The sequence below is a fragment of the Pseudomonas sp. 9.3L genome, from assembly GCF_058536285.1.
This window is the reverse complement of sequence record NZ_JBZUBK010000001.1, coordinates 2662501-2720171: the sequence shown is the minus strand read 5'-3', so window position 1 is coordinate 2720171 and position 57671 is coordinate 2662501. Positions and strand designations below refer to the sequence as shown.

The 57671-nt window shown below is 59.7% G+C and carries 40 protein-coding genes (2 of these 40 only partly in view); 18 read left to right on the top strand and 22 right to left on the bottom strand.

Features of this window, described 5'->3' with window-relative positions; translation table 11 throughout:
* Both AC4LE2_RS12425 and AC4LE2_RS12420 read left to right on the top strand, forming a co-directional pair.
* A protein-coding gene (locus AC4LE2_RS12425) for an efflux RND transporter permease subunit (RefSeq protein ID WP_491826052.1) crosses the window boundary here: on the top strand, positions 1-3040 show its 3' portion. It extends 68 nt beyond the left edge of the window; the window shows 3040 of its 3108 coding nt (coding positions 69-3108); its start codon lies off the left edge, out of view; its stop codon occupies positions 3038-3040.
* Positions 3037-4503 (top strand): efflux transporter outer membrane subunit, encoded by a 1467-nt coding sequence (locus AC4LE2_RS12420; protein WP_491826051.1) that lies wholly within the window; start codon positions 3037-3039, stop codon positions 4501-4503. The genes AC4LE2_RS12425 and AC4LE2_RS12420 overlap by 4 nt, the downstream gene beginning before the upstream one ends.
* Before the next feature lie 93 nt (positions 4504-4596).
* On the opposite strand, the gene AC4LE2_RS12415 is transcribed toward AC4LE2_RS12420, so the two are convergent.
* Positions 4597-4908: a hypothetical protein gene (locus AC4LE2_RS12415; RefSeq protein ID WP_491826050.1), complete on the bottom strand. Its 312-nt coding sequence runs from the start codon at positions 4906-4908 to the stop codon at positions 4597-4599.
* 352 nt (positions 4909-5260) lie between these two features.
* On the opposite strand from AC4LE2_RS12415, the gene AC4LE2_RS12410 reads away from it, so the two are divergent.
* Positions 5261-5680: a YsnF/AvaK domain-containing protein gene (locus AC4LE2_RS12410; RefSeq protein WP_491826049.1), complete on the top strand. Its 420-nt coding sequence runs from the start codon at positions 5261-5263 to the stop codon at positions 5678-5680.
* A 49-nt stretch (positions 5681-5729) separates the two neighbouring features.
* Positions 5730-6683, top strand: a complete 954-nt coding sequence (locus AC4LE2_RS12405; protein ID WP_491826048.1) for a YsnF/AvaK domain-containing protein — start codon at positions 5730-5732, stop codon at positions 6681-6683.
* A 108-nt stretch (positions 6684-6791) separates the two neighbouring features.
* Here AC4LE2_RS12405 and AC4LE2_RS12400 read toward each other — a convergent pair whose 3' ends face one another.
* The 3 genes from AC4LE2_RS12400 to AC4LE2_RS12390 all read right to left on the bottom strand — a co-directional run bounded on the left by AC4LE2_RS12400 (position 6792) and on the right by AC4LE2_RS12390 (position 9458).
* Positions 6792-7943 (bottom strand): acyl-CoA dehydrogenase family protein, encoded by a 1152-nt coding sequence (locus AC4LE2_RS12400; protein ID WP_491826047.1) that lies wholly within the window; start codon positions 7941-7943, stop codon positions 6792-6794.
* Between the two features lie 54 nt (positions 7944-7997).
* Positions 7998-9077, bottom strand: coding sequence for an enoyl-CoA hydratase/isomerase family protein (locus AC4LE2_RS12395; protein WP_491826046.1), 1080 nt, complete (start codon positions 9075-9077; stop codon positions 7998-8000).
* Between the two features lie 213 nt (positions 9078-9290).
* Entirely contained in the window at positions 9291-9458 is a 168-nt protein-coding gene (locus AC4LE2_RS12390; protein ID WP_491826045.1) for a hypothetical protein, read from the bottom strand.
* A gap of 289 nt (positions 9459-9747) precedes the next feature.
* Between AC4LE2_RS12390 and AC4LE2_RS12385 the strand changes: the two genes are divergently transcribed.
* Genes AC4LE2_RS12385 through glgB form a run of 3 tightly spaced genes read left to right on the top strand, consistent with a single transcriptional unit; the run spans position 9748 to position 17280 of the window.
* Positions 9748-11685, top strand: a complete 1938-nt coding sequence (locus AC4LE2_RS12385; protein WP_491828124.1) for an alpha-1,4-glucan--maltose-1-phosphate maltosyltransferase — start codon at positions 9748-9750, stop codon at positions 11683-11685.
* A 13-nt stretch (positions 11686-11698) separates the two neighbouring features.
* Positions 11699-15019 carry a maltose alpha-D-glucosyltransferase gene (gene treS, locus AC4LE2_RS12380; RefSeq protein WP_491826044.1) on the top strand — a complete coding sequence of 1107 codons (3321 nt, stop codon included), beginning with the start codon at positions 11699-11701 and terminating at the stop codon, positions 15017-15019.
* Positions 15016-17280, top strand: a complete 2265-nt coding sequence (glgB, locus tag AC4LE2_RS12375) for a 1,4-alpha-glucan branching protein GlgB (RefSeq protein WP_491826043.1) — start codon at positions 15016-15018, stop codon at positions 17278-17280. The genes treS and glgB overlap by 4 nt, the downstream gene beginning before the upstream one ends.
* A 61-nt stretch (positions 17281-17341) precedes the next feature.
* Here the strand turns inward: glgB and AC4LE2_RS12370 are convergent, their stop codons facing one another.
* The 7 genes from AC4LE2_RS12370 to glgA all read right to left on the bottom strand — a co-directional run bounded on the left by AC4LE2_RS12370 (position 17342) and on the right by glgA (position 29373).
* Positions 17342-18070: an endonuclease/exonuclease/phosphatase family protein gene (locus tag AC4LE2_RS12370; protein ID WP_491828123.1), complete on the bottom strand. Its 729-nt coding sequence runs from the start codon at positions 18068-18070 to the stop codon at positions 17342-17344.
* Positions 18071-18414: 344 nt separating this feature from the next.
* Positions 18415-20616, bottom strand: coding sequence for a glycogen debranching protein GlgX (glgX, locus tag AC4LE2_RS12365; RefSeq protein ID WP_491826042.1), 2202 nt, complete (start codon positions 20614-20616; stop codon positions 18415-18417).
* Positions 20617-20761: 145 nt separating this feature from the next.
* Positions 20762-21106, bottom strand: coding sequence for a DUF2934 domain-containing protein (locus AC4LE2_RS12360; protein ID WP_491826041.1), 345 nt, complete (start codon positions 21104-21106; stop codon positions 20762-20764).
* 14 nt (positions 21107-21120) lie between these two features.
* Positions 21121-23907, bottom strand: coding sequence for a malto-oligosyltrehalose synthase (locus AC4LE2_RS12355; protein ID WP_491826040.1), 2787 nt, complete (start codon positions 23905-23907; stop codon positions 21121-21123).
* Positions 23904-25994 (bottom strand): 4-alpha-glucanotransferase, encoded by a 2091-nt coding sequence (gene malQ / locus AC4LE2_RS12350; protein ID WP_491826039.1) that lies wholly within the window; start codon positions 25992-25994, stop codon positions 23904-23906. The genes AC4LE2_RS12355 and malQ overlap by 4 nt, the downstream gene beginning before the upstream one ends.
* Positions 25991-27793 carry a malto-oligosyltrehalose trehalohydrolase gene (gene treZ, locus AC4LE2_RS12345; protein WP_491826038.1) on the bottom strand — a complete coding sequence of 601 codons (1803 nt, stop codon included), beginning with the start codon at positions 27791-27793 and terminating at the stop codon, positions 25991-25993. The genes malQ and treZ overlap by 4 nt, the downstream gene beginning before the upstream one ends.
* 8 nt (positions 27794-27801) lie before the next feature.
* Complete coding sequence (gene glgA, locus AC4LE2_RS12340) at positions 27802-29373, bottom strand: glycogen synthase GlgA (RefSeq protein ID WP_491826037.1); 1572 nt, start codon at positions 29371-29373, stop codon at positions 27802-27804.
* Between the two features lie 344 nt (positions 29374-29717).
* On the opposite strand from glgA, the gene AC4LE2_RS12335 reads away from it, so the two are divergent.
* Positions 29718-34502, top strand: coding sequence for a dermonecrotic toxin domain-containing protein (locus AC4LE2_RS12335; protein ID WP_491826036.1), 4785 nt, complete (start codon positions 29718-29720; stop codon positions 34500-34502).
* Between the two features lie 85 nt (positions 34503-34587).
* Positions 34588-39132, top strand: a complete 4545-nt coding sequence (locus tag AC4LE2_RS12330; protein WP_491826035.1) for a dermonecrotic toxin domain-containing protein — start codon at positions 34588-34590, stop codon at positions 39130-39132.
* A gap of 45 nt (positions 39133-39177) precedes the next feature.
* On the opposite strand, the gene AC4LE2_RS12325 is transcribed toward AC4LE2_RS12330, so the two are convergent.
* The gene (locus AC4LE2_RS12325; protein WP_491826034.1) at positions 39178-39360 is read right to left on the bottom strand and encodes a DUF6026 family protein; all 183 of its coding nucleotides are present in this window, start codon (positions 39358-39360) and stop codon (positions 39178-39180) included.
* A 317-nt stretch (positions 39361-39677) separates the two neighbouring features.
* On the opposite strand from AC4LE2_RS12325, the gene gnd reads away from it, so the two are divergent.
* The 5 genes from gnd (at position 39678) to nudC (ending at position 44812) form a co-directional block, all read left to right on the top strand.
* Positions 39678-40655 (top strand): phosphogluconate dehydrogenase (NAD(+)-dependent, decarboxylating), encoded by a 978-nt coding sequence (gene gnd, locus AC4LE2_RS12320; protein WP_491826033.1) that lies wholly within the window; start codon positions 39678-39680, stop codon positions 40653-40655.
* A gap of 100 nt (positions 40656-40755) precedes the next feature.
* Entirely contained in the window at positions 40756-42264 is a 1509-nt protein-coding gene (gene zwf / locus AC4LE2_RS12315; protein ID WP_491826032.1) for a glucose-6-phosphate dehydrogenase, read from the top strand.
* On the top strand, positions 42261-43100 hold the full coding sequence (locus tag AC4LE2_RS12310) for an HAD family hydrolase (protein WP_491826031.1): 840 nt from the start codon (positions 42261-42263) through the stop codon (positions 43098-43100). The genes zwf and AC4LE2_RS12310 overlap by 4 nt, the downstream gene beginning before the upstream one ends.
* A 37-nt stretch (positions 43101-43137) precedes the next feature.
* Complete coding sequence (locus AC4LE2_RS12305; RefSeq protein ID WP_491826030.1) at positions 43138-43950, top strand: crotonase/enoyl-CoA hydratase family protein; 813 nt, start codon at positions 43138-43140, stop codon at positions 43948-43950.
* A 28-nt stretch (positions 43951-43978) separates the two neighbouring features.
* On the top strand, positions 43979-44812 hold the full coding sequence (nudC, locus tag AC4LE2_RS12300; RefSeq protein ID WP_491826029.1) for an NAD(+) diphosphatase: 834 nt from the start codon (positions 43979-43981) through the stop codon (positions 44810-44812).
* Here the strand turns inward: nudC and AC4LE2_RS12295 are convergent.
* The 7 genes from AC4LE2_RS12295 to efeU all read right to left on the bottom strand — a co-directional run bounded on the left by AC4LE2_RS12295 (position 44780) and on the right by efeU (position 51820).
* The gene (locus AC4LE2_RS12295) at positions 44780-45559 is read right to left on the bottom strand and encodes a TSUP family transporter (RefSeq protein ID WP_491826028.1); all 780 of its coding nucleotides are present in this window, start codon (positions 45557-45559) and stop codon (positions 44780-44782) included. The genes nudC and AC4LE2_RS12295 overlap by 33 nt on opposite strands.
* A gap of 92 nt (positions 45560-45651) precedes the next feature.
* On the bottom strand, positions 45652-46416 hold the full coding sequence (locus AC4LE2_RS12290; RefSeq protein ID WP_491826027.1) for an SDR family oxidoreductase: 765 nt from the start codon (positions 46414-46416) through the stop codon (positions 45652-45654).
* A 12-nt stretch (positions 46417-46428) separates the two neighbouring features.
* On the bottom strand, positions 46429-47496 hold the full coding sequence (locus tag AC4LE2_RS12285) for a phosphotransferase family protein (RefSeq protein WP_491826026.1): 1068 nt from the start codon (positions 47494-47496) through the stop codon (positions 46429-46431).
* Between the two features lie 120 nt (positions 47497-47616).
* Entirely contained in the window at positions 47617-48441 is an 825-nt protein-coding gene (gene efeO, locus AC4LE2_RS12280) for an iron uptake system protein EfeO (RefSeq protein WP_491826025.1), read from the bottom strand.
* A gap of 28 nt (positions 48442-48469) precedes the next feature.
* Positions 48470-49759, bottom strand: a complete 1290-nt coding sequence (gene efeB, locus AC4LE2_RS12275) for an iron uptake transporter deferrochelatase/peroxidase subunit (RefSeq protein ID WP_491826024.1) — start codon at positions 49757-49759, stop codon at positions 48470-48472.
* Positions 49760-49770: 11 nt separating this feature from the next.
* Positions 49771-50967: an iron uptake system protein EfeO gene (gene efeO / locus AC4LE2_RS12270; protein WP_491826023.1), complete on the bottom strand. Its 1197-nt coding sequence runs from the start codon at positions 50965-50967 to the stop codon at positions 49771-49773.
* Between the two features lie 10 nt (positions 50968-50977).
* Positions 50978-51820 carry an iron uptake transporter permease EfeU gene (gene efeU, locus AC4LE2_RS12265; RefSeq protein ID WP_491826022.1) on the bottom strand — a complete coding sequence of 281 codons (843 nt, stop codon included), beginning with the start codon at positions 51818-51820 and terminating at the stop codon, positions 50978-50980.
* 253 nt (positions 51821-52073) lie between these two features.
* Between efeU and AC4LE2_RS12260 the strand changes: the two genes are divergently transcribed.
* On the top strand, positions 52074-52478 hold the full coding sequence (locus AC4LE2_RS12260) for a TraR/DksA family transcriptional regulator (RefSeq protein ID WP_491826021.1): 405 nt from the start codon (positions 52074-52076) through the stop codon (positions 52476-52478).
* 80 nt (positions 52479-52558) lie between these two features.
* On the opposite strand, the gene AC4LE2_RS12255 is transcribed toward AC4LE2_RS12260, so the two are convergent.
* A complete protein-coding gene (locus AC4LE2_RS12255; RefSeq protein ID WP_491826020.1) occupies positions 52559-52810 on the bottom strand; it encodes a DUF2789 family protein in 252 nt (83 codons plus the stop codon).
* Between the two features lie 296 nt (positions 52811-53106).
* On the opposite strand from AC4LE2_RS12255, the gene AC4LE2_RS12250 reads away from it, so the two are divergent.
* A complete protein-coding gene (locus tag AC4LE2_RS12250; RefSeq protein WP_491828122.1) occupies positions 53107-53577 on the top strand; it encodes a hypothetical protein in 471 nt (156 codons plus the stop codon).
* Positions 53578-53643: 66 nt separating this feature from the next.
* Complete coding sequence (locus AC4LE2_RS12245; protein WP_491826019.1) at positions 53644-54651, top strand: ABC transporter substrate-binding protein; 1008 nt, start codon at positions 53644-53646, stop codon at positions 54649-54651.
* Positions 54652-54704: 53 nt separating this feature from the next.
* Here the strand turns inward: AC4LE2_RS12245 and AC4LE2_RS12240 are convergent, their stop codons facing one another.
* Complete coding sequence (locus tag AC4LE2_RS12240; protein WP_491826018.1) at positions 54705-55082, bottom strand: termination factor Rho; 378 nt, start codon at positions 55080-55082, stop codon at positions 54705-54707.
* A 172-nt stretch (positions 55083-55254) separates the two neighbouring features.
* Between AC4LE2_RS12240 and AC4LE2_RS12235 the strand changes: the two genes are divergently transcribed.
* Positions 55255-57063 carry an aminopeptidase P family protein gene (locus AC4LE2_RS12235; protein ID WP_491826017.1) on the top strand — a complete coding sequence of 603 codons (1809 nt, stop codon included), beginning with the start codon at positions 55255-55257 and terminating at the stop codon, positions 57061-57063.
* Between the two features lie 25 nt (positions 57064-57088).
* On the opposite strand, the gene rhtA is transcribed toward AC4LE2_RS12235, so the two are convergent.
* On the bottom strand, positions 57089-57671 hold the 3' portion of the coding sequence (gene rhtA, locus AC4LE2_RS12230) for a threonine/homoserine exporter RhtA (protein WP_491826016.1). Its footprint extends 302 nt past the window's final position; the window shows 583 of its 885 coding nt (coding positions 303-885); its start codon lies off the right edge, out of view; the stop codon is at positions 57089-57091.

Here is a 57671-nt window from a genome sequence, read left to right as displayed (position 1 = left end):
GTTGGGCGGCGTGAGCTTTAGCCAGCTAGCGGTCGCACCCCTGCCGCAAATGGACTTCCCGGTGATCGTGGTCAGCGCCAACCTGGCCGGCGCCAGCCCGGACGTGATGGCGTCGTCAGTGGCCACGCCGCTGGAGCGCGCCTTTGGAGCAATCTCCGGGGTGACCAGCATGAACAGCCGCTCCAGCCAAGGGTCGACGCGGGTGATCTTGCAATTCGAGCAGGGGCGCGACATCAACGGCGCGGCGCGGGACGTGCAAGCGGCCATCAACGCCTCGCGCAACCTGTTGCCCAGCGGCATGAAGAACATGCCCACCTACCGCAAAATCAACCCTTCCCAGGCACCGATCATGGTGCTGGCGCTCACCTCGCCCTCGTTGAGCAAAGGCCGCCTCTACGATTTGGCCTCCACTATCCTCTCGCCCACCCTGGCCCAGGTAAGCGGCGTGGGCGAGGTGCAGATCGGTGGCAGCTCGCTGCCGGCGGTGCGCATCGAGCTGGAGCCGGCCCGCCTGAACCAGTACGGCGTGGCGTTGGACGACGTGCGTTCGGCCATCGACAGCGCCAACGTACGCCAGCCCAAAGGCTTCGTGGAAGATGTTGGGCGCGCCTGGCAGGTACAGGCCAATGACCAGCTGGAAAAAGCCAGTGACTACCGGCCGCTGGTCATCCGCCAGCAGGACGGGGCGATCTTGCGCCTGGGGGACGTGGCACGGGTGAGCGACGGCGTGGAAGACCGCTACAACAGCGGCTTCTACAACCGCCAGGATGCGGTGTTACTGGTTATCAACCGCCAGTCAGGGGCTAACATTCTCGAAACGGTGCAGGCGATCAAATCGCACCTGCCTGCCTTGAAGTCCTTGTTGCCTGCCACCGTCGCGCTGGACGTGGCCATGGACCGCACCTCGGTGATCAAAGCCACCCTGCACGAGGCTGAGCGGACCTTGCTCATCGCCGTGGTACTGGTGGTGCTGGTGGTGTTCCTGTTCCTGTCCAACGGCCGGGCTGCGTTGATACCTACGCTGGCTGTGCCGGTGTCGCTGATCGGCACCTTCGCGGTGATGTACCTCTACGGGTTCTCCCTCAATAACCTGTCACTGATGGCATTGATTCTGGCGACCGGGCTGGTGGTAGACGATGCCATCGTGGTGCTGGAGAACATTTCCAGGCACATCGACGACGGAGTGGCGCCGCTACGTGCGGCGTACCAAGGCGCACGGGAGGTCGGGTTCACCCTGCTGGCGATGAATACCTCGCTGGTGGCGGTGTTCCTGTCGATCCTGTTCATGGGCGGCATCGTCGAAAACCTGTTCCGTGAGTTTTCCATTACCTTGGCCGCCGCCGTGATTGTGTCGCTGGTGGTGTCCCTCACCCTTACGCCCATGTTGTGCGCCCGCTGGCTCAAACCCAGGGTGCCGGGCCATGAGAACCGCCTGGAGCGCTGGAGCAATGCCGCCAACCAGCGCTTGATGGCCGGGTATGACCGCACCCTGGGGTGGGTGTTGCGTCACCCCGTACTCACTTTGCTGTCGCTGTTGGCAACCATCGTGTTGAACGTGGCGCTGTACGTGGTGGTGCCCAAAACCTTTATGCCTCAGCAGGATACCGGTCAGCTGATGGGGTTTATCCGGGGCGATGACGGCCTGTCGTTCACCGTGATGCAGCCCAAGATGCACCAGTACCGCGATGCGATTCTGGCAGACCCTGCAGTATCGAGCGTGGCGGCTACCCTGGGCGGCAACAACGGCACCAATAACGCGACCATTCTGGTGCGGCTCAAACCCTTGGCCGAGCGTGGCGTGTCGGCCCAGCAAGTGATCGAGCGCTTGCGCCATAACGTGCCAAAAATACCCGGCGGGCGGCTGATCCTGTTCGCTGACCAAGACCTGCAGTTTGGCGGTGCCCGGGATAACAGCAGCTCCCAGTACCAGTACATCGTGCAGAGCGGAGACCTGGCGCAACTGCGCACCTGGTTCCCCAAGGTAGTGACGCTGTTCCGGTCGTTGCCCGAACTCACCGCCATCGACGCCCGCGACGGCGCCGGCACGGCTCAGGTGACGCTGGTGGTGGACCGGGACCAGGCCAAGCGCCTGGGCGTGGACATGAGCACGGTCATGACGGTGCTGAACAACGCCTATAGCCAGCGGCAGATTTCCACGATCTACGACACCTTGAACCAATACCAGGTGGTTATGGAGATCGACCACCGTTACGCCCAGGACCCGATCACCCTGGATCAGGTGCAGGTCATCACCAACACCGGAAAACGGGTGCCCTTGGCGTCCATTGCCCGCTACGACAATAGCCTGGCCGATGACAGTGTCAGCCACGAGGGGCAGTTTGCCTCCGAGTCGATTTCGTTCGACCTGGCGCCGGGCGTGGCACTGGACAAGGGCACTGCAGCCATCGAGCGCGGGTTGGCGAGCCTGGGCGTGCCCGATGAAGTGATCGTCAAGGCAGGGGGCAACGCTAACGCGTTCATGGATTCGCAGAAAAGCCAGCCATGGATGATCCTTGGCGCGCTGATGGCGGTGTACTTGATCCTCGGGATTCTCTACGAAAGCTACATTCACCCGTTGACCATCCTGTCTACCTTGCCCTCCGCTGGCGTGGGCGCGCTTTTGACCATTTACCTGACCGGTGGCGAGTTCAGCCTGATTTCCTTGCTTGGGCTGTTTCTGCTGATCGGGGTGGTGAAAAAGAACGCCATCCTGATGATCGACCTGGCCTTGCAACTGGAGCGCGAGGAGGGCCTGGCGCCGCTCGAATCTATCCGCCGTGCCTGCCTGTTGCGCCTGCGGCCGATCCTCATGACTACCCTGGCGGCAGTGCTGGGCGCCGTGCCCTTGTTGATGGGCAGTGGCGACGGCGCCGAGATGCGTCGCCCCCTGGGGGTGGCGATCATTGGCGGCCTGCTGCTGAGCCAAGTGCTCACCCTCTACACCACCCCCGTGGTTTATCTTGCCCTTGACCGGTTGCGTCACCGCTATAGCCGATGGCGCGGCCGACGTACCGATGCTGCCTTGGAAGCCCCGCTATGACCGCTGTGCCTTCGTTTGCCCTCAGGGCTGCTGTACCGCGCTGGCTGGCCCTGGCCTGTTGTGCCAGCTGGCTGGCCGGCTGTGCCGTGGGCCCTGATTATCAGCGCCCAGAAGTCGCCACGCCGGCGCAGTTCAAGCAAGCCGAAGGCTGGCGCCAGGCGGCCCCTGCTGACGAGTTGGCACGCGGCGCCTGGTGGGCGCTGTACCGCGACCCTCAGCTGAACGGCCTGGTAGAAGCCCTCAATAGCCGCAACCAGACCGTCGCTCAGTACGAGGCCCAATACCGCCAGGCCCAGGCTCTGGTGCGCAGCGCGCGGGCCGCGTTTTATCCCACCCTTGGCCTGAATGTGGGTAAAACCCGCGCGGCACAAGGGCAGGGTAGCAGCGGTTCAAGCCTGAGCAATGCCACCAGTGGGATTCGTGACACCTACAACGCGCAACTGGGCGTGAGCTGGGAAGCGGACCTGTGGGGTAAGTTGCGACGCGGGCTGGAGGCGGACACGGCCAGTGCCGGGGCAAGCTTTGCGCAGCTGGCGGCCATGCGGCTTAGCCTGCAATCGCAGCTGGTGCAGAACTACCTGCAGATACGGGTAATCGACGAGCAGAAGCGCCTGCTGCAATCCACCGTAGAGGCGTACCAGCGTTCCTTGCAGCTCACCGAAAACCAATACAAGGCTGGGGTGGCAGGCAGCGATGCTACCGCCCAAGCCCGCACCCAGCTTAAAAGTACTCAGGCGGACCTGGTCGACCTGCAGTGGCAGCGCGCTCAGCTGGAAAATGCCATCGCCGTGCTGATGGGGCAGCCCCCGGCAACCTTCAGCCTGGCGGAGCGCAGCGATGTCCCTATGCTGCCGCAGATCCCCGTGAGTGTGCCCTCGCAGTGGCTGGAGCGCCGCCCTGACATCGCCTCGGCCGAGCGCTCGGTGATCGCTGCTAATGCTCAGATCGGTGTAGCCACCGCCGCCTATTACCCCGATTTCACCTTGAGCCTGAGCGGCGGTTACAGCTCCAGCACCTCCTCACACTGGATCAGCTTGCCTAACCGGTATTGGTCGGTCGGGCCTGAGCTGGCGCTGACGCTGTTTGATGGCGGGGCGCGTTCGGCTGAGGTACAGCGCAGCCAGGCCGCGTATGACCAGACTGTGGCCCAGTACCGGCAAACGGTGCTGGATGGGATGCGGGAAGTGGAAGATTACCTGAGCCAACTGAAGGTCTATGAAGACGAAGCGGCGTTGCGTGACGAGGCCCTGGTGGCTGCGCGCGACTCCTTGCGTCTGACCACTAATCAGTACAAAGCCGGCTTGATTGGCTACCTGGACGTGGTCACCGTTCAAGCCACGGCGCTTAGTAATGAGCGTAGCGTCCTGAACGTCTTGCAAAGCCGGTTGGTGGCCAGTGTAAACCTGATCGTCGCCTTGGGAGGAGGGTGGGGTGGGGACGCTCGACCGCTGGCCCCTCGATAAGCGAGGCTCCCTAAGGCATAAAGAGACTCCCTAAGGCATAAAAAAGCCGGCCATTGCGCAAGGCAAGTGGCCGGCCTGAGGCGTAGCAGGGGGTTATTTGCCCGAGCCACCGCCACTGCCACCTGAGCCGCCGCCACCGCCAGCCCCGCCACCGCCGTCACCCGAGCCGCCACCGTCAGCGCCACCGCCGCCAGTGCCATTGCTCATGCCGCCCGTGCCGGTGCCAGGCGTACTTTGACCCATACCTGCCGCGTCACTGCCGTTACCGCCGCCGGTAGGGGCCGGGTTGGTGGAGTTACCGCTAGAGGGTGCGGTGGTGTTCGTGGAGTTTGCCGCCAGGCTGGTCAGCGAGGTGGCGCCAAGCAAGCCGGCCAGTACCAGGCCGGTGAGGATTTTTGTGTTCATGGGTAATGCTCCGCAAGGTGGGGATTACCTTAACTTGGGCAGAGCGCTGCGCTTAAGGTGCCCTGTAAGTGACGAGCGGTCATCTTTGAAAAGGGATTTACAATCTGCCTGCTTGAAGCCCGGCCAGTGACAAACTGCCTTGAAGTTTCAGATTTTTGGTTAAGCATCTGATTAGCCCGGAGCTAAGAACAGCAGCTAATGCTGCTTGATACTGGTTGAGGTGTGAAATTTTCATTCAAGAATTAACCGTTCGTCCGCCATTGCCGTTCGGTTGGCATTAAGTTGAACTCAGGCCGCTTTCGCTTACTCCAGTAGATAGCAGCAGAGGAATGCACTTCTCAAAGGCGTAGTGATGGATACCCCTGATTCAAAGCAAGCTCACGATTCAATACCTGTGATAGAAGAGCAGTTGAGCGTCAGTAAACGCACGGTACGCACAGGTATCGTTAAGATTGAAAAGGCAGTCGAGGTTCACGATTACATCGTTACTGAAAGTCTTCGTTCGGAAAGTGCTTTAGTAGAGCGGGTAGCGATAGGCAAAGAGGTCGATGCCGCTCAGCCGCCTCAGGTGCGTATTGAAAACGGCGTTACAATCATTCCGGTTTTGGAAGAAGTGCTGGTCGTAGAAAAGCGGCTGATCCTCAAGGAAGAGTTGCATATTCGCCAGGTGGTAAGCGAGGAACTATTTAGCCAGCCCGTAAGCCTCAAGAAAGAGCGGCTGGTGGTTAACAGAACTGATCTCAAAAATATCCCGGAAGGGCAGGGTCGATAATTTAGCCTGCCTTTTTACAACCTCTCCCAGCTTGATTTATGAGGTACATATGAACCATACACTAGTTGCCGCTTTTGACTCGATGACCGAAGCGCAAAGTGCGAAAGACGCTTTGATAGGCCTCAACATCGATCAGAGCGCTATCAAAATGTCCTCGCAGGACGCCGCAGTGACCGGCCACACCACCACCGTTGGTGCGACCTCCGACCACAGCACTGACCACCATGGCGTCACCCACCACGGGGAGTCGCTTGGCGAGAAAGTCAGCCATTTCTTTAGCTCTCTGTTTGGCGGGGATGATAAAGACGAGCTACACCAATACGCCTCGGCTTACCCAGAAGCCTATAACCGTGGTGCCACTCTGCTCACCGTGACCGTTGCCACCGATGAAGAATTGGACCGCGTTCAGGATGTACTGGAAAGCAGCAATGCCATCGATATCGATGAGCGCTCTACTACCTGGGCTGATGGCAATGGCGCAGCCTCCGGTGTTACCCATTTGGCAGGCGATCACGTAGGGGGTGGTGCTCACCCCTCGGCGACTGCTCCATTAACTTCCGGTGATAACGCACTTGCTTCTGGTACTACCGCCATTCCGGTGATCGAGGAAGAGCTGAAAGTTGGTAAGCGCCAATTCAACACAGGCAAAGTGCGGGTTGTCACCCACGTAACCGAACGACCTGTGCAGGAGTCCGTTAAACTGCATGAAGAGCATGCCAAGATCGAACGCACCGCGGTAAACCGTGAAGCCACCGCAGCAGACTTGGCTGCCTTTAAAGACGGCAGCATCGAGATTACCGAGACTGCGGAAGAAGCCGTAGTTGCCAAGAACGCGCGAGTTGTTGAGGAAGTACGCGTGGGTACCGAAGCGAGTGATCGTACCGAGACCATCCATGACACCGTGCGCCGTACAGATGTGGACGTAGCAACCGAGCACGCCGAACGTGCTACCACCGCCACTACCGCCCCGTTAAATGCACCCGTGACTGATCGCAAGATCTAACACGCACAGCTGAAACGCCGCAGAGCCGAAGGGTGCAGCGGCGTTTTTGCATCTGGAGCCCACGAACCTGGGGTTGGTCAAACAGGGTTCCGGGGTTTTTGATCGCGCCTATAGACCATTCCTGACCATCTCTCGGGCGATGAGCATGCGTTGTATCTCGCTGGAACCCTCATAGATCTGAGTGATTCGCGCATCGCGGTAATACTTCTCTACCGGGTAATCCTCAAGGTAGCCATAGCCCCCATGGATTTGAATCGCCTTGGAGCACACCCATTCGGCCATTTCCGAGGCGAATAGCTTTGCTTGTGAAGCCTCCGACAGGCAGGGCAGGCCGGCACTGCGCAAGCGCGCTGCGTGTAGCACCAGCAGGCGCGCTGCATTGACCTTGGTGTGCATGTCGGCCAGCAGATTGGCCACGCTTTGGTGCTCGACAATGGAGTGACCGAACTGCACCCGGTCAATGCCGTAGCGCAACGCGGCTTCCAGCGCAGCGCGCGCGGTGCCTACTGCTTGTGCACCGATGCCGATGCGGCCACCTTCAAGGTTCGACAACGCGATGCTCAAGCCTTTGCCTTGCTCACCGAGCAGGTTACCGGCAGGCACACGGCAGCCGCTGAGGGTAATCGCGCAGGTGTCCGAGGCCCGGATGCCCAGCTTGTGCTCACTGCGGTCGACGATGAAGCCAGGGGTGCTGGTGGGCACTAAAAAGGCCGACAGCCCTTTTTTACCCAGCTCAGGGTCGGTCACGGCAAACACAATGGCCAGTTCGGCCCGGCGCCCGTTGGTGACAAACTGCTTAGCGCCATTGATAACCCACTCATCCCCCTGGCGCTCGGCGCGGGTGCGCAAGTTGTGGGCTTCAGAGCCGGCTTGAGGCTCGGTGAGGCAGAAGCAGCCGATGGCTTGGCCGCTGGCCAGGCGCGGTAGCCAGGCATCTTGCTGAGCAGGCGTGCCGAATTTGAGTACTGGCCCACACCCTACAGAGTTATGCACGCTCATCAAGGCGCCGACAGCCGCATCGGCGGCGGAGATTTCCTCGACAGCCAAGGCATAGGCCACGTAATCCAGGTAGCTGCCGCCCCACTGGTCAGGCACGACCATGCCCAATAGCCCCAGCTCACCCATCTGTGCAACAACCTGGTCATCGATCCAGCCGGCCTTTTCCCACGTCTGGGCGTGGGGCGCTATCTGCGCTTGGGCAAATTGGCGGGCCATGTCGCGGAACATGACCTGCTCTTCGCTCAGTTCAAGGTCTTGCATCTGTCACTCCCTGGCTGGCCTGACACCCGGAGCGCCCGCACGGGCAGCCCTGGGTTACAGGCCTTCGAATAGTTCTTGTAATTGTCGTGGGCCTGGTGCTGGCTTCCAGCACGGCCGCTTGTCCTTTTCAATCAGTAATGCGCGTACACCCTCGACCAGGTCGCCCCGGTCGAACCACTGGTTGGCCAAGTGCAATTCCATGTGGAAACAGCCGTCCAGGTTCATCTGCCGCCCGAACAGCAGCATCTCGCGCGTAACTGCCATCGCCAAGGGAGAGCGCTGGGCCATGTCATCGGCCGTACGCACCGCCCATTCTCGGCTGTCAGCCACGTTTACCTGACGTAGCTGGTCGATGATGCTGGGTACTTCAGGCTGGTTGAAAAAATGATCGATGGCCGGGCGTAGGCGGTCCAGCGGGGGGTTGGGCAACACCTGCACGCCGAGCCTTGCCAATAGGTTCTGAACGTCCTTGAGTGGCATGGCAGACCACTGCACCCGGTCCAGGCGCTCTTCGAACTGTGCCAGCCGCTCGTGCTCCACGAACCAGTCCGCCAGGCCGCAGTACAAGGCATCGGCAGCCTGGATGCGAGCGCCCGTGATACCCAGGTACAGGCCAATGGCCCCTGGTAGCCGGGAGAGAAAATAACTGGCGCCTACATCGGGGAAAAACCCGATTGCGGTCTCGGGCATACCCAGCCAACTGCGCTCGGTGACCACACGCAGCTCGGCGCCTTGCGCCAGGCCCAGGCCGCCGCCCAAGGTAAACCCATCCATCAGCGCAACCACGGGTTTGCGGAACTGGTGCAGGGCGAGGTCGAGGTCGTACTCTTCAGCGAAGAAGGTTTTATGCAGGGTGTCGTTACGCTGGTAGCTCTCGCACAAGGCACGGACATCGCCCCCGGCACAGAACCCCTTACTGCCTTCGCCACGCAATACGACCACCAGCACCTCGTCATCCAGCGCCCAGGCGGCCAGCCGTGCACGCAATTCGCGGACCATGGTCAAGGTCAAGGCATTGATGCCCGAAGGCCGATTGAGCGTGAGGTAACCCACATGATTGCGTACCTCGCTGAGCACGAGGTCGGTGTGAAACGCGGCGTCCTGGCCGTGGGCAGACATAGCCTGTGCAGACATTTAGCGAAGTCCCTGCTTATTGTTAAGGCGGGCCTGCCGCGCACGCAGTTGTTGCTGGGATGGCGTGATCGTGACAGGCGAACGTGCATGCTACAACGGGCATCGCTGCAGCGTAGGCCTGCGTTTTTGCTTAACCGCAGGCCGTAAACGTGAGACAGGATCCAAACCGCTTGGTTCGTGATGGGTACAACTATACACAAGGCGTATAACGCGTTACGCCTGCACCGGGGGGCTCTGGGCTGGCGGGTCGCCTACGGTAGGGTCGCCACCCGGCGGCAGCGGGCTGTTGTCCGGGTCCTGTTCGGGCACCGGTGGTGACAGTGGCGGTTCGTCGATATTGGGGTCAGGAATGTCCAGCGGCTCAGGCAATGGCAATGACATATCAGTGCTCCATGTGAGAAGAGAGGCCAGCAGACCGCGTATTGAGGCGTAACGCAACATTTGTTGCGCAATGACGCGACGGGCGCACGCCGCTTGAACTTTCATTTTCTCTCAGCCTCCGAATTCAAAGGTCGAGGCCGGTCGGCTTCGGCAGTCATAACTCACTGCACAGCGCCTAAGGGGCGTACGGGAGCAACGGTCAATGACGGTGGAACAAACCTTTGAAACAGGGCCCGGCGCAGCTCAAGGCCAACGCCTCGGGCACCGCGTGAGCATCGCGGACGCGCTCATGTTGCCGCGCATCGCTATCGAAGACGTGTCACCGGTACTGGACGGCGGCGCTTGGCCTATCAAGTCGCTGCCTGGCCGCGTAATTACCGTGGACGCCAAGGTGTTCACCGACGGTCATGACAAGCTTGCCGTGATGCTGCGCTGGCACAAGCTGGGCAGCGATGCCTGGCAAGAGACGCCTATGGTTGAACTGGGCAATGACAGTTGGCAGGCGCAGGTGGCGTTCGACGAGGTAGCGCGTCACAGCTTTATGATCGAAGCCTGGCGCGATGATTTCGCCAGCTACTGCTACGAGCTGGGCAAAAAATACGGCGCGGGTGTGAACATCGAGCTGGAACTTGAAGAAGGGCGTTTGCACCTGGCCCATGCTGTCGAGCGCAGCGAAGGCGATCTGCGCCACCGTTTGCAGCAGTTGCATGATCGGCTCGGCGACCTGGAGAGCGAGCAAAAGGTAGGCCTGCTGCTTGAAGCCAATACCGCCCAGGCCATGCATGAGGCAGATAACCGGCCGTTCCTGAGCCGCAGCCCTGAATACCCGGTAGAGGTCGAGCGTACCCTGGCTGAATTCGCCAGTTGGTACGAGCTGTTCCCACGCTCTATCACGGATGACCCTAACCGGCACGGCACCTTCAATGACGTGCATACCCGGTTGCCAATGATCCGCGACATGGGCTTTGACGTGCTGTATTTCACGCCCATCCACCCCATCGGCCGGGCACACCGCAAAGGCCGTAACAACACGCTGGATGCGGGCCCCGATGACGTGGGCAGCCCCTATGCCATCGGCAGCCCTGAGGGCGGTCACGAGGCCATTCACCCCCAGTTGGGCACCCGAGAAGACTTCCGCCACCTGGTGAAGGCTGCAGCGGACCACGGGCTTGAAATCGCTTTGGATTTCGCGATTCAGTGCTCGCAGGACCACCCGTGGTTGCAGCAGCACCCCGGTTGGTTCTCGTGGCGCCCGGACGGCACCATTCGCTATGCCGAAAACCCGCCAAAGAAATACCAGGACATCGTCAACGTCGATTTTTATGCCGCTGACGCCGTGCCCGCACTCTGGACCGAGCTGTGTGAAGTGGTCTGGGGTTGGGTGCAGGAAGGTGTGAAGATTTTCCGTGTGGACAACCCACACACCAAGCCGTTGCCGTTCTGGCAATGGATGATCGAAGAGATTCGCAGCCGCGACCCTGACGTGATGTTCCTGGCCGAAGCCTTTACCAAGCCTGCGATGATGGCGCGCTTGGGCAAAGTCGGGTACAGCCAGAGTTACACCTACTTCACTTGGCGCAACTCCAAGGCTGAGCTTGAGCAGTATTTCACTGAGCTGAATCAGCCGCCGTGGTCGTTGTGCTACCGGCCGAACTTCTTCGTCAATACCCCAGACATCAACCCGTTCTTCCTGCACGACAGCGGCCGGCCGGGCTTTTTGATTCGAGCGGCACTGGCCACCATGGGGTCGGGGCTCTGGGGCATGTACTCAGGCTTTGAGTTGTGCGAGTCGGCGCCCATACCGGGCAAAGAGGAATACCTGGATTCGGAGAAGTACGAAATCCGCGTGAGGGACTTTACCCAGCCTGGAAACATCATTGCCGAAATTGCACAACTTAACCGGATTCGTCGGCAGAACCCTGCGTTGCACACCCACCTGGGCACCGCGTTCTACAACGCCTACAACGACAACATTCTGTATTTCGGCAAGCGTACCCCGGACAAGAAAAACTTTATCTTGATCGCGATCAACCTGGACCCTAATAACGTACAGGAAGCGCAGTTCGAGCTGCCGCTATGGGAGTTGGGCCTGGATGACAATGCTTCGGTCAACGGCGAGGACTTAATGACTGGCCACCGTTGGACGTGGCATGGCAAGACTCAACGGACTCGCCTCGAGCCTCACATGCCGTTCGGTATCTGGCGCTTGGAGAAGCCTTCACTTTAACGGAAGCCCTTACATGGCCAAGCACCCCCGCGAAGCGTTTTTGAATGACCCGCTCTGGTACAAGGATGCGGTAATTTACCAAGTGCATGTGAAGTCGTTCCAGGATTCCAACAATGATGGCATTGGCGACTTCCCAGGCCTGATCAGCAAGCTGGACTACATTGCCGAGCTGGGGGTGAACACCATTTGGCTGTTGCCGTTCTACCCCTCGCCCCGGCGTGATGACGGCTACGATATTTCCGAATACAAGGCGGTGCACCCCGACTACGGCACCATGGCCGACGTGCGTCGGTTCATCGCCGAGGCGCATAAACGCAACCTGCGCATCATCACTGAGTTGGTCATCAACCACACCTCAGACCAGCATCCGTGGTTCCAACGTGCACGGCGCGCCAAAAAGGGCTCCAAGGCACGGGACTTTTACGTCTGGTCCGACGACGACAAGACTTATGACGGCACCCGGATTATTTTCCTGGACACGGAAAAGTCCAACTGGACGTGGGACCCGGTGGCGGGGCAGTACTTCTGGCACCGGTTTTATTCGCACCAGCCTGACTTGAACTTCGACAACCCCCAGGTGATGAAGGCGGTTCTCGATGTGATGCGGTATTGGCTGGACTTGGGCATTGACGGTCTGCGCCTGGATGCTATTCCTTACCTGATCGAACGGGATGGCACCAATAACGAGAACCTGCCGGAGACGCACCAGGTACTCAAGGCCATCCGCGCAGAAATCGACGCCAATTACCCCGACCGCATGTTGCTGGCTGAGGCTAACCAGTGGCCTGAGGATACCCAGCTCTACTTCGGTGACCGTAAGGGCGATAACGGGGACGAATGCCACATGGCCTTCCACTTCCCGTTGATGCCCCGCATGTACATGGCGCTGGCGCAGGAAGATCGCTTTCCGATTACAGATATTCTGCGGCAAACGCCGGAGATCCCACCGAACTGCCAGTGGGCGATTTTCTTGCGTAATCACGATGAACTGACCCTTGAAATGGTCACGGACCGTGAGCGCGATTACCTGTGGAATCACTACGCTGCAGACCGCCGGGCGCGCATCAACTTAGGCATTCGTCGACGCCTGGCGCCATTATTAGAGCGAGACCGTCGGCGCATTGAGCTGCTCAACAGTTTGCTGCTGTCCATGCCTGGTACGCCCACCCTGTATTACGGGGACGAGATCGGCATGGGCGACAACATCTATCTGGGTGACCGAGACGGTGTACGCACCCCCATGCAGTGGTCCGTTGACCGCAACGGCGGCTTCTCGCGCGCCAACCCTGCCAGCCTGGTATTGCCGCCTATCCAAGACCCGCTGTACGGCTATCAGGCGGTAAACGTTGAAACCCAAGCCAGCGACCCGCATTCGCTACTGAACTGGACACGGCGACTGCTGGCAGTGCGCAAGCAGCAACAAGCGTTTGGGCGTGGCTCGCTGCACATGCTGACCCCCAGCAACCGGCGGATCCTTGCCTACCTGCGTGAATACACCGATGCCGATGGGCGCACTGAGCACATTCTGTGCGTGGCCAACGTTTCCAGGGTTGCGCAGGCAGCAGAGCTAGAGCTGGCGCCTTATGCTGGCATGGTCCCGGTGGAGATGCTTGGTGGCAACGCTTTTCCCCCTATAGGTCAGTTGCCGTTCCTGCTGACTCTGCCCCCTTATGGGTTCTATTGGTTCCTGCTCGCGCCAGAGAACCAGATGCCAAGCTGGCACGTGGAGGCCGCACAACCTATGCCTGATTTAGAAACGCTGGTTTTGAAGAAAAGCCTTGAAGAGCTGCTTGACGGCCCTGCTCGGGCGACCATTCAGGACACCACCTTGCCCCAGTACCTGCCCAAGCGGCGCTGGTTCGGTGGCAAGGGCACTGCTATCGACAGCATCAAACTGGCGTACGGCGTGCGTTTCGCCAAGTTGCCAATGCCGGTGCTGCTCAGCGAAATCGAAGTGGTCAGCGGGGGCTTAACGAGCCGTTATCAGTTCCCGTTCGGGTTCTTGCCTGAAGAACTCATCAGCAGCGCATTGCCTCAGCAACTCGCGCTCAGCCGGGTGCGCCGCAACAACAAGGTCGGCTTGTTGACCGATGCTTTTGTGCTCGAAAGCTTTATTCGAGAAGTGGTAAAGGGCCTCAAGGCCGATAGTGTGTTGCCCTGCGCTGAAGGGGCGTTGCACTTTACCCACACGGCGCAAATGGAGGCGCTCAACGTACCTGACGAGCCGGCGATCCGTTACTTGTCGGCCGAGCAGTCCAACAGCTCGGTAGTGATTGACGGCAGCATGGTGCTCAAGATGATCCGCAAGGTCAGTGGCGGCATTCACCCTGAACTGGAGATGGGCGCCTTCCTGACCGAAGCGGGTTATCAGAATATCTCGCCGCTGATGGGCTCGGTGGTCAGGGTAGACGAGGCTGGCACGCCTCACCTGCTGATGATTGCGCAGGGGTATCTCAACAACCAGGGCGATGCTTGGGAGTGGACCCAGAACAACCTGGAGCGCGCGGTACGGGATGACCTGGACGCGGCCCGCTCCGAGCTGGCGCAGCACTACAATGCGCTGGAAGAACTCAAAGCCTTTGCCGCGATGTTGGGGCAGCGGTTGGGTGAAATGCACGTCGCGTTGGCCAGTGATACCCAGAATCCAGACTTCGCTTCGCGGGTCAGTGACGAAAAAGACGCCGAAGCATGGAGCAAAAGCGTGATCACGCAGGTCGAACACGCGCTGCGTCTATTGGACTTACACAAGGACAGCTTCACGGATGACGCTAAACCTAAGGTGGCCGAACTGCTTGGCCAGCGCGACGCCCTGCTCGAGCAGGTGTCGGCGCTCAGCCGCGCGGCAGTGGGTGGCCTGCTGATGCGGGTCCACGGCGACCTGCATTTGGGTCAGGTTCTGGTGGTGGGGGGCGATGCCTACTTGATCGACTTCGAAGGCGAGCCTGCGCGGCCGCTAGAAGAGCGTCGAGGCAAGTACAGCCCCTACAAAGACGTGAGCGGTGTACTGCGCTCATTCGATTACGCGGCCGCCATGGCCGTACGCAGCGCGCAGGCGGTGGACACGTCCAGTCAAGCTGGCGAGGCCCGTCAACGCGTCGCTGACCGTTACCTTGCCGATGCGCGCCAGGCGTTCATCGAAGCCTACGGGCTTGCCAGCGCTACGCTCTCTCATGCATGGGAGAACCCAGAAGGGGAGCGGGCCGCACTTCAACTGTTCAGCCTTGAAAAGGCTGCCTACGAAATCGCTTATGAAGCCGAGAACCGCCCGAGTTGGCTTGCCGTGCCGTTGCATGGCTTGTTCGGGCTGCTGGCTACTACCGGAGACAATACATGACTTGGCAACAGGCACAGGGCTTAGCCCAGAGCTTTCCGCCTGAGGCGGATATACAGGCACTGGTACGCGCCGAGCATCATGACCCGTTCGCCATACTAGGGCCGCATGGCGACGGTAAAGGGGGGCGTTATGTGCGCGCTTACCTGCCGCTTGCCATGCGCGTTGAGCTGGTGGAGCACGGCGACGATACGGTAATTACCCCTCTGGAGGAGCACCCCACCGTACCGGGGTTCTTCACGGGCCATATCGACGATACGCGTGGCTATCGCCTTAGAATCCAGTGGGCTGCAGGCGTTCAGGTTATTCAAGACCCGTACAGCTTTGATCAGCAGTTGGGGGAGATGGACCTGTACCTCTTTGCTGAAGGCAACCACCGCAACCTTAGCGATGCCATGGGCTCGCAGGTGATTACCGTTGGCGACGTCCAGGGTGTGCGTTTTTCGGTATGGGCACCTAATGCCCGTCGGGTCTCGGTCGTGGGTCCCTTCAACGGTTGGGATGGCCGCCGCCACCTGATGCGCATGCGTCACCCAAGCGGCGTATGGGAGATATTCATCCCAGGCTTGAATGCAGGTGAAATCTACAAGTACGAAGTGCTGGGCCAGCACGGGGTACTGCCGCTCAAGGCGGACCCGCTGGCGCGCTGGACCGAGCTACCGCCGGCCACGGGGTCGCGGGTGGCCAATCGGCTATCGCACGCGTGGAACGACCAGCAGTGGATGGAAAGCCGGCAAGCCCGGTCAGGGATAGACAAGCCGCTGTCGATCTACGAGCTGCATGCAGGCTCCTGGATGGTCGAAACCGACGAAGCCGGTGACTTTAGCCGCCACTACAACTGGGGCGAGTTGGCTGACCGGCTGATCCCCTATATCAAGCAGCTGGGCTTTACCCACATCGAACTGATGCCGGTGATGGAGCACCCGTTCGGCGGTTCATGGGGCTACCAGTTGCTGTCCCAGTTCGCGCCGTCGGCGCGCTACGGCGAGCCTGATGAATTCGCGGCTTTCATCGATGCCTGCCACCAGGCTGAGATCGGTGTAATCCTCGACTGGGTCCCGGCTCACTTCCCGACCGACACCCACGGCTTGGCGCGCTTCGACGGCACGGCCTTGTATGAGTACGACAATCCGCTGGAAGGCTTCCACCAGGATTGGAACACCTTGATCTACAACTTGGGCCGCACCGAAGTGCACGGCTTCATGATTGCGTCGGCGTTGCATTGGCTCAAGCATTACCACATCGACGGCCTGCGTGTGGATGCGGTCGCCTCGATGCTGTATCGCGACTACTCCCGCAAGGCGGGCGAGTGGGTGCCTAACCGTTACGGCGGCCGTGAAAACCTTGAGGCCATCGAGTTCTTGCGCCACCTCAACGACGTGGTAGCCCACGAGACGCCAGGTGCTCTGGTGATTGCCGAGGAGTCCACTTCATGGCCAGGCGTGAGCCATCCGACCCAAGAGGGCGGGCTGGGCTTTTCTTACAAGTGGAACATGGGGTGGATGCACGACACCCTGAATTATGTCCAGAACGACCCGATCCACCGTCAGCATCACCATAATGAGCTGAGCTTCGGCTTGGTATACGCGTTCTCCGAGCGCTTCGTATTGCCCATTTCTCACGACGAAGTGGTGCATGGCAAAAAATCGCTTATTGATAAGATGCCGGGGGATCGCTGGCAGAAGTTTGCCAACCTGCGGGCGTACCTAGCCTTCATGTGGACGCATCCAGGCAAAAAGCTGTTGTTCATGGGCTGTGAGTTCGGGCAGTTCCGCGAGTGGAACCACGACCACCAGCTGGACTGGTACCTCACGCAGTATTCGGAGCACCAAGGGTTGCAGCAGGTGATTACCGACCTCAACCGCCTGTACCGCGAAGAGCCTGCGTTGCACGAACAAGACTGCGTGCCTGCTGGCTTCCAGTGGGTGATTGGCGATGATGCGGTCAATAGCGTGTTCGCTTGGATGCGCTGGAGCCGTGAAGGGGAACCGCTACTGGTAGTGGCCAACCTCACGCCCGTGCCGCGCGAAGAGTACCGGATTGGGGTTCCCATGGAAGGTTACTGGACAGAAGCGTTCAACAGTGATGCGGAACTCTATGCAGGCTCCAACATGGGTAATGGCGGGGGCGTATACGCCGAGGCCATCGAAAGCCATGGTCAGGCGCAGTCGCTCAACCTAACACTGCCTCCACTGGGCGTATTGATCCTTAAGCCGCAAGTGATTCAAGCGGCTCAGCAACAGCCTATCGGCGACCAGGGCTGACAACCCGTCAGGCGTACCGGTCGTATGGCCGGTGCGCTTGAACCTCGCTAGCCCCCCTTTTCTACAGGTGAACTTCCACCGCCAGCGGTAGGTGGTCGGACAGGTGCGTCCAGGGTTTTGTGCCCAGAATGCGGGGGTCGTGGCTGGTGGCGTTACGTAGATAGACCCGGTCTAGGCACAGCAGCGGGAAGCGCGCCGGGTACGTCTTGGGCAGGCGCCCCAGGTTGTGCTCAAACGCTTCGTGCAGGTAACCGCACCGGGCAAGGGTCGCGTTACCTTTTAACTGCCAGTCGTTGAAGTCCCCGGCAATGATGACCGGTGCTTCCGGTGGTAGGGACTCAAGCAACTGACGCAGAAGCTCCAGTTGCTGCTGACGGTGGTGCTCCATGAGCGACAAGTGCACGCAGATTGCATGGACGCCTTTCTCATGCCCCGGCACTTGCAATACGCAGTGCAGGAAGCCACGGCGCTCGGGCCCTGTGATGGAAACGTCCAGGTTGCGGTAATGCAGAATGGGGTACTTGGAGAGCAGTGCGTTGCCGTGGTGACCGTCGGGGTACACGGCATTGCGGCCATAGGCGAACTCAGGCCACATGCTGTCGGCCAGGAATTCATACTGGGAAACTTCTGGCCAATTGGCGAAGCGGGAGGCGTGGCGGTCGTGCCCACCCAGTACTTCTTGCAGGAACACGATATCAGCGCTGGTGCTACGCACCGCCTCGCGGAGTTCGGGGAGGATGAAGCGGCGGTTAAAGGCAGTGAAGCCTTTATGGGTATTGACGGTGAGCATCCGAATGCGATGGACCTCAGGGTCGCCTGTTGCGCCTTCATGCGGGTTGCTTGCATTCTCGGCAGGTTCGGCGTGCACGGTCGCTCCTGGATACAGATGGATTCATAGGGTCAGACTGGGCTTTGTAAACGCGGTTCCATGATACGCAAAAGCAGAAAGAGGTGTAGCAGCGTGCGTGCTCGCGCTGGGTATTACGTGGCTCACTGTCGCTGGCAAGCCAGGCTGCTACAGGATGGGTATGTGAAGGGGCAAGCCAGGTGGCTACGGGGTGGGTATGTGACGGGGTAAGCCAGGCGGCTAGGGAGGGGGTAGCAGCGCGGCTTTCGCCACGCTGCCAGGGTGTGTTACTCGTCGTCTTCGCGGTGCAGTTCGAACAGCAGGAAGGAACGGCCCGTTACCATGAACTCGCTGCCAAACTCCAGCGCTTCGTGGTCACGCAGCATGGGGCGGTTGGTGTCCACCAGGCAGTTCCAGTGACGCCCTTGAGGCACCTCAGGCAGTACGAAGTTGACCACATCATGGTGGGCGTTAACGATGATCAGCAAGGTAGCGTCATCGCCGCGCTTGCGGATACCGGTCGGTTGCGCACGGCCATCGAGCAACATGCCCAGGGCGCGACCGTTGCCATCTTCCCACTGCTCAGACGTCATCTCGTTGGCTTGTGCATCCAGCCAGGTCACGTCTTTTACGCCGATGTCTTCGTTGTACGTGCCTACCAGGAAGCGATTGCGGCGCAGCATGGGGTAGGTCGAGCGCAGCTTGGTGAGGCGGCGCACGAACTTCATCAACTGCTTGCCGTCTTCGTCCAGGTCCCAGTTGACCCAGCCAATCTCGCTGTCCTGGCAATACGCATTATTGTTACCACCCTGCGTGCGGGCGAATTCGTCCCCTGCCACGATCATCGGCGTGCCTTGCGAGAACAGCAGGGTGGCGAAGAAGTTGCGCATCTGGCGCAGGCGCAGCTCCATGATGTTGCGGTCATCCGTGGCGCCTTCAACGCCGTGGTTCCACGACATGTTGTTGCTGGTGCCGTCCTGGTTGTTCTCGTCGTTTTTTTCGTTGTGCTTCTCGTTGTACGAGACCAGGTCGCGCAGGGTGAAGCCATCGTGCGCGGTGATGAAATTCACCGAGCTGAAAGGCCGACGGCCGCGCTGATTGAACATCTCGCCAGAGCCTGTCATGCGTGCCGAGAACTCGCCCAGCTTACCGTCGTCGCCTTTCCAGAACGAACGTACAGTGTCGCGATAACGGTCGTTCCACTCTGCCCAACCGGGCGGGAAACCACCCACCTGATAGCCGCCTGGGCCGCAGTCCCATGGCTCTGCGATCAGCTTGACCGAGCGCAGCACCGGGTCCTGACGGCAAGCGACCAAGAAGCTATGACGCTCGCTGAAACCGTCATGGTAGCGCCCAAGGATGGTTGCCAGGTCAAAGCGGAAGCCGTCCACGTGCATTTCCGTTGCCCAATAGCGCAGGGAGTCGGTGACCATCTGCAGCACGCACGGGTGGCTCAGGTCCAGCGTGTTACCGGTGCCCGAATCATTGATGTAGTAGCGCTTGTTGTCCGGCATCAGACGGTAGTACGAGGCGTTGTCGATACCGCGCATGGACAGGGTAGGGCCCTGTTCATTGCCTTCTGCAGTGTGGTTGTAGACCACGTCCAGGATCACTTCCAGGCCGACTTCGTGTAGGTGCGCGACCATCTCCTTGAACTCTGCGATCTTGCCGCTGGCCAGGTAACGGGCATGGGGCGCGAAAAAGGCAATGGAGTTGTAGCCCCAATAGTTGTTCAGGCCTTTGTCCAGCAAGTGCTGATCGTTGACGAACCCATGAATAGGCAACAGCTCAACAGAGGTCACACCCAGCTTTTTGAGGTGTTCAAGCACATCTGGGTTGCCCAGGCCGGCGAAGGTGCCTCGCAGAGGCTCGGAGACCGAAGGGTGACGCATGGTCAGGCCGCGTACGTGGGCCTCGTAGATAACAGTCTTGTCCCACGGCACTCGTACAGGCTGGTCTTGGCCCCAGGTGTAGGCGGGGTCGACCACTTTACATTTGGGCACGAAGGGCGCGCTATCGCGCTCGTCGAAGCTTAGGTCACCATCAGGGTCGCCCAGTATGTAACCGAACAGCGCTTCAGACCAGCGCAGCTCGCCTACCAGTTGTTTGGCATAAGGGTCGATCAGCAGCTTGTTGTGGTTGAAGCGATGGCCATTCTCAGGCTCATACGGGCCATACACGCGATAACCGTAGATCAAGCCAGGGTGCGCATCAGGCAGGTAGCCGTGATACACCTCGTCGGTGTACTCGGGCAGTTCGATACGCGCCACTTCCTTGTGTACGTCATTTTCCTCGTCGAATTCGAACAGACACAGCTCAACCTTGGTGGCGTTGGCCGAGAACAGTGCGAAGTTCACGCCCAGTCCGTCCCAGGTCGCGCCCAGGGGGAACGGCAAACCTTCACGGATGCGTGACTCATCGACGGGAGATGCAAAGGTGCTGGCAGGCGTGGCTTGGTCAGCGGGTTGAGAGGTCGTTTGCCGGCTCATGGGGCGTCCTTCACGTATAAAACGCTAATAAAGAGGAGGAGGTATCTAAAGGCGGTAAGGCCGGTTCTAAGTTCAGCCCGAACGACCACTGGGCAGGGTCGGGGCACGAATAGGGCCCCAGGGATAGCGCCCTGGGGCGGTACTGCTAGTGTGCTGCAGGTTTCTTAGACGCTCGCGGCTTTTTCTCGGCTGCCGCCTTTGGCGCGGCCTTGACGGGTGCAGGTTTTGCACCGGCCGAGCTTGCCGTCTTGGCTGCAGGCTTTGAGGCCTTGGGCTTGGTCGATGACGCGGAAGGTTTGGCTGAGGCCTCTTCGCCGCTGTCGGTAGGCTTTTTCGGCGCCTTCTTCGGCAACTTGGCAGGTGCCTTGTCTTCGGCGTCCGCCAGCTTCATTGCCATTTCCCAATGACGATGGGCCTGGCCGTCTGGGCGCCCTTCGGACTCCCAGATGTAGTAGGCAAACTCTTCAACGCGCTTATCGCTTACGCTCATATCCATGCTCCTGATCACGAGTCACTTTGTAGATAGAGATTGACGGGAAACGCCTTTAGCGCATCGCTTATCCGCAAGTCCTTGTCCAATGTGACCGCCTGCGTTTCAAAAAGTCCCCTAAATTCAAGCGGCCCGACACCATCAGGCAGTTTTACGTAGGTGTCTCCCCATTTTTCAGCCGCAATTGAGGGTTCGCCTTCATTTAACAGGTCGCTACAAATACGAGGCGCTACGATCACTGCATAGCGGCCCTGATAGTGGCGCGCAAAGGCAATCAGCCGGTGCCCGTGTTCTCCGCCTGTTTCCAGGGGCAGGTACTCGCCCTCCAGAAACAGAGCAGGGTCCTTGGCCCGCGCCTTGAGGATGGCGCTGATCAATGCCTGCTTCACGCGCCCGTCACGCCAGTGCTTAAGAAGCTGAGGCGCTGATTCGTTCGTTGCCAGCGCTTCGCTTCGGGCAGTGTAGTCCACAGGCCGGCGGTTATCCGGGTCGACGAGGCTGAAGTCCCAGAACTCGGTACCCTGGTAGAGGTCCGGAATGCCTGGAGAGGTGGTTCTCAAGGTAGCCTGCACCAGGCTATTGAGCGCACCTGCAGGAGACAGCACGTGTACCGCTGCCACGATTGACTGGCGCAGCGCCAGCGTCTGATCGGAGGTCAGCAGTTGGTCAAGAAACGCCTTGCAGGCTTTTTCGTAAGCCTCGTTTGGCGCGCTCCAGCTGCTAATCAGCTTGGCTTCGCGCAGTGCCTTTTCCTGCCATTGCCACATACGCTCACTGTAGGCTTTGAGCGCTGGCAGGTCATCGGCAGCCAGGTCCAGCGGCCAGCTACCCAGCAGCGCCTGATACAACATGGCTTCATCGCCACCGGTGGGCGCAGGCGCTTCGGCATACTCGCCACGTAGACTGCTGGCCATAGCCTGCCAGTGATTGACCAACGCCGTGTACCAGGTCGCGCGCTCACTGATGACGGCAAGCCTGGCGCGGGTGTCTTCGCCTCGCTTATGGTCGTGGGTAGCTGTGGTCAACAGGTTGCGTGGGAAGGCCTGAGCACGGGCCTGACAGGCCTCATGGAAGGCCTGCGGCGGTGCGCTGAACACCTCAGGGTCGAAGCCCACATCGTTACGCGACAGCAGCATGGCGCTGCGGTAGAACGCTGTGTCCTCCATCGCCTTGGCTGCGGTTGGCGAAGTCAACTGCTGGAACCGCACACAGGCATGACGCAAGGCCTGGCGCCGACGCCCTACCGGCAGGCTGCGCCAGTGTTCGCCGCCCAGCCAACGTACCAGGAAGGCCAGCACAGGCCAGTCGCCTTCATTGAGGCTGGCGCGCGCGCCCTCGACTGCAGTCTGGAAGAACGGCTCGTCTTCGGCGGGTCGCCCGCAGGGGGTGATGTAGGTGCGGTACACCGTGTAATGCACGATCAAGGCTTCGAGGGCGCGACGGATGCTACCCAAGGTAAAGTCGCGGCTCATCAGATCGCTGCGCGCTACCTTCAGGAACGCTTGGGCCGTGGACTCGAAATCGCCCGCCAGCGTGCCATGCAGCACGAACTGTCGGCCGGCACGCACTTCTTCCATGAAGTCCGGCGTGCGCCCACTGAGCTTGACCCACAGGTCGCTCAAGGGCTGCGCACCTCGAGGGTCGTGTTGCAGGAGCGATACCTGGTTCATGAACTCGTAGCCGGTGGTGCCGTCCACTTGCCAGTCTTTATGTAGCTGCTCGCCGTTGCCGAGGATTTTCTCCACGAAAATCGGGAAATGCTCTACCGCTGCATCCGCAGGGCGGCTGGGCAGCAAGCGCTCTACGCGGCGACGCAGCCTGCGGCAATACGCACGGGGGTTGGCCAGGCCGTCTACATGGTCGATGCGCAACCCGTCGATGAGCCCTTCTTCAACCAACTGGAAAATCTTGGCGTGGGTGGCTTCGAACACGTCACTGCGTTCTACCCGTAGGCCGCCCAGCTCGTTAATGTCGAAGAAGCGCCGCCAGTTGATGTCGTCAGCCGCCGTGCGCCAGCTTGCGAGGCGGTAATGTTGGCGCTCCAGCAACCGGTGCAGGCGTTCAAACCCTTCAGGTGTGGTGGAGTCGTAGAGCTTGAGTACAGTTTCCAGCGCACGGAACGCACCGCCTTCAGCGGCGAGGTCTGCGAGCGCCTGACGCAGCGCAGGTGCCTGGGCATAGGCGTCCGCATCGTGGGCCAGCGCCCCGAACTGTTCACCTAGCGCCTCAAGGCGGTTGTCCACTGCGATGCTCAGAATATTGGCGTAATCAGGCGGGCAGATAGGGAAGCGGTGCTCGTAGTGCTCGACGAAGAAACTGCCGGTTTCGGCATCGAAACGCAGCGGTATTTCGCCTTTTTCCAGGGCGCTACCGTAGTCGCTACCCAAGAATGGAATCAGCAGCTGGCCTTCCATCAACGGGTCGGGCGAGTGCCACTGGATGTCGAAGAACGTGGCATAGGGGCTGCGACGCCCCCATTCCAGCAGGTCCAGCCACCAAGGGTTGCTTGCGCCACCTACTGCCATATGGTTAGAGACGATGTCGAGGATCATCCCCATGCCACGCTCACGCAGCGCTGAAACCAAGCGGCGCAGGGCAGGCTCGCCACCCAGTTCAGGGTTGATACGGGTAGGGTCGACCACGTCATAACCGTGCATCGAACCTGCGCGGGCCGTGAGGATCGGTGAGGCATACACATGGCTGATGCCCAGGCGCTCGAAGTACGGAACTAGGGCCACGGCATGGTCAAGGGTGAAGTCTTTGTGGAACTGCAGGCGAATGCTGGATGTAAATGGTTTCATCGATCACGCTCATGAGCTTGGCGGCGGGCTACAGCAAGGAGTTCCAGGCGCCGCGCAGGGTCGGGCTGGTCAAGCAATGGGGCGCCTGTACCGCTAAGGCGGCGGCGCCAATTGGGGTGCTCATCAATGGTGCCCGGAAAGTTCGGCTGTTCTATCCGCCCCAGTGCGTCTTCAATGGGCAGAAGCGCCAACGGCGCGCGGGTGTGGCCGATGAAGCGCACGCTGGCGTCCACCATGCGATCAGCCACCTCTGGATCCTGGTGCTCATCGCTGAAGTTCTGTGGGTCGTTGCGCAATACGCGCAGCAAGCCCTCTTTGTCAGCGCTGCGGGTCGCGCGCCAATCCTGTTCGGTCTTTTCGTCGATCAACCCCAGGCGGCGGCTCCAATCGATCTCATTGGTGTTCCACCACCCCTTGAGCGGCGGCAGGTCATGCGTACTGGTGGTAGCAAGTGCGTTGTCTGGCCACTCCATGAGGGGCTTGAACTGCCCAGGGCCGTTTTGCTCGAACAGCAGCACGCGCATGCCCAGCATGTCACGGGCGGCTAGTTTTTCGCGCAGACCGTCTGGAACGGTTCCCAAGTCTTCGCCCAGTACGATTGCCTTGTGACGATGAGACTCCAGCGCCAGCAACCTCAGGAGGTCGTCAAAGGGGAACTGCAGATAGGCACCCTCGGTGGGCTTTTTGCCTTGTGGAATGACCCACAGGCGGTTAAGCCCCAACACGTGGTCAATGCGCAAGCCCCCTGCATGAGCGAAGTTGGCACGCAACATCTCAATAAACGCGCGGAAGCCATGACGCTTTAACCCCTGGGGGGAGAATGCTGAGATCCCCCAGCTTTGACCTGCTCGGTTGAGGATGTCTGGTGGCGCGCCTACGGTAACCGCTGCCAGCAATTCATCCTGGCGACTCCACGCCTGGCTACCTGAACCATCAGCGCCTACGGCCAGATCCGCAATTAGGCCAATGCGCATGCCGCTGCTTTTCGCGGCCGTCTGGGCACGCTCAAGGCAGCGGGCAATCAGCCATTGACCAAAGGCATAAAACTCAACGTCCGCTGCATGTTCGGTGGCGAAGGCTGTTACCTCTGCACTGCGCGGGTTACGCCAAGCCTCTGCCCATTCACGCCAGTCCTGCGACTCGCCTCGACGCGTAGCCCGCGCCTGTAGCGCTTCGAAGCAGCAATGGTCTGCCAGGGCCTGGCCGCCTTGTTGCCGGAAGCTGGCGAAGTCTTCACTCAGGGGGTGCGCGGCCTTAGTGAAATCTTCATGCAGCGTGCGCAGGAGTGTGAGCTTGGCATTCGCGGCCCGTGGCCAATCCACCAGATCCAGCTGTTCCAGCTCGTGCAGGGTCGAGCCCAGGTTGGCGCGCTCAATCGCTGCCGCTACCGCCTGCTCGCCCAATACCGCGCTTGGCGCAGAGTAAAGGTTGTTCAGGAACAACCTGCTGGATGGGGAGTAGGGGCTATAGCGGGTGGTATCGCTGCTGAACATGGCGTGCATCGGGCTGATGGCAAGGGTATCGGCGCCACGCTCACCGGCGGCCCTGGCCAGTGACTCAAGTGCCAGCGTATCGCCAAATCCGCCATCGCCCTGGCGGCGCAATGAATACAGCTGCACCCCAAGGCCCCAGGCCCTTGGCGCGTTCACTTCCAAGGCGTCCGCCACGTTGAAGCAACGCTTTGGTGCCACAGCCACGGTGAACTGCTGTGTGCCTGCCTGTACCTGGTGGTAACCCACTGGGAGTGTGCCGGGTAGCTGGGCGCGGTCATCCAGCGCTAGCTCCAGGGTACTGCCGTCCTCAAGCACTAACGTGCAGGGATCGCCGGCGGTGAGCCACGCGCTAAGGTCCAGCGGCTGCTGGACGTCCGCAGTAAGCAACGGTGGCAACTCACGCTGGTTGGTGTGCTCGTCGAGCGTCTTAACGCTTTGGCTAATCTCTTCATCTGTACTGGCGGGGTAGCCCAAGGCATTTAAAACATCCGCCAGCACGCCTGTAGAGACGCGCTGTGGCTGGTTGCTTGCATCTTTCCATTCGACGGCGATGCCGACTTTGCTCGCAAGCGCTTCGAGCGCGCGGTCACTCATGCCAGCACCTCAAGAGGATCTAGGGGGATCAGGCTAACCAGTGCTGTGTAGGCGGGCAGCATGCCAGGTTGATCGAAACGAGCCTCTACCCCCCGGCTGTCAAACAGCCAGTGGCGTTCGAACGGCAGCGCAGCGCTGACAGGTGCGTCACTCAGGTTAAGGTCAATCTGCCAAGTCGAGCCATCGCCCAGTTTCCAGCGGGCAGAGACAGCTTTGTCACCCAGTAGGGTGACACCCAGGGAGCGGCTTCCCGGCAACCGATCAAACAGGTCGCGTCGGCGCAGGCTCAATAGGCTCACGTACAGTTCTACCCACGGCCCGTGCTGATGCTTTTCGAAATCCTCGAATGCAGGCCGGGAAGAGTCGAACGTAGAGACCGCGTTCGGATCTGGGATCTTGGCGCGACGCTCGGGGTCCTGGAAGGCGCTAAAGGCCTTGAATTCCGAGCGGCGGCCGTTGCGTACCGCTTCGGCTAATTCACCGTGGAAGCTGGTGAAGAATTGGAAGGGGTCAGACGACGCCCACTCATCACCCATGAACATCAAGGGAATCATGGGCGACGCCAGCAATAGTGTCGTGGCAGCACGAAGCGCGGCTTCAGGCGCGAGCTGGGAAAGACGCTCGCCAAACGCCCGGTTGCCGATCTGGTCGTGGTTCTGCAAGAACAGTACAAATGACGTCGGGTTCAAATGACCACTAGGTTCGCCACGCGCTACGCCGTGACGGTTAGTGTGTCCTTGGTAGACGAACCCTTCACCCAGGCACCGTGCCAGTTTTTCGGTGGTGTCCTGAGCATAATCTTCGTAATAGGCTTCGGTTTCGCCGGTCAGCAGCACGTGTAAGGCGTTATGGCCGTCATCGTTCCATTGAGCGTCGTAGCCTTGTTGAAGCAGGTGCGCTTCGTTGTGCTCGTTCTCAAGGTTCAACCACACATGGCGCCCGGCCGGTACCGCCTGGCGAATACGGCGAGCCATTTCCTTGAGGAAGTCAGGGTCTTCGATAGCATGCACCGCGTCGAAGCGCAGGCCGTCGAAGCGGTAGTCGAGCAGCCACATCAGCGCGTTACCAATGAAGAACTCGCGCACCTGTGGGCGCCTGAAATCGATCGCTGCGCCCCATGGTGTGTGTTGGTCTTCGCGGAAGAACCCCTTGGCGTAGCTATTCAGGAAATTACCATCCGGCCCAAAGTGGTTATACACCACGTCCAGAATCACCATCAGCCCATGTTCATGAGCGGTGTCGATCATCGCTTTGAGCTGGTCTGGCGTGCCGTAAGCGTGCTCGGGTGCGTAAGGAAGTACACCGTCGTAGCCCCAGTTACGGTCGCCAGGGAATTCAGCGATAGGCATCAATTCGATTGCGGTAATGCCCAGGGCAGCCAAGCGGGGAAGCTGCTTGCTGACCCCTTCGAACCCGCCCATCAGCCCCACGTGCACTTCATAGATGACTGCTTCGTGCCAAGGGCGCCCTTGCCACTGTGCGTGACGCCACTGGTAGGCCTGGTGGTCCAGTACGACGCTGGCAGAATGCACATCGCTCTGCTGGGCCCGGGAAGCAGGGTCGGGGACCTGTTGGTCGCCGTCGATCTCGTAACGGTAGGCCGTGCCGGGGCTACAATCGCTTTCGGCCACATACCAGCCTTCGGGTTGGGCGGTCATTGGTAGCCGCTCCGCGTCATCGAACACCACATTTACCGCAGCGGCGTCAGGGGCCCAGAGGGCGAAGCGGGTCAGGTCGCCACCCACACGGATAGCCCCGTGGGTCAAGGTCTCAGGTTGCAGGTCAGCCATTAAGGGCACTTCCTCGATCAGTAGTGTCGCCCGCCTCGGCCCTGAGCACGATTTACCAGCTTGGTATAAAGCGCCGCGTAGGGTTCCACAGCTTGCGACCAGTTAAAGGGCTGCGTCATGGCGCGACAGCGCATGGCGTTGAGCAAATCAGGTTGATTGAAGGCATAGAACGCACGGCGCAGGGCGGATTCATAGGCCTCGACGGACGGCTCGTCGAACAAAAAGCCAGTCACGCCATCTTCGATGGTGTCGGCCAACCCACCGGTTCTGCGGGCTACGGGCAGTGAACCAAAACGCTGCGCGTACATCTGGCTGAGGCCGCACGGCTCGTAGCGCGATGGCATCAGCAAAAAGTCACTGCCGGCGAACATGCGACGGGCATCGGTCTCATTGAAGCCAATGCGAGCCGATACCTGCCCAGGGTAGCGTTTGGCGAGGTCGCGCATGGCTTGCTCTTCTTCAGGCTCGCCTCGACCGATAATTGCGATCTGGCCACCGTTTTGAACGATGTAGTCAGTCACGCCCTCGGTCAGGTCCAAGCCTTTTTGATACACAAGGCGTGATACCACGGCAAACAGTGGGCCGGTGGAAGGCTCGAGTTCAAACAGCTTGCGCACGTGCTCTGCGTTGACGGCTTTGCCGTCCCAGTCATTCAGGCCGAACGGGCAAACCAGGTGCGAATCAGTGGCTGAGTCCCAGCTTTCATCGATACCGTTAGGGATGCCGCTAAGCTGCCCGCGCTTGGCTTTGCTGGTGAGAAAGCCGTCCAGCCCGCAACCAAAATCAGGGGTGGTGATTTCCCGCGCATAGGTTTCACTCACCGTGGTGATATGGCTTGAATACGCCATGCCAGCCTTGAGGAACGACAGTTTGCCGTAAAATTCCATACCGTCCTGTTGCAACGCGTGCTCGGGGATGCCCAACTCAGGGCAGGATGCCAGGCTGGTGATACCCAGGTACGCCAGGTTGTGAATGGTGAACAGGGTGGGCACTTTCACGTTGCGCCAGCGCATATAGGCTGGTGCCAGGCCGCTCGGCCAGTCGTGTGCGTGCACCAAGTCCGGCTTCCAGTGCACCATGCCATGGCCTGCCGCAATGTCACAGGCAGCCATGCCCAGGCGTGCGAAACGAATATGGTTGTCTGGCCAGTCACGACCGTTCACGGCACCGTAGGGGTTGCCGTCGCGCTCATACAACTCAGGGCAGATCAGTACATAGATCACCAGCCCATCGGCGGTGTCCATCCGGCCTACCTTGCAGGGCGGAAGCGCGGCGTAGCCATTGAGCTCGCCCACGATATGAATAGGGTTGTCGCTGTCTAGTACTTGGGGGTAGCCCGGGATCAGAATACGCACGTCATGCAAGTGGCTCATGGCCCTTGGCAACGCTGCTGATACATCACCCAGGCCCCCGGCCTTGATGAGGTCAGCCATTTCAGACGTCACGAACAGCACTTTCTTGCGATTTGGGTTCGCCGTGTGGTCCGGTTGCAGCGCCTTGCCTACCGAGGTGACCGCTGGAAGCGAGGGTACCTCGCTGACTTGCTTGTTGAAACGTTCTCCGTGTGTTTCGACAGCGGCACTGATCATCAACTTCTCTCCCATAGCGTAAATAACTCTCGGCGGATCTGGTTTTTTTATCCGACCCCACGGCTAGTGTTTGGCCGGTTCCGCGACGCTGCCGTCGTGGTGTACAACGCTCCTGGGGGTGGGTGAGTGGGGCACTGTCAGGCACATACCGCTCACTGTGAAATGGACCCAGGCAGGCTTGAGAAGTTTCGGATTTCTAACGCCTCAAAACAGCGGCCTGTGGCTTTCTGGAGTGTAGGAGAGATTGCACTTAAGTAGGGGCGTTAAGCGAAGCGGTATGTGATTAACGCACGCGTTGATCGCAAGCAGGTTTGTATGACGCTTTCTTATTAAAGGAAGCTGTTATGTCCCTGCCGGAAAATTTCATTGCCAGCGTCGCCGATTACGCGCCTCTCGCTGGGGAAGCCATCAAGCGATTCAAGCAAAAACCCACTCTCAGGTCTGTTGCCGCTCAGTTAGTAGCGCAAGCGCTGGCGCAGCTTGAGCCGCCACTGACGCTCAATCCGAACGACATTGCGCTGGGTTGGCCGCCCGAAGTGTCACCCACGGGAGAAATCGAACATCTGGCGCTGCCTGACTTGCTCATTGACCTGTCCGCGCGTGACGGCATATTGACTATCGTCAAGGGTTATCAGTTTGCGCTGCAACGCGAAGGGGAGCAGTGGGTACCCTTAGCGCTAGACCTGGAGCAACTCGCCCAAGCGCTCGATGCGGTGAAGGGTTCGCTGGAGTACGCGTTTGCCCAAGCGCTGTCGCAGTTTTGGAGCCATACGGACATCCATGGCCAGACTCACTGGGCCTGGATGGCGGATTACCTGTGTAGAGCGTTCGTACAAGCCCTGGATGCTGCGCACGTGTCCAACAGGCTCCCCGCAGAAGCGTATCTGGCGGCCCTGCAAGTAGCTGCGCGGCCCGTGACGGGCGACGACATCATCACGCCGTCCGGCGCGAGGGTGCTGGTGACATTAGTGCAGTTAGAGCAGGCCGGCCAGGCGGTGCCCTTCGATGCAAAGCTTGACCCACACCTGCTGTTAAGCTTGAGCGATGTGCATTCAGAGCGCTTTATCGCCTTTTCACCCGGCGAAGGCGTGCGTTTTTTTACGTCCTCACAGGCGTTGATGGATGACTTCAGCCGGCGCCCGGATAATAGCCTAGTGTTTACTTCACCGAGCGTGCGCCGCCTTCGTATAGAGGGCGATGTATTCGTTGCCTTGGCTAGAACCCTGTTGCAAACCCAGTTGATTCAGCTAGACCGGTTTGCGGCGTCCCTACCGCGCCCGAAAGACCGGCTAGTGGGCGAGACGCTGAAAGCGGCCAGCGAAGCCCTGACCGGATTTTTCCTGCTGGACGCGCAGGTGCAGGTTGGCGCCAACAATTGGCTGCAGCTTCGCTTGCCCCACTGGTTACGACGCGCATCGACCAGTGACCGCTGGCAGTTCGCGCTCAAGCTGGCAGAGGCCGTTATCACGGAACCGCTGGCTGGGCGCAGTTGGTTTCTGGAAGGGATCCCTAGCCTGGAAGGGTATGCGCTGAAACGGCTGCGTGAAGAAGCTGCCAAGGCGCACCCAGAAGGCCCAGCGCTGGAGCCGGAAAACATAAGCGCGTCCACGGTGTATGTAGCGCAGAACCTGATCGAGATTGCCGGGGGGCCTTGGGAGCCGGAGCTTCATGAACACCCGGTGGATGTACTGGAGCTGGCCCTGGGCAACCTGTCCTCCCAAGCCCTCGGGTGGCTCAAGGTGGAGGCCAAGCCAGGTACTGTATTGCCTGCCTGGCTGGACGGAGATGCGCTGAAAGCCCTCATCCGCGCCGTTGATATAGGCGCAACCTACCCCCGGTTGTTACGCACCCACTTGTTGGAAGGGGATGAAGCCTCGGAACGTGCCGCACTGTTCTGCACTCAAGTCATCAAGCAACTGCCCCTCCTTGCCTGGGAGTTGGTGCTCAAAGGCACTGGCACCCTGGACCGTGAAGGCTTCAAGCTGGTACAAGCCGGGGTAGGGGCCCGCCCCGTGGAAGATACAACGCGTTTGATGGCGCTGGGGGTTACCGCCGGGGAGGGTTACGGGGTAGATACGATCGCGGCCACTTATGTATTTGTTCGCGAAGATCAACCCACCGGGCTTTGCGTGCTCTACCGCCCCCTTCACTCGGAGCAACTGCGGCAATACGGTTCCCTCGATGCACTATGGGACGATGTGCTGGCACCGGGGGAGGTGCAAGATGAAGCGTTGCGTTGGATGACGGCGGTAGGGCGTGCGCGTTATAGCAATGGGGGATGGCGTGAACCGCGTGTCACGCGCTTTGGCCAAGGGGATGAGTTTGCACCCCTGTGGCGGCCAGGCCTCGCTCGGCCTGTACTTACACCGCTCAAGGCACCCGTATTGAGTACCCTGTACCGGGGGGTGGTAGAGGCAATCATTGAAATGGCCGAACGCCGCACGGTATCTAATTCAGAAGACAACTGGATCGCACTGGGCAAGTTGTCATGGACGCTGTTCAACGTTGTATTACCGGTGTTCAACGGGCCGCTGTCTACCGTAGGCTGGCTGATTCAGCTTAGCGCCCAATTCGCGGAATTCCTTAAGGCCAGAAACACGCCAGGAGTGGGCGCACGAGACGCACGCAACGACCTGTTGTTCAGCATTGTACTGTTGCTGATCAGTGAGGAAGTGCACTGGCCTATTGAGGCTGAGACACCGATAGATGCGTCTGAGAATGAAGGCTTGGGAGAGGTCGGCCAGCCCGGAGCCGAAGAGCTTCCCTCTTATTTGACAAACCAAGTACCGCCCCCTGCTGAGCCAGGAATACCTGCCATGGCGCCTGCGCTGGCTGAAGCGGTGGTCGAAGAGCGACAGGCATTGGCCAAACCTAGGGCGCTGGATCTTGACTGGAGCAGCCCTAACCTGATGATGAACCCTCGCCAGCAGCACACGCTTGCCGGGCTGCGGGTACGGCGCCCACCACAGCTCTCGGCCCCTATCCCGCATGGCCCAACCAAAGGGCTGTACCTGTATGACAACCAGTTGCTGGTCCAGTGGCAGGAGCACTTCTACGCCGTCAATCTTCAGGATGACGCGCCCCGTATTGTTGGCCCTGACAGTCAACCCGGCCCGTATCTACGCCGCGATGAAACAGGGCAGTGGACGCTGGATCTGCGACTACGGCTGCTAGGTGGTGGGCCCAAGCGTAGGATTGCGTTACGCCAGGCAAAAAATCAGCAAGATCGCGCCCAAGCGGAACAGATTTACAACCAAGTGGTGCCGGCGTTCGAAGAACTGCGTGATCGAGCCAATACCCTAGGCACGGCGTTGGAACAGGCTTCGTCTAGCCTTGAGGAGCGCGTGGCGGGCCGGGAGGCGTTAGATGACGTCTTGAGCCGCGGTTATAAGGAGTGCACCGAGATGATAGAGCGTTATGCGGTCATCCATGCGGCAACGCCCTTAGCTAATTTTGCTGAGCGCCAAGTGTTGTTGCTAACACGCCTGCTCAACGTCGGCAAGTCTCTGATAGAGAACCTTGTGGAGCTTACCCGGGAATCCATTGGGGCGTCGGCGCTGATTAACCAGAGCCCTGAAGAGTTTGATCGGATCACCTCCGCCAACCCTGAGGAGTGGCAAGGATTTTTGAATAAATTTGAAGGCTTGGTCGAGCGCACGGTCGTCGGCGTTGAAGACCATTACCGGGTGATCGAAAGCATTGAAGTGTTTCCGGGTATTGGCAAGAAGGCATTGGCAGACAACGCAAGCAGTGTGTCGCTGTCGGTCAACTTACCCGAATTATGGTCGTCGCTCGCGTACTGCCGGTTGTCTCAGGCCCTTGAGCCGCTACGAGAGCTGTCAGCTCAAGCAGAGGAGATGTACGAGAAGTTGGACCCGGTGCTGGTTCATTCCGCTTCCCATGCCGAGGCTACATCCGATCCGAGCCTGACCAACGGGCAACGCTTGAGCGTGTTCGATACGGCAATCTCAAACTACCAGCGCGGTGAAGATGCCGCGCGTGCGCTGACCCAAACCCTCTCGCCGGAGTACCCGCCAGCGGCGCTGCAGCGTTTCGAGGCGGTAACGGCTTTGTTGCGCGAGGATGCCGAACAGCGCATGGGTGCGCTGATACGCGCCCAACACAGCGACGCGGCCACTTCCGAACAGCGGGCTGCTGCCGTAGCCCGTTCTGGCAGCAAGCCGGCTAAAAAGCCTAAGAAAAAACCCGGTAAGAAACCTAATGCGGGAGGCTCTTTCCCCATTCAGGGCCCAAGTGAAGGTGGGGTAGAGGATACCTCCGGACCTCAGTTGATCCAGACCGCAGACGGCGAATGGGTGATGGCCCACGTGCGTAATGCCGGTGATGGGTCAGGCCAGGTGGCTGAAGTGCTCGGCAACGGGCGTGTGCTGGCAAGCTGGCGCAGAGGCGGCCTGCAGGACGCATGGGAGCGTTTGCAAATCAAGCCAAGGTCACCCACCCCACCGACTGATCGGAGACTTAACGCCCTTATCCGAGACGCCGAGCAGGCGATCGCTGCGGCGCAGCGTGAACTCGATGGCGCCAATCGGCTCAAGCAGGCGACCCGTATACCGGTGGATATCGAAGACATCTACCATGTTCGCGCCCGTCAATTGGAGGATCTGGCCGATCAGATTGAGCGTGCGTTAACCCGTATGAATGCCACTGATGCTGTGACGGAGGAGCATGGTTCTGCAGAGGTGAAGGCGCAACAATTACGGCAGAAGGCAGTTGAGGCTAAACACGTAGGCACTGCAGCACGAATCGAGCTGAGTAAAAGCTTGATGCCTACTGCCGGACGAGTGCAGTTTTTGCTGGAGGCAGGAGAAGTGAGCATTCGTCGGTTGGGAGAGCGAGCCACACAACGGGGAGGGCGCCGCGATTTCATTCAGGAGTATGAAATTGCTGATAACCAGGGGCACCCCCTCTGGTATGCGCATTTTCACTATGACACTGCTGCGGCCGCTCCGGCTGATTACACAGCGGCGCATTTGAAAACGGTGACTCAGCGCTTTGACGGCTACCAGCGCCAGTTACAGCAGGCGCTTAGCAATCAGGAAGTGGTCAGTATTTATCGCAGCCAGATCGACCCCAAGCTTGCCAATACGCTGTTCCTATCGCTGCCTTGATCGGGCAAGAAATGTGGTAGACCGATACCACCTCCACGCTCGGGTGTAGCCGAGACTGGGGCTCCGTTACCTAAGGAGCCCCACCTTGACTACTTCAACGTTACCTACTCACGCGTCCCTCGGCCCAGCGGCGCAGCGTATGGCGGGCCGGCCTAGCGTGGCTGACGTGATTCACGGCCTTCTGCGGCCTCCCTTGAGCCACGCAATCACAGAACCTGTAGTCTTCGAACAGCTAGCCCTGGGTCATAGTGTCTGGGGGGTGGAAAGCGGCCAGGAGATTTTCAACGGCTATGCTGAGCAGACGTTGGTCAATGCCGTCTGCCAACGTTATTTGAGTGACACACCGCTCTCCCTTTCTGCTGACACGTATTTTCTGACCGATCAAAGCGGAAGTGAATACCCTCGCCGTTTGACGGCAGACCTGACCGTTGTGGCCGAAGAGATTGATCTGGCGGGCAGCGTATTGATTGACGCCTGGTGTGAGCGGCTGGCCAGCTTCTGGAGTGAACCTGATGCCAGCGGTCAGAGCCCATGGGCGTGGTTGGCGGCGCATGTCCAGGCACTGGTCTCCTATGCACTACACACCGCTAGCGCAGACGGTGTGCTGAGCGCCGATGATGTGGTGCTGGTGAATACGCAGTTGGCGTTGACGCCCCTTGAGCAGCCACATGCACCTATAACACCCTCACCACGGCCCAGAGTGCTGCGTGCTGAAGACGGGCCGTTGCCGTTGTTGCTGGTAGAGGGCAGTACCGCTCGACCGGTGTGGCTGCTGTATGACGTTCAGCGCGGATGGAGGCGTTTTAGTAGCCTTGCCGCGTTTACCCGCGAGGTGGCTGAGGCGCTGCCAGAGCCCTCATCGCCTTCCTCGGACAGCGATCAGGTTGGCCTGACTGTTTTCAGCGCCTGGGCGCAAGCGGCGCTGGAAGACTATCTCTCACATCAGCGGGGGGTTGCGGCAGCCTTTAAAGCCAAACCTGCAAGTGTTGCTAGCTTCATTGCAGCCATTAACGCGTTTCCCATCGCCTTGCTGCTTGATCGCGCGGGCCGGCGGTTGCATACACAGGCCATTCGTGAGCGGCTTCCGCTGTGGTTAGGACATGCCAGCAGTACCGACCAATTACGCTACGGCCTGGGTTTACAACGTGTGGTACAGGCGCGCCAGCTCACCCGAGAAGTGGCGTTTCTGTCGGGCATCCCTACCGTTGAATCGTACGCCCGTGATGAGTTGAAAAAACAGATCGCGCTGGATCACCCACACGCCCTGCTGACGGACCTGGACGACGTGCAGATCACGGTGTTTTCCCGGGCCGATGACGGCCTGTTAAGCATTGCAGGAGGCGGTGGCGCGGTGACGTATGACCAGCAGGTGTTAGGGTTGGTTGACCTTAGCCTGCTTAACACCGGAGGGCGCCCAGCAGGCTGGATCAAGGTAGGCCCACGTGCGGGCAAGACCCTTCCTGCCTGGCTGGATGACGAGAGCGTACTGGCCTTGGTCAAGCAGATAAATGTGGGCAGTCGCTACCTGGCGTTGCTGCACCAGGCATTCTCGGTAGGCACAGAAGGTCAGCGGCGTCGAGCCGCTTTCGGGGCAATGGCATCGGCGCAAGTGCCCCTGTTGGCGCTAGAGGCCAAACTCCGTGACGCGAGCCTCGATGAGCGGGGGATTGGATTGGTTCAGCGCGTCTTTGACGGACCTGATGGCCCAGGGATGCCAACCGTCGACCGCTTGGCCTTGGAGGCAACAGCGGGGGCGGCACCGGATGTCGTAGTGGGCATGTTCGTTATTTCTGCGCCTGAGGACAGCGACACGGTGGTCTTGTATTCACCGCTAGGTCCTGTGCCGTTACGGCAATTCCCTAATCCTGCCCGATTGATGCAGGCCATTATTGATGAGCCTGCCCTGCAGCACGCCGTTATCGCCTGGCTAAGCGACACTGCTCAAGTGCGTTATCGCCACGGGGGGCTGCGCGCGCCCCACTGGTTACGTTTCGGTTTGGGCAGTGAGTTCGCGCCGTCGCCGTCTTTACAGCCCGCTCGGTTAGCCCCGGTAGCCGTGACAGGCCGCCCGCTGGATGCCTTTTATGAGGGCGTAGTAGAAGGGCTCTTGCTGGCAGCGGACCGTCAAACCGTATCCAACCAGGAAAGCTTTTGGCTGTCGGCGCGCCAGTTGGGCTGGCTGGTGTTCAATCAAGTCCTGCCGCTCTTCAACGGACCCACTGCTACGGCGGGTTGGCTCGTTCAACTGGCCCACTCATTGGATGAACACTTCAACAGCGTAGGGCCGTCCGAAGCGTTGAGCCCGTTCGATAGCAGTGATCTGATCGTAGACCTGGCGCTGGCGTTGTTAACGGAGGGAATCAACAGATCGATAGGCGAGGCAGGCGTTAGCGCTCCCCATACGGGGCCCACAGAGCCACAGTCGCTGCCCGCTCCAAGCGTGTCTGTGTTGGAGTCGACCTGGTCAGCGCCCCAGGCCGTTCTTACGCCGGAGATGCGCCAACGCTTGCAGGCGCTGGAAGTGTCGGCACCTGCTGAGCTGCCTGCTGAAGTCCCCGTTGGGGTATTCAAAGGGTTAATCCTGGATGGGCAACGCTGGATCGCGCGGGTAGACGGTTTCCTCTTTGAGGTAGCCCCAGGTGATGGTGAGGCCAGGGTGTTGGACACCGCCAGCAAAGAGGCAGTAGGGCCGTGGCTGCAGCGTGATGAACAGGGGCAGTGGCAGTTGGACTTGCGCTTGCGGTTGCGAGGCGGCGGCCCTAAGCGTCGCATCGAGCAGCAGCGAGCCCTCAACGAGCAATTGCGCGCCAAGGCTGATCAATACCTGATGGAGATCCAGCAAGGCTATGCGCAAGCACGCAGGTTGGGGGTGGAAGGGGAGCGAGTGATCAACGAAGCACTCACTGCCAATGACCTGCCGGCGGCGAAAGCGCGTCGAGTGATAGAGCAACAGCGGCTGGAGGAGGCCTTCCACGCCAGCGTCCGCCTGCGTACCGAGTACGAGGCCATCGGTAAAAAAATCGCGTTACCGGATTACCCTAAGCACCTGAGTACGTCATTGGCCGCAGAGATTAACCTGTGTGCCTATTACCTAAGCCTCACCCGCGAGGCGTTCGTGGACAGCTTGCGAGCCAACGACGCGGTGTCCTTGCGGGCGCAGGGCAGCGAAGGGATGAATCTGGAACAGGCACGACACTGGTTCGTATTTCTGCATGAGCAGGCACAGGGCGCTGCAGTCGCAGGGCAGTGGCGTGACCGGCTTGAAGAACGTTTGAGGCGCCTGGAGGAAATACCGGTGTTTGGCGCCCGTTTGCTGGAGCAATTCAAACCCAAATTCACTACCTTCCGTAGTCAAGTCGAGTACCAGGTACTGAGGGCGTACATTCAAATGAGCCTGATCGAGGAGCCCATGCTGCTGGATCATGCAGTTCGGGACGAGGTTCATAACGCCCTTCAGCCCTTGACCCTTGGGCTAAATACCCACAAGGCCCTTGTACGAGACCTGGCGCTGGGAGAAACTCAAGAGGGAGAGTTGCTGGACGGCGTTATCACCACCTATCAGTCGGCCGAAGACACTCTGCAATGGCTCAAGCAAACCCTGCGCCCGGAATACGTCACGCCCGCCATGGATGAATTGGTGCAACAGCTAGGCATACTAAGGGAGCAGGCGGAATCTCGTTTGGGCAACCTGGTAAGGCCGTCCGCAGGTCCGCGCTCCAAAGCAGCTGCAGGTACGTCCGCCAGCAGTGGATCCACTGACTCAGGGCAGCGGATGATCCGCACGCGCAATCGAGGCCCCCTGATGGCCAGGGTTCGTAAGGTGGCAGAACGGCCTGTACGAGAAGTGGCGGAGGTCGTCTCGCCGCTGGGTGAGACAGTCGTAGCGCGATTCTCCCTGGACCCGGAGCGTGGAGACTGGGTACAGGAAGCGGTGCCACGACCTGAACCTGACCGAGCCTCCGCCAGCAGGTTTGATGTGGATCATTTGATAGGCGAGGCAGATAGGCGCTTGGAAAACGCGGCCAGACAATTGGAGCAGGCGCCTCGGTTGGCTCAGGTAACGCGTATTCCGGTGGAGCTGGAGGAATTGATGTGCGGCTCGGCAAGGGACTTGCTCGATACGGCAGAGCGTGTCGAACGGGCCCTGACGCGTATCAACGACACCGATGTGGCGGGGCCAGGCTATGCCAGCGCTGAGCACAAGGTGCATGACCTGCGAGACATGGCCTCAAGGCTCACTGCGCAAGGGCGACGTTTACGCATACGCCTGACCAAGACGGCACTACCGACCGCTGCACGAGTGCGTTATCTCGTAGAACAAGGCGAGGCAACCGTCCGCCGTCTAGGCAGCCGTGCGATGCTCAAAGGGCAGGGTAAGAGCAAGGATTTCGTGCAGGAATATGTGATCGAAGACACGGGAGGTGCTGCGCTGTGGTATGCCCATTTCCACTACGCAAGCATTGACGTAGAGGACGGTCAGTACGTAGCGGCTCACCTGAAAACAGTAACGCAACGTTTTGTGGGGCTTAATACGCAGATGGCCCAGGCGGCAACGGGCGCGGAGGTGGTGAAGATCTACAGAAGCAGGATCGACCCGGTGACAGCGAAGGGGTTGTTTCTGAAAGAGTGAACCTGCAAGGCCAGGCACGGCGGGCGCCGTGCCTGCGCTGGAGCGTTAAGCCAGTTGCGCTACAGAAACGGTGCCGATTCTGCTGATAGCAGACAGGGGAACCATGGCGCTAAGCTGGGCAACCTTACGCTTCAGTTGATCCCGCTCGACCTTAAGGTCGTCCAGTTCTTCGCGACGGATAGTCACGTACAGGGTTTGAACTGGTTTGGCTACGGCTACATTACCCATTTTGCTCACCTCAGATGGCGGACCACTACGTTAAGGAAGTACCTCGTGGGGGGGTCCCCGCCGGGTTACTTACTTGATCGGTTCCGATTCTGGATTCTTTAATCGGGTTTGGGAACTTATTTCTTTGAGGCGATATGCCATCGCGCCTGCGAAATGACGTCAAAGCCACGTCGTTCGTGGGCTTGACGTCATACGCCGTTCGTCGGGAGCTTTTATTCAGCTCGCTGAAACCTTTATCACGGCGCTTCGGACTAACCTTCAATGGCAGGCTGCGATAAGCTGTAACGGCTTTTCTTACATTTTTTGGAGTTACCGGCATGCAATTGGGAATCGTGGGACTGGGCCGCATGGGTGGGAATATTTCTAGACGCCTCATGCGTAACGGCCATCACACGGTGGTCTACGACCGCAATGAGCAGGCTGTGCAGGCGCTGGTCCCGGACGGCGCCAAGGGCGCGCAGAGCCTGGAAGACCTGGTCGCACAGCTGGATCGCCCGCGGGCCGTATGGGTGATGTTGCCGGCCGGGCCACCGACGGAAGACACCATCAAGGAACTGGCCGCGTTGCTGGAGCCTGATGACGTGATCATCGACGGCGGTAATACGTTCTACAAAGACGATGCCCGTCGCGCCAAAGCCCTGACCGAGCAACAATTGCATTACGTCGATGTAGGCACCTCGGGTGGGGTGTGGGGCCTGGACCGTGGCTACTGCATGATGATTGGCGCAGAAACAGAGGTGTTCGACCGCCTTGAGCCGCTGTTCGAAACCCTGGCGCCAGGGGTGGGTGACATTCCCCGCACCAAAGGCCGCGAGGCCGAACACATACGGGCCGAGAAGGGCTACATCCATGCGGGCCCGGCGGGGGCAGGGCATTTCGTCAAGATGATCCATAACGGAATTGAGTACGGAATGATGCAGGCCTTTGCTGAAGGCTTTGATATCCTCAAAACCAAGAACTCCACAGTGCTACCTGAAGACCAGCGCTATGACTTGCACCTCGCCGAGATCGCCGAGGTTTGGCGTCGCGGTAGTGTGGTGTCGTCGTGGCTACTGGACCTGACTGCCGATGCCTTGGCGGCCGATCCTGATCTGGCGGGGTACTCGGGTTCGGTGTCCGACAGCGGTGAAGGCCGCTGGACGATCGATGCGGCCGTCGAGCAGGCCGTACCTGTACCTGTACTGGCCAGTTCATTGTTCGCCCGTTTCCGCTCCCGGCAGGAAGCGACTTATGGAGACAAGATGCTGTCTGCCATGCGCTTTGGTTTCGGCGGCCATATTGAACTAAAGAAATAACCCTATACCCATGACCCTGGCGGCGCGCCGGGGTCATGAGGCTTCACGTCGCGCGCCAACGGCCGCGCGGCGCCTGCCCATCGACGCTGGAGACAGCAGTATGAAGCGAGGCAAGACCACGGCCGATCCGGCCCCCCCGGCAACACTTTTCCTCTTTGGCGCCCACGGCGACCTGGTCAAACGGCTGTTGATGCCGGCACTGTACAGTCTGGCGCGGGACGGCCTGCTTGACCCCAATATGCACATAGTGGGTGTGGACCATAACGACGTGGGTGACGCCGAATTTGCCGAGCGCCTCAAGGCGTTTATTCTTGAGCAGGCTCGCGCCAAATCACCCGAGCTGGCAGATAAGGCCATTGACCCGACGATCTGGGCGCCTCTGGCAGAACGTATCAGTTACGTGACCGGCGACTTCACAAGCGACGAAACCTACCAGACCATTGCGCGGGTTTTACAAGACAACGGCACGCCCAACGCAGTGTTTTACCTTGCCACCTCGCCTAGGTTCTTTACCGAGGTATCACAGCGGTTGAGCCGTGCAGGCCTGCTATATGAGCAGCCGGATGCCTACCGCCGGGTAGTGGTAGAAAAACCCTTCGGGTCGGACCTGGCCACCGCTCAAACGCTCAACCGCGAACTGCTTGAAGTGATGACTGAGCGGCAGATCTACCGCATCGACCATTATCTGGGTAAAGAGACCGTCCAGAACATCATGGTTAATCGGTTTTCCAACGGCATCTTCGAGGCGTTCTGGAACAACCACTACATTGATCACATTCAGATCACCGCTGCCGAGTCGGTAGGGGTTGAAACCCGCGGTAATTTCTATGACCAGATCGGTGCCCTGCGCGACATGGTCCCTAACCACCTGTTCCAATTGCTGGCCATGGTCGCCATGGAACCACCGGCCGCCTTTGGCGCTGATGCCGTGCGCGGCGAAAAGGCTAAGGTGGTGGGCGCAATTCGCCCATGGTCTACCGAGGAGGCCGCGTCCAACTCGGTGAGGGCACAATACAGTGCTGGCGATCAGCAACTGCCAGGGTACCGTGACGAGCAGCGGGTAGACCCCGAGAGCACTACCGAAACCTACGTAGCGCTCAAGGTGATGATCGATAACTGGCGCTGGATGGGGGTGCCGTTCTACCTGCGTACAGGCAAGCGCCTTGGCGTGCGTGATACCGAGATTGCCATCTGTTTCAAAGCCGCCCCCTACGCGCAATTCCGTGACACCGCTGTGGACTACATCAAGCCCAACTTCCTGCACATACAGATCCAGCCCGACGAGGGCATGTGGTTCGACCTGCAGGCAAAGCGCCCAGGGCCTGCACTGGTGATCGATAACGTAAAGCTAGGCTTTGCCTATAAGGACTTTTTCCAGATGCAGCCGTCCACCGGGTACGAGACACTGCTGTACGACTGCTTTACAGGTGACCAGACATTGTTCCAACGTGCGGATAACATTGAAAACGGCTGGCGCGCCGTGCAGCCCTTTATCGATGCCTGGAAGCAAGGGGCGCCACTGCATGAATACCCTGCCGGCGCCAGTGGCCCGGACGCCGCTGACGAGCTGTTGGCGCGTGACGGCCGCGCCTGGCACTCCTTAGGATGAGCGGCCTTATCAAGCTGGCCCTCAGCGATATGGACGGCACCCTGCTGCGCCCCGACCACAGCATTGCGCCAGCAGTGCTGGCTGCCGTAGCCGAACTGCAGCGCGTCGGGGTGCAGTTCACCCTGGCAAGTAGCCGGCCGCCTCGGGCAATGCTCGATCAAGCCAAGGCGCTGGGGGTAACTGCACCACTGGCAGGTTTCAACGGGGGAATGCTCGCTTACCCGGACGGCCAAGTGATTGAAACGCACTCGATCCACCCTGAGGCTGTGCGCTCGGCATTGGCCTTCTTCGCCAACCACCCCGTTGATGTATGGCTGTTCAGCGGGGGCGACTGGTTGCTCAAGGATTACTCCGCCGCTCACTTGGAAACTGAACGACACGCGCTGGGTTACGACGCTGTGCAGGTGGATGATTTCACTCCCTATCTGGAGCGTGTGCAGAAAATCGTAGCGACCACGGCAGATCATGGCCTGCTGGAGCGCTTGGAAGCGCAGATACAGCCTCTGCTTGAAAGCACTGCGCACGCGGCTCGTTCTCAGACCTATTACTTGGACATCACGGCGCTCGCCGCTGACAAAGGCAAGGCACTGGAACGGCTATCCGCCCATTTGGCGATACCGTTAACCGAAACCGCTGTATTGGGCGATGGTCATAACGATGTAGCGATGTTCAAGCGGGCAGGGCTGGCGATTGCCATGGGGCAGGCAGCGCCTGATGTAAAAGCGCAGGCCCATGAGGTAACGGGCAGCAATGCCGATGACGGTGTGGCTAGCGCGATTGAGCGCTTCATTCTGCCGCGTGCCCCCGGAAACGCTTCCGCAGCTCCTAGGCGCTGACAGCCTTTACAGGCGATAGCTACAAGGAATACGCCCTATGGGTGAGTATCAGTCATTTTGTGTAAGCCGGCAGGGGCCGGTGGCGTTGGTTCGAATCAATCGGCCTGGCAAGCGTAACGCAATGGATGCCGCTTTCTGGGTGGAAATAGAAGCCATCTTCTGCGAATTGGATGTTGATGATGACATTCGTGCCGTAGTGCTAGGCGGCGTAGGTGCACATTTTAGTGCAGGTATCGATTTGGCGTTGCTGGCTCAGATCGGCGCTGAGCTTGGGCCAGATGCAGGCCGGAACGCTCGATTGCTGCGGCGCAAGATCCTCGGCCTGCAGGGGGCTCTAAGCGCCGTAGAGCAGTGTGCCAAGCCGGTACTGGCTGCGGTTCAAGGCAGCTGCATCGGTGGGGCAGTCGATTTGATTGCGGCCTGCGACATGCGGTATTGCAGCGAAGATGCGTGCTTCTCCATCAGGGAAGTCGACATGGGTATGGCGGCCGACGTGGGTACGTTGCAGCGCTTGCCGCGTATTATCGGAGACGGCATGTTGCGAGAGCTGGCGTATACCGGGCGTGACGTTGGTGCAGTGGAGGCGTTAAGTATTGGGCTGGTCAACCGCGTGTACCCCACCCATGAGGCATTGCTGGAGGCCGTCATGGCGCTAGCGGCAAACATCGCTGAAAAATCGCCCCTCGCCGTGACCGGGACTAAACGTATGCTCGGTTATATGCGTGATCACTCGGTAGCGGATGGTCTGGACTATGTCGCTACCTGGAATGCTGCCATGTTGCAGTCACCCGATCTGAAGCTGGCCATGGCAGCACGAATGAGCAAACACACGGCGCGGTTCGAGCCATGATCCGCACGGGTATGGGTAGGGTTCATACATGATGCATCGATGGACAACAGCAGTACTGGATATCGGCTTTAACGGGGGCCTCGCGGTCGTCCGAAGCCCGGAGGGCTTTATGTTCGGTCAAGACGGCCGTGTGCTGTTTGATCGAGAGCAGGTTAAAGCGTTGCAGGGGCCTGTGGCGCTGGAGCACGGCATTGGCTACCTCGACGATCAGCCCGTATTCCTGGTTGAATATGACGCCGCCATGGAGGTCGACGGCTGTCAATGGCAGGGTCTGCGCCCCTTCATGGTGCAAGCGGACTTCAAGTACTACCAGGTACTGGCCTATGCGGCCCAGATTTCTACCTGGGCACGAGAGCACCGGTTTTGTGGTAGCTGTGGGCAGCCCATGACACAGGTGCCTGGTGAGCGGGCCATGGCCTGCAGCGCCTGTCGCCTGCGCAGCTACCCACGGATCTCGCCGAGCATGATTGTGTTGATCACGCGCGGTGATGAGATCCTGCTCGCACGTTCCCCACGGTTCGTAAGTGGCGTGTACAGCACCTTGGCAGGGTTCGTTGAGCCTGGCGAATCTGCAGAGGACTGCGTAGTGCGCGAAGTGCGAGAGGAGGTCAGCCTGGAGGTGCGCAACATTCGCTACATGGGTAGCCAATGCTGGCCATTCCCGCATTCACTCATGCTGGGTTTTCATGCCGAATACGCCGGGGGCAGCATTGTGCCTCAGGCCGACGAGATAGAGGATGCCCGCTGGTTCTCGGTTCACGCGCTGCCGCCCTTGCCAGCGCCTCGCTCTATCGCTCGCTACCTAATCGACCTGTATGTGGCACGTCGGTTAGGCCTGCCCGAACCAGTGCTGCCACGCTAGACGTACGGTCAGGGCGAGTACGACGGTGATGAACACCGGCCGGATGAACGAAGCGCCGCCATTGATGGCGGTACGTGCCCCCAGGAACGCGCCCACCATCAGGCTAGCCCCCATGGTCAGGCCAATGACCCAGTCCACCTGACCTGACACGATGAACACCATCAGCGCCGCCACGTTGCTCACGAAGTTCATGCTACGCGCCACGCCACTGGCCTTGACCAGATCGATGGGGTAGAGCAACAGGCTGCTGACCGTCCAAAATGCGCCAGCACCTGGCCCGGCCACGCCATCGTAAAAGCCTAGTGTGAACCCCTGGGGCCCTTGCCATTTGGTTGGAATGGGTGCGTTGCTGTCCAGCGGCGCTTTGGGCGTACCTCCGAAAAGCAGGTACAGCCCGCAAGCGAATACGATCACCGGCAGCATTTTATTTAGCCATTCAGCGGGCAGGTAATGGGCGACAACCGCGCCTAGAAATGCACCAACTGCCGTGCACACCAGGGCGTGACGCCATTGCCGTGGGTTGAACAGCCGACGACGATAATAGGTAACACTGGCGATGGCCGAGCCGAACGAGGAGCTGAGCTTGTTAGTGCCCAGAACCAAATGCGGTGGCAAGCCGGCCGTCAGCAGTGCTGGTGTAGTTAATAGGCCGCCGCCTCCGGCAATGGCATCGATGAACCCGGCAAGGAACGCTACGCCTGCGAGGATCGCCAGCGTAGTAGGGGCAACACTTAGATCGAAAGGCATGGTTCAGGCTGCGCAAGAGGACCAAGGGGCCGGCATTCTAACGAGGCGCAGGGTACTGGCGCCACTGCCCGCCCGCCAGGAACCTGTATGGGTTACGCCAGGTAGCCGCCGTCCACGTTCAAGGCGGCGCCGGTGGTATAGCTTGACGCTGCGCTAGCCAGATATAGCACCGCGCCAGCCATTTCTAAGGGCGCCGCGACCCGACCCATCGGGATATGGGTCAAGGCTTGGGCGAGGATTTTTTCGTTATTGACCAACGCTGAAGCAAAACGCGTATCAGTAAGGCCTGGCAGCAATGCATTGCAGCGGATACCCAGCGGTGCGCACTCCTTGGCGAACACCTTGGTCATGTTGATGACCGCCGCCTTGGTCATGGAGTACACCCCTTGGTACATGCCTGGCGACACCCCGTTGATCGAGGCCACGTTGATAATGCTCCCCCAGCCCTGAGCCCGCATCAGCTTGCCGGCCTCCACGGACATGAAAAAGTAGCCGCGGATATTCACGTCCATGGTTTTTTGGAACGCAGCAGGGTCGGTATCCAGCACGTGGCCAAACTGAGGGTTGGTGGCCGCGTTGTTCACCAAGATGTCCAAGCGCCCATAGCGGGCCCTGAGGGTGGCGAACGTTGACTGGATTTGCTCCAGCTCGCCGATGTGGCAGGCCATCGCTGTGGCCTGGCCGCCGTCGGCGATGATCGCATCAGCCACGGCCTGGCACCCTTCGAGCTTACGGCTCGTGACAATCACATGGGCACCCTGGCGTGCCAGGAGGCGAGCTATGGCCTCGCCAATGCCTCGGCTGGCACCAGATACCAAGGCAACATTGCCGGTGAGGTCAAACAGGTCAGTGGTCATGGGGGGCCGGTCTCATAGGGGGGAGTTGTCGATGACCTGCACGCTCATGCGCTCAAGCAAGGCGTTCATATCGATAAATTGGGCAAAACGAGGGTCATGGCTTTGCCCATGGTAGTGACGGTAATAAATCTGCTGGATGATGCCTGCAATACGAAACAACCCCTGTACGTAGTAAAAATCGAACCGCTCCACTGCCAGGCCCGAGCGCTCGGCGTAGTAGGCGACCATTTCGGCCCGCGTAAGCATGCCCGGGGCATTGCTGGGCTGGCGGCGGATTCGCTGCACAGGCTGCGGATCGGATGCCTGAACCCAGTACGCCAGGCAGTTGCCCAGGTCCATCAGGGGGTCACCCAAGGTTGCAAGCTCCCAGTCCAGAACGCCAGTGATGCGGGTGGGGTTGGCAGGGTCGAGTATCACGTTGTCAAAGCGGTAGTCATTGTGCAAAAGGCTGGAGCGGCCACTGTCGGCAGGCAGCTTGTCGTGCAGCCAGTCAGTCACTGCGGCCCAGCCTGGCGCATCGGGTGTCAGTGCGTCGGTGTAGCGTTGTTTCCATCCGTGAATCTGCCGCGCCACATACCCTTCAGGCTGGCCAAGATTGGCCAGGCCGCAGGCGTGGTAGTCCACATTGTGGAGCTCTACCAGGCGGTCCAGGAAGCTCTTGCACAGCGCGGTGGCATCACTGGCGCGCATGCCCAGCGGCGCAGGCAAGTCTTTGCGCAAAATTACTCCTCGCAAACGCTCCATCACATAGAAGGGCGTTCCGATCACGCTTTCGTCTGAGCACAGCAGCACCGGACGAGGGCAATAGCAGAAGCTGCGGTTGAGTTTCTCCAGGATGTGGTACTCCCGGGCCATGTCATGAGCACTACGGGCCTTTTGCCCAAAGGGCGGGCGTCGGAGCACCAGCTCTCGGTCCGGGTAGGTCAACAGGTAGGTAAGGTTGGATGCACCCCCTGGGAACTGGCGGATAGCCAGGCTGCCTGTCAGGCTTGGAAGGTGGGCTTTGAGGCAAGCGTCGATGCTGGCGCTATCGAGCGTGTCGCCGTCTTGCAAGCTGATGGTCTGGTCGTTGAGCGCCATGCGTATCCCTTGGTTGGCAGGCGCCTGGCTGAGCACGTGGGTTGGCTTCGCCAGGCGTTACAAGGGTAGCAGGGCGGGCGCACGCTTTGGGAATAACGCCCCGCCTTCTGCGAGTGCCGCTTAATTCAGGCCGAGCTTGCCACGCAAAGTGGAGAGGTCTTCGGCCAGGGCGTTGACTGGGCCAATCATGGCTTTACGGTCACGCTCCTTGACCTTGTCATAGGTTTCAAAACCACCGTCTTTAGTCTTGTACTTGGCCAGGAGGGTGTCTACGGTAGCAAAGTTTTTGTCCAGTTTACTAACGAAGGCTTTGTCCTGGTTCTCGATATGAGGCCTGAACAATTCAACGATTTTCTTTGCTCCGTCCACATTGCCCTGGAAGTCATACAGGTCGGTGTGGCTGTAGCGGTCCTCTTCGCCCGTTACCTTGGTGGCGGCAACCTCCTCAAGCAGCGCGGCCGCCCCGCCTACGACTTTCTCCGGCGGGAAGGTCAGCCCGGCGATACGACTTTGCAGGTCCTTCACATCCTTTACCAACTGGTCAGCGAACCCCCCCGCGCCTTGAGTGGTGTTCTTGTCGAACAGGTAATACTCAATGCGATGGAAACCGGTGAAATCCTCGGCGGTCACGCCTTGCTCGTGGTCGTCCACACGGGAGTCGATCGAGGCGTCCAGGTCGCTGAACAGTTCAGCGATGGGCTCGATGGCTTCGTAATGCATGCGTGTCGGGGCATAGAGGCGTTTGGCGGTGGCTGTGTCCCCAGCCTTGACTGCCTTGGCAAAGGCATCGGTCTGGGACACCAACTGGTCGACTTCCTCAGTCACGTAGATCTTGTAGTCCGAGATAGGCTGCACCAGGTCTAGTGCAGTGGGCGCGGCGGCGGCAAACGCCGGGTTGGCCAGTGCGCCCAGGCTGAGCATGGACGCAAGCAAGGTCTGTTTCATGAGGAGGCATCCCGTAGTGAGTGGTACGTCAGGTGGTGAGCGGTAAAGGTTTGGCCTGCAGTAAGGAACGGCCGATGAAGTCTTGGTGGTCGCGCACCCCTGGCAGGGCGAAAAAATACCCGCCGCCGGTGGGCTTTATATACTCCTCCAAGGGCTCGCCATCGAGCCTGCGCTGTATGGTGATAAAGCCTTTCTCCAGGTCAGCCTGGTAACAGATGAACAGCAAGCCCATGTCCAACTGGCCATTCTTGTTCACGCCGTTGGAGTAGTTGAAGGGCCTGCGCAGGATCACGTTGGCCTCACTGCCGGGCGTGCGCGGGTTGGCCAGGCGGATGTGTGCATCCAGGCGGGTCAGTTTGCCTTCAGGGTCGTTCTGATACGCGGGGAGGGTGAATTCGTCCCCGCCCTGCATAGGCGCGCCGCTGGCTTTCTGTCGACCAAAGATGCTTTCTTGCTCCTGCAGGGGCGTGCGGTCCCAGCGCTCCACGAAGTTGCGAATGATGCGCACTGCCTGGTAGCTGCCTTGGGCAGCCCAGGCGGGCTCATCACTGCCGGGTTGAACCCAAACCAACCGATCCATCTGCATGGTATCGGTTGAGTCCGGGTTGGCGCTGCCATCACGGAAGCCTAAAAAATTACGCGCGCTCTGCGCCACGTCGCCCGGCTTGGTAGGGGCTTGAGCAGGCACGCTGCCCTCTTGTTTCCAACGCACGAAGAGTAAGTCGGGCAGTGCCTTGATGACGTCCCGCAAGGCGTGGATGTTACTGTCCGGCGTGTTGGAGCAAAACTGCAGGGTGAGGTCGCCATGACAGCGGTCTTCCTCCAACGCGTCGTTAGGGAAGCCTACCATGCGGCTAAGCCGACGCGGTTTGAGCGCTTCCAGCCCATACCGGTCATCGAACAGCGACGCGCCGACGGCCACCGTGATCGTGAGGTTATCGGGCGTGACCACTGGGCCCAGAATGCCGGAGTCCGCAGGCGGGAGCTTAGGGTCCAGAGTGTCAACCGGCCCACCTTGGGTCAGGAAACGGATACGTTCGTCCAGCGTGCGGAACAGCCGTTCCAGGTCCTTGCGGTCATTGGCCAATACGTCGAACGCAACGACCATGCCCGCTGCCGGGCGAGGCGTGACGATGCCCGCCTGGTGCAACCCCTCATAGGGGTGGCGGTCTTCGGTACGCTCACTCTTGGGCGCTTCGGTGACCTTGCCTTCATTGGCGCGGGCGAGCATGGGGCAGCCCAGGGCGGCGCCAGCGGCGCCCAGGCCCATTAATAGGAGGCGGCGGTCGGCAGAGGGAAGGGTCGTGCGGTCAGTCATTGCTAGAGCCTTTAGAGGTCGGACAGGCCAAGGGCCGGGTCGATGCCATCCAGGGCGTCGGCCAAGGCGCGGGCGCGGTCGGCAATAGCTTGGCGCTGCGCTTGGGTCACGTGGTCGTAAGGCGCAAACCCTGAGGCAGTGCGTTGGGCTTGCAATTGTTCATTCAGGGCGGTGCTGGCCTGGTCAACGGCGGCTTGGGTCGCTTCGGCAGTTTTTTCCAACAGCGGGCGCAGCAACCCGATGACTTTTTCGGTGCCTTCCAGGTTAGCCATGAAACCGTTGAGGTCTTGGTGGCTATAACGTTCTTCCTCGCCCGAAAAGCGGTGCTCAGCCAGAGTGCGCAGGTTGCGCGACACCATCGCCACCCATTGATCCGGAGGGATGGGCTGGGCGAGCAATTGGGCCTTGAGCGCAGTGACGTCTGTTAGCAAGCGTTTGGCGACAGGCATCAGTACCTTGGCATCGCTGGGCGTGCCACTGAACAGGCCATATTCCAAGCGATGGAACCCAGAAAATGCTGGGTCTTGCTCGCGCTTCTCGAAGTAGTCCGCCCGTGCATCAATAGCGTTGGTCAGCTCAGCGAAGCGTTGTGCAGCCGGGGCAATGCGTTGATAGGCAGCTCTGGCAGGCGCGTACAGCGTGCGGGCCTGGCTCAGGTCGTCGGCATCGATAGCGTCCGTCAGTGCAGCGACCGCTTTGATCAGCGCGCTGCCCTGTTGGCTAAGATAAACCCGGTACTCAGACAAAGGGCCGATGAAGGTCGTCAGTGAAGGGCGCGCCTTGGCCTGAGCGTCCGATTCAGCCGTGGCCGTTACCGTCAGTGTGCCGCGAGGGTTGCTGAGCAACCCGCAGGTGATGGCATAGCTGCCGGGTGCAAGGTCGGCAGTAATCAACTGGCTCAAACCAGGGGCGATGTTCTCTCGCTCTTCGAGCACCAGTATGCCGTCGAGTATTTCCCATTCCACCGCTCGGTCTGAAGCGTTGACGATGCGGAAGGCGGTTTTTCCGGCAGGCACGCTGAGGTTGGAGGGCTCGCACTGGTGGCCGAGGATGGTAACGACGGTCTCTTGACCGGTGTGCGCCTTGCGCTTTTGCGCAGCCACTTGGGCGGCATAGTAAAACAGGCCGCCAGCGGCAATCATCAAGACCACTGAGCCGGCTACCGCCACGCGCAGCAAGCGTGACGGCCGAGAGGTTGGATTCGGCATGAAATGGCCCTTAGGGGTGGGTAATGGTAGAAGGCACGGCGGCTTGGCTGCTGCGGGCGGGCGTAAAGAACAGCGCCATGGCCACAATCAGGTAAAGGGCCCAGGCGCCGAAGGTGCTGAGGGTGGGCGTTTCTTGATAGCCAAACATGCCAGCGAGCACGGCCCCAACTGGGCTGTCCATGGGCAGGCGTGTACTCCAGTCGACGACAACGTATTGCCAGTGATTCCAGAGGCCTGCTTCGTGCAGGGCCTGCACTGAGTTGGCCAGGATGCCTGCAGCGACAACCAGGATAAACAGCCCAGTCCAGCGGAAGAACCGCGCAAGGTTCAGCTTCAGGCTGCCACGGTAGAGCGCCACCCCTAGCAGAACCGCGCAGGCCAGGCCCAGCAATGCCCCTAACGGGGCGCTGCTGCCATCACTTTGCTGAAAGACTGCCAGCAGGAAGAACACGGTTTCCAGGCCTTCTCGCGCTACCGCGAAGAACACCATCGCAATCAAGGCAAATACGTGATTGCCTGCGCCTGTCAGGGCGTTGTCCAGCGACGCCTGTAGGCTGTGTTTGATAGAGCGGGCGACCTTGCGCATCCAGAATACCATTGAGCTCAGGATGACGACGGCCACCAGGCCAATGATGCCTTCGAACAGTTCTTGCTGCTTTTGCGGAAACTCGGCACTGGCCAGCTCAAGACCACCGCCTGCCAGCAAGGCGACGGCACACGCGAGGAACACACCCACCCATACGGCAGGCATCCATTCGCCACGGCCGGTTTGCTTCAGGTAGCTGGCAATGATGCCAACGATGAGGGCAGCTTCGATGCCTTCACGCAGCATGATTAAGAAAGGAACGAGCATGAGGCACCGCGAAAAGCGAATAAAGTGATGAGGTTTTGTAACATAATGAGACTGATTATTGAACTCACTTAGCAGCAAATTTCATTTTTGTGTCATCTTTCCAGCCCTACATGGGTATCCATTTGACCTGTCGGTATTGCCGCTAAGCCCTCACGCCCGTAGACTCCCGCTCCTCATTTGACTATTGCCCGTCGCCCGGTTCGACCGGTGCGACCGTCCACCGATCCGTCTCACCAGGTTTATCGAGATATCAATGACGAAGGAAAAGTTGCTGGCGATGCCGGCCGATGACTACATGAACGCGGAGCAGCAGGCGTATTTCACTAAGCTGCTGCAAGCCATGAAAGTCGAAACTCAAGCCCGCATCGACGAGAGCCGCTCGGCCATCGAAAGCCTGGACTCCCCGGCAGACCCTGCCGACGCAGCTTCCGTCGAAGAAGAGCGCAATTGGTTGGTTAACGCGATTGACCGCGACCAGCGCCTGCTTCCTCAGTTGGAACAGGCCCTTGACCGGATTACCGAAGACACCTTCGGCTGGTGTGAAGACAGTGGCGAGCCCATCGGCCTTAAGCGTCTACTGATTAGCCCTACGACCAAATACTGCATCGAAGCGCAAGAGCGCCATGAGCAGATGGACCGTCACCAGCGCCAGGCTTGACGCTGGCCTGCCGCCCTTGAAACGGGCCCTTGCGGGCACCGTTGGGTTGGCAGGGCTTGACCGCGCCCGCACCGCTGACCTTAGCTGGCCGCCTGATTGGCGTCGTGGTGTAGGCGAACGTTGAGTTCGTCGACCCACATGGCGTGCTCCCCGTCATCCATGATGGACTCTTTAAACAAAGCAGCTTGGGCGTCGGTCCAAAAGGCCGCTTCGGAGACTTTAACGTCTGCGGGAAGTTGATGTTCGTCGATGAACTTGTCTATTGCATGTGCGTCGGTATCCAGCCCGAGTTGCGCGAAAAGGCTTTCCAGGCTGTGATGTACGTCTTCCATAAGGGCTCCAGTTCAACGTGATGTAGGTTTGATTGCGTCCTAGATCTGAACCCCAGGGCAGGGCGGGAGTTCGCCTCGCTTACATCCGTTTTCATCAATAATCGGAAAGAGCTTTTCTTTACCGCTATTTTTAGATGAAAATCCCCTGGCCGCCGTCTACATCAAAGGCGCCTTTCCAGGGGGGCGTGCTGTGGCGGGCTATTTTTCTAAAAGCGATTCTCCTTCGTGCGCGTCTACTCCCGGCGCGACCACGCGTTGCGAATGCGACCGTTTTTCATCGGGTTGAGGATTTTTCTTTGGCAGTCAGCAATCTGGATATGCACGCCCTTTTTGTGTTGGGCGAGCTTCGGGCCAAATTGGTCAAGTTATTTCAATCCCGCTTTGTCTACATCACCGAACAGTCTGCGGACAGTCTCTATATGTCCGAAATCGACACCGAGACAGCCTTGGTGGTGGACGACAAGCCAGGCCTCCAGTTAAAAGCCGGCGATCATTTCCGTGCAGCCGTGCTGCCCAGCCGTGAAGGCGGCAAGTTGGAAGTCAAGTTTCGGGACTTGAAATTCACCATCAATGGTGTGGGCGAGTACGCCTTTGTCGAAACGCCCCTTGGCAACGGCGTGGTGTTTCGCCAAGGTCAGAGTGTGATGCTGGTGTTCGCTGCCACGGAGCAACTCGTGGGTGGGCTGACTAAACCATTGAAAGCTGCGGTGGCCAAGGCTGCCAAATGGCGCAACGGTGAAATCGTTTTCAAGGCCAGTGAACAATAAGGCACAGTGCTTGGCGTTACCTCGGCTAGTCTATTGGCACTCAATGGTTCCCGCTGGAGGTTTTCAATGAACAAACTCGCTACATGGCTTGCAGGTGCATGCACGGTGGTCGGCCTAACAGCGTCGATCAACGCCGGTGCCGCAGAAACCGTTCGTTTTGCCGGGCTGAACTGGGAAAGCGGCAGCTTGATCACCGAGATGCTCCGGTATGTGGTCGAGAAGGGCTACGGGTTGCCTACCGAGACCTTGCCCGGCACCACCGTGACCCTTGAGGCGGCCCTGGCCAAAAACGATATCCAGGTCATCGGGGAAGAATGGGCAGGGCGTAGCCCAGTGTGGAATGAGGCTGAGGCCAAGGGCCAGGTAAAGGGGCTGGGCGACATCGTAAAAGGGGCAACCGAGGGCTGGTGGGTGCCGGCGTATGTCATCAAGGGTGATCCAGCCAAAGGTATCAAGCCAATGGCACCCGGTCTTGAAAGCGTTCAGGACCTTGCCCGATACAAGGATGTGTTCAAGGACCCTGAAGCACCTGAAAAAGGGCGCTTTCTCAACAGCCCCTCGGGCTGGACGTCTGAAGTGGTCAATGGGCAGAAACTCAAGGCGTATAACCTTACTGAGAGTTTCACGAACTTCCGGGCTGGGTCCGGTGCTGCCCTGGATGCAGAAATCACCTCGTCGGTGAAGCGTGGCAAGCCTGTGCTTTTCTATTACTGGAGCCCTACGCCGTTGCTGGGCCGCTATGAGTTCATCCAGCTTAGAGAACCTTCTTTCAATGGGGACGCCTGGAAAACACTGACAGACGCCAGCAACCCCAACCCACAGCCTAGCCGTTCGCTGCCGTCACGGCTGTCTATAGGTGTATCGAAGGCATTTGAGGAAGGGCACCCCGAGATAGCGGCATTCTTCGCCAAGGTTGAAATCCCCATCAAGGATTTGAACAGCGCGCTGGCTACGATGAGCGAACAACATCAGGAGCCTGATGCCGCTGCGTTAAAACTCCTGCGCGCTCATCAGGCGTGGCTGGATACCTGGCTTCCCACTGACGTGGCCACTAAGGTCAAAGCCACGCTTTGATGTTCCGAAGGGGTCGGCTACGTGGCGATGCCACGTAAGCCGGTGTTGGGTTTTCAGGAGGCATTGCTAAGCGCGTCGATCAAGCCCTGCTTATTCATGGCAGACCGCCCTGCAATACCTTTCGTCCTGGCCTCCGCTAGCAGTGAAGCCTTGGTCTGCGTGGCCAGTGACTCCGTACTGTTTCGAGCCTTGCCTGTTCGGCTGCTGGCCGCGCGCTCGGCGCTGTCATGACGGGCACGGGCTTTTTTTTTGGGTGGGGATTTGGTGCCGCTGCCTGACTTCTCACCACCTCCACTCTGCTTGTTGACGGTAGCCCAGGCTCGCGCCTCGGCGGTCTCAGTAGGCACGCCTTTGGCTTCATACTGTTTCTCGATAGCCTCGGCTTGGTCTTTTTGCTTGGCCGTGTATTTTTCTTTGCTGCCACGGGGCATGGTAAACCTCCAGCATTGACGTTTAAGTAAGCGGCGATTGCCTTCGCGCGACGGCGCTTCTGGTTTAGGAACAACCGAAAAGCGTTAGTTCACTGTCTACCTGTTGTCTGTCGCTTGCTGCCCTGTGTAACCTCGCTCATCATTGGCGTTTATTTCTGTCGCTGGAGCTTAGATGAACCCTTCTTCCCACTCCCGGCCTGCGGTTGCCGAGCGCATTGCTAGCGTGCGCGCCATGCTCGCCCGTGAGCGACTTGACGGGCTGCTAGTTCCTTCAGCGGATCCGCACCTCTCTGAGTACTTGCCTGAGCACTGGCAGGCACGGCGATGGCTATCAGGGTTTAACGGTTCCGTGGGTACACTTATCGTTACCCCAACGTTTGCTGGGTTATGGGCTGATAGCCGCTACTGGGAGCAAGCCGAGCGGGAGCTGGCAGGCACTGGCGTGGTATTGATGAAGCTGCAGCCGAGTGAGCCTGGGCCCTTGGAGTGGGCAGGTGAGCAATTACCTGCAAATGGCTGCCTGGCTGTAGATGCTCGTGTGTTGGCGCTACAGACCGAGCGCACCCTGAAAGAGAAACTCGCCCCCCGAGGGATTACCCTGCGGGCGGATCAGGACTGGCTCGCTGCGCTGTGGCTCGACCGTGCGGATCTGCCGACGGCTGCCGTGGTGGCGCACCTTGCACCAGAGGCCACGGAAACCGTAACCAGTAAACTGGCCAGAGTGCGTGAAGCCATGGCTAAGGCAAAGGCAAGCGCCCATTTCATTGCAACCCTCGATGACATCGCCTGGTTGTTCAACCTGCGAGGCAGCGACGTCAGTTACAACCCGGTGTTTCTCGCCTTTGCCTGGGTAACCCCTAACGCAGCTGTGCTGTGGGTAGGGGAGGGCAAAGTGTCTGCCCAGCTGTGCGCCCTGCTGGCCGAAGACGGGGTGGAGGTACGAGATTACGCTGCGGCCATGACTGACCTCGTCAATCTGGGCGCGGATGTCACGCTGTTGATCGACCCTGCGCGGGTAAATGCGGGTGTGATCGCTGCGCTACCGGAGTCGGTCACGCTGGTAGAGCAGATCAATCCCAGTACGCTGTTCAAGGCAAGCAAAAGTGAGGCTGAGCTGTCTCATGTGCGCCGCGCCATGGAGCGCGATGGGGCTGCGCTGTGTCAGTTCTTCTCTTGGCTGGAGCGGGCTTTGGGTGCTGAGCCTGTTACCGAAGTTACTTTGGATGAGCAGTTGATTGCAGCACGCGCGCGGCAACCGGGCTACGTGTGCCCTAGTTTTGCAACGATAGCGGCGTTCGGGGCCAACGGTGCCCTGCCTCACTATCGTGCGACAGAGGCGGCTCATTCGGTAATTGAAGGTGATGGCCTTCTGTTGATTGACTCCGGTGGCCAATATGTAGGCGGCACTACCGACATCACACGAATGGTTGCAGTGGGCACGCTCACTCAAGAGCAAAAAGCCGATTGTACCCGTGTGTTGCAGGGGCTTATCGCGTTATCCGCAGCGCAGTTTCCAGAGGGCATTCTCACTCCGTTACTCGATGCCATTGCACGCGCACCTTTGTGGGCTGAGCAGGTGAACTATGGTCATGGCACTGGGCACGGGGTGGGCTATTTCCTGAACGTGCATGAAGGGCCCCAGGTGATTGCGTATCAGGCTAACCCTGGGCCGCATACAGCTATGCGGGAGGGCATGATCACTTCAATTGAGCCAGGCACGTATCGGCCTGGCCGCTGGGGCGTTCGTATCGAAAATCTGGTGGCGACGCGTGAAGCGGGTCGTAGCGAGTTTGGCCACTTCCTGCGCTTCGAAACCCTCACCCTCTGCCCTATCGATACCCGCTGCTTGCTGATCGAGCATCTGGCCCAGCACGAGCGTGAATGGCTTAACCAGTATCACGCTGAGGTATACGCGCGGTTGTCGCCATTAGTAGAAGGCGATGCCTTGGCCTGGCTGAAGGCGAATACGGCTGCCGTTTAGCCATACTGTTATAAGGCACGAAATGTCAGTCCGCAGCGACCACTGCGACTGACTGGCGCGATTGAGTGAAGGTGGCTCCGGCTGAGGCGCAGATAATGGCAACGATGGCGAACCACTGATTCAGTGCCAACTGTTCGCCCAGAAATACCAAGCCGGATAGGGCGCCAATAGCGGGCTCCATACTCATTAGAATGCCGAACGTGCGTGCAGGCATCCGGGTGAGGGCGATCATTTCCAGGCTGTAGGGAAGGGCGGTAGACAATATAGCCACGCCGATGGCGGCAGGTAGAATGGCAGGGTTGAGCAATGCCAAGCCTGCTGACGCTACGCCAAAGGGCGCTAAGCAAATGGCGGCGATGGCAACGCCCAGGCCAGCGGTTTGCACGCCATGGGTTTCACCCGCTTTCTGTCCATACAAGATATACAGCGACCAGCAAGCACCGGCCCCAAGTGCTAGCAATGCACCTCGCAGGTCGACACCGGTTGCTGACGATGCCCAGGGCACCAGTAGCAACATGCCCGCCAGCGCCAGAGCAATCCAGCAGAAGTCTACCCTCTTTCTGGAGGACAACACCGCTACTGCCAGTGGCCCGGTGAATTCCAGTGCC

Excerpts from the sequence above, each read along its gene's own strand:
- AC4LE2_RS12420 (WP_491826051.1), top strand. The coding sequence starts at position 3,037 with ATGACCGCTGTGCCTTCGTTTGCCCTCAGGGCTGCTGTACCGCGCTGG.
- AC4LE2_RS12415 (WP_491826050.1), bottom strand. The coding sequence starts at position 4,908 with ATGAACACAAAAATCCTCACCGGCCTGGTACTGGCCGGCTTGCTTGGC.
- AC4LE2_RS12410 (WP_491826049.1), top strand. The coding sequence starts at position 5,261 with ATGGATACCCCTGATTCAAAGCAAGCTCACGATTCAATACCTGTGATA.
- AC4LE2_RS12405 (WP_491826048.1), top strand. The coding sequence starts at position 5,730 with ATGAACCATACACTAGTTGCCGCTTTTGACTCGATGACCGAAGCGCAA.
- AC4LE2_RS12400 (WP_491826047.1), bottom strand. The coding sequence starts at position 7,943 with ATGCAAGACCTTGAACTGAGCGAAGAGCAGGTCATGTTCCGCGACATG.
- AC4LE2_RS12395 (WP_491826046.1), bottom strand. The coding sequence starts at position 9,077 with ATGTCTGCACAGGCTATGTCTGCCCACGGCCAGGACGCCGCGTTTCAC.
- AC4LE2_RS12390 (WP_491826045.1), bottom strand. The coding sequence starts at position 9,458 with ATGTCATTGCCATTGCCTGAGCCGCTGGACATTCCTGACCCCAATATC.
- AC4LE2_RS12385 (WP_491828124.1), top strand. The coding sequence starts at position 9,748 with ATGTTGCCGCGCATCGCTATCGAAGACGTGTCACCGGTACTGGACGGC.
- treS (WP_491826044.1), top strand. The coding sequence starts at position 11,699 with ATGGCCAAGCACCCCCGCGAAGCGTTTTTGAATGACCCGCTCTGGTAC.
- glgB (WP_491826043.1), top strand. The coding sequence starts at position 15,016 with ATGACTTGGCAACAGGCACAGGGCTTAGCCCAGAGCTTTCCGCCTGAG.
- AC4LE2_RS12370 (WP_491828123.1), bottom strand. The coding sequence starts at position 18,070 with ATGCTCACCGTCAATACCCATAAAGGCTTCACTGCCTTTAACCGCCGC.
- glgX (WP_491826042.1), bottom strand. The coding sequence starts at position 20,616 with ATGAGCCGGCAAACGACCTCTCAACCCGCTGACCAAGCCACGCCTGCC.
- AC4LE2_RS12360 (WP_491826041.1), bottom strand. The coding sequence starts at position 21,106 with ATGAGCGTAAGCGATAAGCGCGTTGAAGAGTTTGCCTACTACATCTGG.
- AC4LE2_RS12355 (WP_491826040.1), bottom strand. The coding sequence starts at position 23,907 with ATGAAACCATTTACATCCAGCATTCGCCTGCAGTTCCACAAAGACTTC.
- malQ (WP_491826039.1), bottom strand. The coding sequence starts at position 25,994 with ATGAGTGACCGCGCGCTCGAAGCGCTTGCGAGCAAAGTCGGCATCGCC.
- glgA (WP_491826037.1), bottom strand. The coding sequence starts at position 29,373 with ATGATCAGTGCCGCTGTCGAAACACACGGAGAACGTTTCAACAAGCAA.
- AC4LE2_RS12335 (WP_491826036.1), top strand. The coding sequence starts at position 29,718 with ATGTCCCTGCCGGAAAATTTCATTGCCAGCGTCGCCGATTACGCGCCT.
- AC4LE2_RS12325 (WP_491826034.1), bottom strand. The coding sequence starts at position 39,360 with ATGGGTAATGTAGCCGTAGCCAAACCAGTTCAAACCCTGTACGTGACT.
- gnd (WP_491826033.1), top strand. The coding sequence starts at position 39,678 with ATGCAATTGGGAATCGTGGGACTGGGCCGCATGGGTGGGAATATTTCT.
- zwf (WP_491826032.1), top strand. The coding sequence starts at position 40,756 with ATGAAGCGAGGCAAGACCACGGCCGATCCGGCCCCCCCGGCAACACTT.
- AC4LE2_RS12310 (WP_491826031.1), top strand. The coding sequence starts at position 42,261 with ATGAGCGGCCTTATCAAGCTGGCCCTCAGCGATATGGACGGCACCCTG.
- AC4LE2_RS12305 (WP_491826030.1), top strand. The coding sequence starts at position 43,138 with ATGGGTGAGTATCAGTCATTTTGTGTAAGCCGGCAGGGGCCGGTGGCG.
- nudC (WP_491826029.1), top strand. The coding sequence starts at position 43,979 with ATGATGCATCGATGGACAACAGCAGTACTGGATATCGGCTTTAACGGG.
- AC4LE2_RS12295 (WP_491826028.1), bottom strand. The coding sequence starts at position 45,559 with ATGCCTTTCGATCTAAGTGTTGCCCCTACTACGCTGGCGATCCTCGCA.
- AC4LE2_RS12290 (WP_491826027.1), bottom strand. The coding sequence starts at position 46,416 with ATGACCACTGACCTGTTTGACCTCACCGGCAATGTTGCCTTGGTATCT.
- AC4LE2_RS12285 (WP_491826026.1), bottom strand. The coding sequence starts at position 47,496 with ATGGCGCTCAACGACCAGACCATCAGCTTGCAAGACGGCGACACGCTC.
- efeO (WP_491826025.1), bottom strand. The coding sequence starts at position 48,441 with ATGAAACAGACCTTGCTTGCGTCCATGCTCAGCCTGGGCGCACTGGCC.
- efeB (WP_491826024.1), bottom strand. The coding sequence starts at position 49,759 with ATGACTGACCGCACGACCCTTCCCTCTGCCGACCGCCGCCTCCTATTA.
- efeO (WP_491826023.1), bottom strand. The coding sequence starts at position 50,967 with ATGCCGAATCCAACCTCTCGGCCGTCACGCTTGCTGCGCGTGGCGGTA.
- efeU (WP_491826022.1), bottom strand. The coding sequence starts at position 51,820 with ATGCTCGTTCCTTTCTTAATCATGCTGCGTGAAGGCATCGAAGCTGCC.
- AC4LE2_RS12260 (WP_491826021.1), top strand. The coding sequence starts at position 52,074 with ATGACGAAGGAAAAGTTGCTGGCGATGCCGGCCGATGACTACATGAAC.
- AC4LE2_RS12255 (WP_491826020.1), bottom strand. The coding sequence starts at position 52,810 with ATGGAAGACGTACATCACAGCCTGGAAAGCCTTTTCGCGCAACTCGGG.
- AC4LE2_RS12245 (WP_491826019.1), top strand. The coding sequence starts at position 53,644 with ATGAACAAACTCGCTACATGGCTTGCAGGTGCATGCACGGTGGTCGGC.
- AC4LE2_RS12240 (WP_491826018.1), bottom strand. The coding sequence starts at position 55,082 with ATGCCCCGTGGCAGCAAAGAAAAATACACGGCCAAGCAAAAAGACCAA.
- AC4LE2_RS12235 (WP_491826017.1), top strand. The coding sequence starts at position 55,255 with ATGAACCCTTCTTCCCACTCCCGGCCTGCGGTTGCCGAGCGCATTGCT.